Origin of the sequence: Faecalibacterium sp. 7, assembly GCF_049562865.1 — a bacterium.
GTDB lineage: Bacteria > Bacillota > Clostridia > Oscillospirales > Ruminococcaceae > Faecalibacterium > Faecalibacterium wellingii.
Genome location: NZ_CP186911.1, coordinates 851,737 through 909,407 on the forward strand (window position 1 = coordinate 851,737; position 57,671 = coordinate 909,407).

A 57,671-nucleotide genomic window follows, 5' to 3' on the forward strand; every position below is an offset into this window, starting at 1 on the left:
TTTACACCCACGGTCATATGTACGGTGTAAAATACGATCTGGATACGCTGGCAGACGCTGCATCTGCCCGGGGTGCCGAGGTGGCGCTGTTCGGCCACACCCACATCCCCCATGCAGAGACCCGCAGCGGGGTGTTCCTGTTCAACCCCGGCTCCTGCGGCCGGTGCTACACCGGGCCGGACACCTACGGCATCCTGACGCTGGACGAAGGCAAAGTGACCGCCTATGAACACAAAGAGGTACCCAAACAATGAGCATCAATGAGGTGCGCTATCTGCCGGAATGCGGCAGCACCAACGCTTACGTGAAGGAGCATTTTGAGGAGTTTGGCCCGGTGGGCGCGGTGTATACCGAGAACCAGACCGCAGGCCGGGGCCGTCTGGGCCGCAGCTGGGTGAACGCCGAGGGCAAGGCCCTGTATTATACGGTAGCCATCCGGGAACCGCTGGCCCAGCCTGCCACCCTGCCGCTGCTGGCCAGTCTGGCCGTGCGCACCCAGCTCAGGCTGCGCTACGGCGTGGACTGCCAGATCAAGTGGCCCAACGATCTGCTGCTGAACGGCAAAAAGATCGTGGGCATCCTGTGCGAGAGCGTGAGCTACGGCTACCAGCAGCAGGGCCGGGGCATCCTGTGCGGCATCGGCATCAATCTTGCCCAGCCCCAGAGCTACTTTGACGCCGCCGACCTGCCCAACGGCACCTCGCTGGAACTGCAGGGGGCAAAGGTGATCTTTCCACCGACCCCGCATGGCTGGCCGAGGGCCTGACCGACTTTGGTTTTGACCGCAATCTGTACCAGTTTGCCCGGGACGGCTTTGCCCCTTTCCGGGAGGAATACAAGGCCGCCTGCGTCAATCTGGGCCGCCGGGTCACCTTTGACCTGCCGGACGGCAGGCAGGGGGCCGGTGAAGCCGTCGATGTGGACGAAGAGGGCCGTCTGGTGGTGCGCACCGACAGCGGCGAAGTGCATGTGTTCACCGGCGAAGTGTCGGTGCACGGCATCTATGGGGCCGTGTAAAAGCGCTCTTTATAATATATGAGTGTCCCGGGAATTTTCGTCGGCTGGTCCAGTCGAGGAAAGACCCGGGGCTTTTTTCAGCTTTGTCCAAGGCCCGCCGAAAGCAGGGAAAAGGAAAACTTTTCCGCCATTCCTCTGGACAGGCGCGCGCGCTGTTAAAAGGCATTCTTTTCCTGCAAAGCTGTTCTCCGTGTGCGTACAATTTTGGAATCATATGGAATCTTTTTGCACGTTTTTGCCCGAATTTCCCGCAAAATGCTTGAATAAACGAATTTTTTGTAAATTTCTTGTGTACATTTCCAGTTGCCAATTCAGTCATACTTTAGTATAATAGAGTACGTGCCAGCGCGTCCTTTTGGATGGGATGCGCGTGTTTAGGAAATCGGAAAACGGACAGCACAAGCGCCCTGCCCCCAAAAGCAAGGCGCTTGTGCTGTCGCAAGGAGTGCAAGCATGAAAGATCAAGAATCCTTCAAGCCGTATATTCCTGCGGAAAAGATCACCGCAGAAATGACGGCGACCTCTGTGATCATGGGCATCATCCTGTCTGTGGTCTTCGGCGCTGCAAATGCCTATCTGGGCCTGCGCGTCGGCATGACTGTTTCTGCCTCCATCCCGGCAGCAGTCATTTCTATGGGCGTGATCCGCGTCCTGCTCAAGAAGAACTCCATTCTGGAGAGCAACATGGTGCAGACCATCGGTTCCGCAGGCGAGAGCCTGGCCGCCGGTGCCATCTTCACCATGCCCGCACTGTTCCTGTGGGCAAAAGAGGGCCTGTGCGACAAGCCCAGCATCCTGGAGATCACCCTGATCGCCCTGTGCGGCGGCATTCTGGGTGTTCTGTTCATGGTGCCCCTGCGCAACGCCCTGATCGTCAAGGAACACGCCACCCTGCTGTACCCGGAAGGCACCGCCTGTGCAGACGTTCTGCTGGCCGGTGAAGAGGGCGGTGCAAACGCCTCCACCGTGTTCTCCGGCATGGGTCTGGCAGCCATCTTCAAGTTCATCGTCGATGGCCTGAAGATGATCCCCTCCGACATTGCCATGGCCTTCAGCTCCTTCAAGGGTGCTCTGGGCATGGAAGTATACCCCGCTCTGCTGGGCGTGGGCTATATCGTCGGCCCCAAGACCGCTTCCTATATGTTTACCGGTTCTCTGGTAGGCTGGATGGTCATTATCCCGCTGATCTGCCTGTTCGGCGCAAACATTTCCCTGTACCCGGCAGCAGCCGGCACCACCATTGCTGATCTGTATGCAGCAGGCGGTGCAGACGCTATCTGGTCCAACTACGTCAAGTATATCGGCGCAGGCGCCATTGCTACCGGCGGTATCATTTCTCTGATCAAGAGCCTGCCTCTGATCGTATCCACCTTCCGCGACGCCATGAAGAGCATGAAGGGCGGCAGCGCTTCCGGCACCTCCCGCACCGATAAGGACATGCCCATGCCCTTTATTCTGGGCGGCATCCTGCTCATCATCCTCATCATCTGGCTGGCTCCGGCCATCCCCGTCAGCCCGCTGGGTGCTCTGCTGATCGTCATCTTCGGCTTCTTCTTCTCCACCGTCTCTGCACGTATGGTCGGCATGATCGGCAGCTCCAACAACCCGGTCTCCGGCATGACCATTGCCACCCTGCTGATCGCTACCATGATCCTGAAGGCCACCGGCAACGTTGGCATCGAGGGCATGATCGGCTCCATGGCCATCGCCTCTGTCATCTGCATCTGCGCTGCCATTGCTGCGGATACCTCTCAGGACCTGAAGACCGGCTACCTGCTGGGTGCGACCCCGGTCAAGCAGCAGATCGGTGAGCTGATCGGCGTTATTGCCGCCGGTCTGGCCATCGGCGGTGTGCTGTACCTGCTGGACAGCGCATGGGGCTACGGCGGTGCCGAGGTCCCCGCACCGCAGGCTACCCTGATGAAGATGATCGTCGAGGGCATCATGGGCGGCAACCTGCCCTGGAACCTGGTGTTCACCGGTGTGTTCCTTGCCATTGCTCTGGAGGTCCTGCGCATCCCCGTAATGCCCTTTGCCATCGGCCTGTACCTGCCCATCTACCTGAACACCTCCATCATGATCGGCGGTGTTGTGCGCTGGTTCATGGACAGCCGCAAGAATGTTGACGCGAAGCTCAAGGAAGAGCAGACCACCCGCGGCACCCTGTTCTGTGCCGGTATGATCGCAGGCGAGGGCCTTGTGGGCATCCTGCTGGCTGTGTTTGCCGTGTTCGGCATCAGCACTGCCCTGAGCATTGATCTGGGCAACATTGGCGGCGTGGTCCTGATGATCGTGATGATCGCATGCCTGCTGGCCTTCTCCATGAAGAAAAAGAAGAACTGATGAATAAGAAAAAGCAGTCCATCAATTATCTGGATCTTATCCCGCAGCGGGCGGAGACCCTGCGCTGGCACACAGATGAAGCCACCGGCCTTATCACCCTTGAGGTGGAGAACACCGGTGTGTTCAATACGATCGCGCAAAAAGTGTTCCATAAACCGCGCACCACACAGGTGCATCTGGACGAGACCGGCAGCTACCTGTGGCCGCTGATCGATGGCCGGAAGACCGTTGCACAGCTTGCTGACTGCATGAAGCAGCAGTTCGGCGAAAAAGCCGAACCCCTGTACCCGCGCATCATCAAGTATTTCCAGATCGTGGAATCTTACCACTTTATCAAGTTCCTCAACCAATAAGCGCAAAAGAAGCGGCGCTCAGAGCCTGTTGCAAGGCACTGAGCGCCGCTTTTTCGCTGTTCTTTATTGTTTTTTGCAGTTTGCTGTGGTATTCTGTAATTGCCGCATCTGCGGCACGAAGGCGCTGTGTCCCAAAACGCAGGCGGCTGTTCCTTACCGGCACCTAGGCGCGCCGGGCAAGGCGATTTTTTCTTTGGATCTTTCGCATCCCCGGTTTTGCCCAAGGGCAGGAAGGGGGGATGCACCATGACGTTTGAACAGGTCGTGCTTCTGCTCACGCTTCTTGGCGGGGCGATCTACGTTACGTTTGAAATTACATGGACTGTTTCTCACAGTGATGACAAAAAGAAAAAATGACCGCCTCTTGTTCCCCAACACGACCGGTCATTTTTCTTTTTGACTAGTATGGTAAGGAGCTAGCCGTTTGTGGGCCAGCGCCTTTGTATTTTCAGTATAGCTTATTTTCCAAAATTGTCAAGCCCATGCACTTTATCTGCGGCGCCTTCCCTTTTTGAGGCTCAGCGAACCGCCGCCGGCCGCAAGCGTGAGCACCATCATTGCAAACAGGATGAGCACCAGTGCACACAGCAGAAGCGCCGTGGCCTTCATGTCGGTGCGGAAGTCGGAGACGTACTCCCGGTGGGTCACAAGATCCACCGTGCCTACTTCATCGCCGTCCAGATACACGGTGGCTGTACCCACCACACTGCCGCTCTTGACGGTGGCCGCAATGCTCTCCGGCAGGTCGAAGGAGTAGGTAACGATATCGTCCGCGTGGCCGTAGCCGCTGACCGGCGCAGCGGCATACAGCGCCACCGCCGGTTCGGTGCGGCACTTGGTCAGCGCCACGGTGGTGATCTCGGTCTGGGTATCCACCAGCGGACGATCTGCAAAGCTCTCAAAGGCCCAGTCGAACAGATCATCGCACTCGGCAAAGAGGTGGTCCGGCGTATCGCAGCCAAGGATCACCAGCCCGTAGGTGTGGCCGTTCTTTTCCGCAAAGGCAACGATGCAGCGGCCTGCCAGCGTGGTAAAGCCGCCCTTGACCCACCGGACATACTCCCGGTAGTTGGCGCTCTCGCTGTTCATCAGGCTGTTGGAGCTGCTGATGGTGCGCTCAGCCTTGCGGAGGTTAGTGGCCGGCAGCACATAGCTGGCGATGCCCGCCACCTGTGCAAAGGTCTGGTTTGCCGCACAGGCGGCGGCGATCTTTGCCAGATCCTGCGCGGTGGACACGTTGCCGTAGTCAAACAGGCCGTGGGCACAGGTAAAGTTCGTGCCGGTGCAGCCCAGCTCCTGGGCACGGGCGTTCATCTGCTTGACGAAATCCAGCACGCTGCCGCCCACATCGTAGGCAATGACGCTGGCGGCGTCGTTGGCGCTGACGATGAGCATGGCGTTCAGCAGGTCGATGCGGCGCACCGTCTCGCCGATGCGCAGGCCTATGGTGGTGCCGTTGGCGTTCTGGATATCCCGGAACTCCTGGGTCAGCGCGGTGGGCACGGTCACTTCACCGTTCAGATCCTTGCCGCTTTCCAGCAGCAGCAGGGCCGTCATGAGCTTGGTCAGGCTGGCAACATACTGCTGCTGGCCGGCGTTCTGGTTCAGGATGGTCTTGCCGGTGTCGGCGTTGAACAGGTACACCGCCTCGGTCTCGCTGGCGGTCTGGATGGGCATGGGATATACCGCAAGGCCCGGCAGTGCAGCAGCAGCGGCCAGTGCCAGCGTGAGCACCAGCGCCGTCATGCGGCGGAAGATGGTGTTTTTGAACATGAGCGTGCCCCCTTGTATCTGCTTGCCGACGCACGGCAAAAATTTTTGTTTTGAAACAGCTCCCACTTGCCGGAAAGGCTCTGGCTTGCTATACTACTTTAAAGAATACCATAAACCAGCCAAAAGAGAAAGAGAGAAAGGCGGTTTTTAACAATGTTTCTGTCCTTTTGTGGAAAAGTTCCCCGTAACGAGGGGGCTGCGTTCGTTGCGCCCAACGCCACCGTGCAGGGCGATGTGATCCTCAAAGCCGGTTCCACGGTGTGGTACGGTGCAGTGCTGCGCGGCGACGACGGCCAGCTTATCATCGGCGAGAACTCCAATGTGCAGGACAACGCCGTGCTGCACTGCGATGTAGGCGGGGCCGTGACGCTGGGCAGGAATGTCACTGTGGGCCACAGTGCGCTGGTGCACGGGTGCACGGTAGGGGATGGCAGCCTGATCGGAATGCACGCCACCCTGCTCAACCACTGCGTCGTGGGCAAAAACTGCATCATCGGCGCGGGTGCGCTGGTGCCGGAGGGCATGGTCATCCCGGACGGCTCGGTGGCCGTGGGCGTGCCCGCAAAGGTCATCAAGCAGGTGAGCCCCGCACAGGTCGAGGCCAACCTGCACAACGCCGCCCACTACGTGGAGCACGGCAGAGTGCACGCAGCACAGTGCAAAATGGATTGACCTTTTGCGCCTGCTGTGTTATGCTGAAAAAGAGCGTTTGCATCGGGCAGCCCTTCAGCAGGCTGTCCGGGACCCCTGCCGCAGCGAAACTCTGACCGGTGCGGGGGAAATCCTGTATCGGCATTTTGGAGGCCATCCGAAAAAGCTTTCGTTCCTGCGCAATTTTCGCTTTTGATCTCTTTACGAAAAAAAAGCTTTATTTTTTCGATTTTTTCACAAAATAGCAATGACTTTTTGAGGGAAATGGGGTATACTATCAATTGTAGAGCACGCGGGGCCGCAACCGCGTCTCTACACATGATTCCTCCTCACACCAAAGCAATACCCCAAACAGAGATTCCCTCCGGTGTACCGCAAGCGCTGGGGGGAGTCTTTGTTTTTATCCGCTTTTGTATTTTATGATTTCCTGCGTGAAAAGGAGAGGTTTCGTTATGTCTGAGCTCATCACCCGCCGCACCTTTTTAAAGGCCGCCGGTACTGCCATGGCGGCGGCTGCCGCAGGCGGCATGCTGGCAGGCTGTGGGAACAGAGCTGACGCTCTTCTGAGCGTTTCCGCCCTCCCTTCTGTTAGCTCGGAAAGCTATATTGCTGCTGATACCGGTTATATGATTGGTCTGGGCTCTTTTGAAGGCTGCCGCTCAAATTCACAGCGTGAGCCTGGAACCAACAGTACACAGCACTACTATCTCTATACCGCTGTTTCGTTCCAGAACGTTTCAAACCCTTTCACTCTTAATGCTTCTGACTTCAAATTTACTTTTACCAATTCTTCTCTTACCAGCAAAACCTCCTGTAGCAGCCTTGCCAATTATACTTTAGACAGCAGTACAAACAAGTATAAAGCCACTACTAAGCGAACCATTTCTACCGGAAACTCCACCATTCCTCTCTGGGTCGATTTGGGTTCCTATTTTGACGTTCCCACCACACATATTGGCGGCATTACTGTCACCTACAAAAACAGTGTCACTTTCAGTTACGCCAGCCCAAGCGACACTCCTATTCCTAAAGCCAAATAAACCAAATTCCCGGCAGATGCATTTGATCTGCCGGGAATTTTTCTATCTTTTTTAAAATTACAACGCTCTGAACTTTGCCGCAAACACGCTGAGCACGATCTTGGGGTTCACCTGTGCGCCCAGACGCTGGATGGCGGCATCTGCCAGCCGCAGGGCACGCCGGGCGGCATCGCCCTGCACCGGTGCGTGGGGGCTTTGCCGCAGGCCCGCTGCCGCCACCGCACGGAAGTCCGTCAGCAGGGCGGCGGCACCGGCTTTGTCCTTCTCATACGGAGCCAGCAGCACGGCGGCGGCATAGCTGTCACGGTCGGCTGCGGTCTTTGCCAGCTGCAGCGCCTTTTCCACCTGCGCCGTGCGGGCTTCGTCCTGCGCCGCTGCAAGCACCGTGCCGATGTGCCCATCGAACAGCTCACTGTACAGCGCGGCGGTCTTTTTGTCCACCCCCTGCGCGGCGCAATAGCGGGCGCACTGCTCCGGCGGGACCGGCGCCACGGCAAAACTGATGCAGCGGCTGCGGATGGTGGGCAGCACGCCTGCCAGCGAATCGGCTGTGAGCAGGAACAGCACCCCCTCCGGCGGCTCTTCCATCACCTTCAGCAGTGCGTTGGCGGATTCCTCGTTCATCTTTTCCACGTGGTAGAGCAGCACCGCGCGGCCCTCAGCTGAAAGGCTGGTGTTGAAGATCTCGCTGCGCATGGCCGTGACCTGACCCACCAGATACCGGCCGCCCGCGCCCATGCCGGTGACCGAGATCGCCTCGCGCACGATGCCGGTCTCCACCTGACCGCTGTCGCGCTTGCCGGCCTTCGCCACCGCACGGCAGCATTCGCCCCGCAGAAGGGCCTCAGCGGGCGCTCCGCCGGCAGGGTAAAGATAATCGGCCGCGATGCAGCGGGCCGCAAAACCGGCCCCAAGGCCCTCTTCGCCCACCAGCAGCACGCTGTGGGTCAGGCGGCGGGCTGCCAGCATCAGCTGCACGCTGCTTTTCAGTTCTGCGTTGCCTTCCATGCGGTCCAGCATCATGGTTTTTCTCCTTACCTTCTGTTTTTCCGCTTCCACTGCTCGCGGCGGACCCATGCACGGATGGCGCGGTAGCCCATGGGGCCAAAGAACAGCCAGACATTCGCCATGCTGAGCAGCAGGCTCAGCTTCTGGGGCAGCGGTGCGCCCAAAAAGCTCAGCACCCACAGGATCGCCGCAAAAAAGCCAAAATACTTCACCCGGATAGGGATCACAAAGAACAGCAGCACCTGTACCTCCGGGTACAGCATGGCAAAGGCCAGCAGCAGCGAAAGGGACAGGCAGTAGGTGCTGCCGCTGACACCGGTGAGCAGGCAGGCCAGCACGGTGCCCAGCATGCCGGACAACAGATAGACCGTATAGCGGAAATCGCCCCACTCCCGTTCCAGCGCCGTACCGATGAACCAGGTAAAGTAGATGCCCAGCACTGCGCTGAGGATGCTGCCGCCATAAGAGGGGATGAATACAAAGGTGATGATGCGCCAGATCTGGCCGCTCAACAGAAGATATCTGCTGAGGGACAGCCAGACGCTGATGGTTTGGTTCACAAACAGCTCGATAGCCAGTACAAGGATCTGCCCGCCCACCAGAATGTTGGTCAGGTTCGGGATGCCGAAACGCCCATATCTGCGCTCCAGCCGGTTCAGCCAATTGTTCATAGGGTGCCTCCCTCAATTCGGAAATGTTTTGCCGCAGCTTACTGCTGTTATTGTACCATGATTGGCCGGGGCATTCAACACTGTTGAAAACCTCTGCCCCCAAAGCCCGGAAATACAGCTTTCCTGCCGCTCTCCGGATGCCAAAGCACAACCGAAAATTGTATGTAATTTCCGGTCTGGAATGAACTTTTCACTTTTTCCACCGGGTTTTCAACTGCTTTTGTGAAGAAAAGGTCGGGTTTTCCGTGATGTTTTCCACTTTTTCCACTGGGTTTTCAACAATAAAAAGGAATCAGCCCTATACGCACCGTAATTCAGGCAGCCGCTTTCTGGAAAGTTTTGGATGAAAATGCAGGCATTCTACCTTTTATAAAAAAGAAAGTCGAAGGATTTTCTTTGCATTCTACAAACCGTTCCTGAGCGGCGATTTATTTTTCTCCAATCTGGAATGGCTGGCCCCAAGTTTTCAACACCGGGCCGCCGCCGTTTTTCCGTGTGGAAAAGGCGGGGAAAATTGCAGTTTTCCACACTGTTTTTATCCCGGCTGAACCCTCTCAGTCGCCTGCGGCGACAGCTCAGAGGCTCTCCCTTTGGGAGAGCTGGACGCGAAGCGGCCTGAGAGGGCTAGGATGCTGCCGGGCAGACCGGGAGCGCCGGGGATGCAAAAAGTCCCCCGGGCAAGCGCATTTGCTTGTCCGAGGGGCAGTACCTGACAGGTTACATCATATTGTGGAATACCAGCTGTGCGATCTGGAAATACAGGATCAGGCTGCAGGCGTCCACGATGGTGGTGATGAAGGGGGTAGCCATGATGGCCGGGTCTGCACCCAGCTTCTTTGCAGCCAGCGGCAGCATACCGCCCACCAGCTTTGCCAGAATGACGCTGAAGAACAGCGACACGCTGACCACGATGGCATAGCCCATCACGTTGCCGTACTGGCCGGGGAAGAGGAAGGTGTACATCAGGTAGATGCGCAGGCCGTTCACGATGCCCAGCACCGCGCCCACGATGGCCGACACCCGCAGTTCCTTGCCCAGCACCCGCACAAAGTCGCTGGGCTCTACCTCGCCCAGAGCCAGACCGCGCACCATCAGGGTGCTGATCTGGTTGCCGCAGTTGCCGGCGGTATCCATCAGCATGGGCATAAAGGAGACCAGCAGGGGCAGCGCGGTAAAGGCTTCCTCATAGTGAGTGGTGACCATGCCGGTAAAGGTGGCGGAAAGCATCAGGATCAGCAGCCATGGGATGCGCTGCTTTGCGTGGGTCCAGACGCTGGTGCCAAAATAGGTGGTGGCATCGTCGTCCGGCAAAATGGCGGCCATCTTCTGCATGTCCTCGGTGCTCTCGTCGGTCAGGACGTCGATTGCATCGTCGATGGTGATGATGCCCACGAACATGCCCTCGTTGTCCAGAACGGGCATTGCGGTAAAGTCGTAGCGCTGCATCTCACGGGCCACATATTCCTGATCGTCCGTGACCTTCACTGCCACCACGTTGTCGTCCATGATCTCAGAAACGGGAATGTTCCTGTCCGAAAGCAGCAGGCTGCGGGCAGAGACAACGCCCTTCAGGCGGTTGCGCTCCACCACGTAGCAGGTGTACACGGTCTCTGCGTTTTCGCCCTGTTTGCGGATGGCATCAAAGGCCTGCTCCACGGTCATATCCTCCCGCAGGCGGACATACTCCGGGGTCATCAGACTGCCGGCAGAGCTTTCGGGGTAGTTCAGCAGCTTGTTCAGGCTCTCACGGGTCTGCTTGGAGGATTTCTCCAGCACCCGCTTCACCACGCCTGCCGGCATATCCTCCAGCAGGTCGGCGGCATCGTCCAGACTCATTTCCTCGATGGCGCTCACCAGCTCCACGTCCGAAAAGGCGTTTACCAGATCATCGCGGGCCTCGTCGGACATATAGGCAAATGCTTCGGTGGCCACTTCCTTTTTCAGCAGACGGAACACCACAAGGCGGTTGTTCTCGTCCAGCTCTTCCAGCAGCTCGGCAAGGTCGGCAGGCTGCTCTTCCTCGGTCACTTCGCGCAGCTTGACATACTGCTTTTTGATGAGCAGCTTGAGCAGGCGGCTCTTGGTCAGCATTTCGGGGTTGGCCTTGACCTCTTCGTCGTTGGCTTCCTCTTTCTCGGCCTCACGCATGTCCTGCTTGAGGTCCTCGGTAGCTTCATCGTTCAGGTCCTCGGCCAGCTTCTGACGGACTTCGGCAGGGATATCGGCAGGCAGCTCCTGCACCGGCAGCGCCTGCTCCGCAGCATCAACCGTCAGCTTCTTTTCTTCCATATCCATTGGGCGTTCCTCCTCAGTTTTTACGGCACAGGAGCAGCTCCTGTATCCGGAGGACGCAGCAGATCGGGAAACAAAAAACGCGCCGCCTTGCCTGCCGGAATGCCGCAAACGCCGCATTCTGCGCACACAAAGCCGCGCCTTCCTCTGCTCTGTTTTGCGGAAAGACACACCGTTGAAGCGGTGCTTTTCCGCAGGACTCAGCGAAGGAGGCGAACGGTTGGGGGAAACGCAGTTGTTTTTGTTTTCTGATCCACCGCGCCGGTGGTTCTACTTCGACTATGATCCGGGTCCATTTTCCTGCGTTCACCTCCAAGTTTTCATATTCATTTTTATTATAGCGCCGCCAAAAAACGGGGTCAACCCTAAACCATGGATTTACAGGAATTTTATTTTATAAAAACACCGATCTTATTTTTCTTTCGCGTGAAAAGGCAGTTCGGCAAAGCCCGCAGCCTTTGCCGAACTGCAAGGATAAAAATTACCGCTGAAAATGCCAACGCACTGCGGCGGCATCGGAAGATCGTTTTTTGCCAAAACAAAACACCCTCTTCCGTGTTGCGGCGCACGAAAAAGGGTGTTTTGTTTGGATATTGCCTTGGTGTGAGGAGGAATCATGTTACACGGGAAACGGTTGCGGCCCCGCTTCCCATGGCAAAAGTATAACAGCTTTCACAATTCAATTCGTTAAGAAGCTATGAAGAAACTGTAAAAAGGAAATGGTATCTTTTGGAAGATTTTGTGATAGAAAATCTTCTTGACAATATTTGTTTTATCCTATATTATAATCATAGGATACCACCAAACGGAAAGGATGCCGAAAATGTCTGCTTTTGAAGTGAATTTTTATTATAAGGCAGACGGCAGCTGCCCGGTTCGTGATTTTCTGGATACGCTGGACGACAAAATGCTGGCAAAGCTTTTGGGCACGATCTCCCTATTGGAAGCCAATGGCACACAACTGCGGGAACCTTATTCCAAATCATTGGGAGACGGCATTTTTGAATTGCGTGCCAAGCAAAGCAGCAATATTACGCGCATTTTATATTTCTTTGTGGTCGGGCATCAGATCATCCTGACAAATAGCTTTGTCAAAAAGACGCAGAAAACACCGCCGGAGGAAATTGCACTGGCGCAAAAATACCGCGCGGACTATTTTCATCGGAAGGAGAGTTCCTCATGAGTGATTTTCGGAATTATTTGAATGAACAATTACAACGGCCTTCTTTTAAGGCCGAATGGGATGCTCTTCAGCCGGAGCTTGCCATTGCACAGGCCATGATCGATGCCCGGAAGGAAAGCGGTCTGACCCAGAAACAGCTTTCAGAGCGCACCGGCATTGCACAGGCCGATATCAGCAAGTTGGAACGGGGAAACGCAAACCCTTCTCTGCGCACCCTGCAGCGCCTTGCGGCTGGTATGGGGATGAATGTCAGAATTGAATTTGTATCGAATAAATAATTTTTATTCACCAAAAACGCAAAGCCCGGACCATCCGCAGATGTTCCGGGCTTCGTATTTTTACGGAAAGAGTTTATACAAAAAATACGCCCCGGTCACCTTGCGGTGAGCGGGGCGCTAAAACGAAGCTCGTTTTTACTGCGGCAAGATCCCTGCAAAAGCAGGTCTTATGCAGCAGGCGGAGCAAGGTATCTGCAACGCAGACCTTATACTCCTGACACACGCGGGGTGTGCTTTCAAGGACCCTCGCGGGCGCTTTGGTATCTCATATCCCGCTGCGGTGCTTCGCACGGAACAAAGCACCGCCCGGGAAGTGAAATCAGTCAGAACGCGTGTGGCGGATGCTGTACTTCAGCACATCACCTGCTTGGATGGATGCGTTTCTCCGCTTCGTACCGCTGCATTGCGCAGTAACCGCCGGTACGGGGCAGCCGCCCTCTTGCATTGTGGGGCTAAGGTGCCACAAATATCTGCATCCAAAGCGCAGAAGAATGCTTACTTGTACAGGTCGACCAGACGGGTCAGGTGCTCGTAGCGGTCGTTAGCAACCTGCTGGTTGCGTGCGAACAGCTCCTTAGCACGGTCGGGGAATGCACGAGTCAGGCGGCTGTAACGGGTCTCGTTAGACAGCAGTGCCTGATACTTCTCGTTATCCACAGCCTTGGAGGTCAGGGTGAACGGATTCTTGCCCTGAGCCTTGTTTGCCGGGTTGAAGGTGAACAGGTTCCAGTAACCGGCCTCAACTGCCTTCTTCATCTCGTTCTGGCAGTTGGTCATGCCGCCCTTGACACCGTGCAGCTCGCAGGGAGCGTAGCCGATGATCAGAGACGGGCCGGGGTAAGCCTCAGCCTCAGCGATGGCCTTGACAGCCTGAGCCGGGTTAGCACCCAGTGCGATCTGAGCAACATAGATGTAACCGTAGGTCATAGCGATCTCGGACAGGCTCTTCTTGCTGATCTCCTTACCAGCAGCAGCGAACTGGCAGACTTCACCAATGTTGGAAGCCTTGGATGCCTGTCCACCGGTGTTGGAGTACATCTCAGTATCGAAGACCATCACGTTGACATCCTCGCCGGAAGCCAGAACGTGGTCCAGACCACCGAAGCCGATGTCGTATGCCCAGCCGTCACCACCGAAGATCCAGACGGACTTCTTGGCGATGAACTGCTTGCTCTTCAGGATCTCTGCAGACTTCTCGCAGCCGGCAGCAGCAGCCTTCTCCAGCTCAGCGATCAGGGCCTTTGCGGGCTCGTCGTTGGCCTTGGTGTTGTTCTTGGTCTCCAGGAACTTCTCAAAGGCAGCCTTCAGCTCAGCAGAAGCCTTGTCGGAACCAGCAACCTCAGCGATCTCCTTGATCAGGTTCTCGCGGACGGTCTTCTGGCCGATGTACAGGCCCAGACCATGCTCTGCGTTATCCTCGAACAGGGAGTTGCACCATGCAGGACCATGGCCGCTGTCCTTGTTGACGGTGTACGGAGAGATGGAAGCGGTGCCGCCCCAGATGGAGGAGCAGCCGGTAGCGTTGGAGATGTACATCTTCTCGCCGAACAACTGAGTAATCAGGCGAGCGTAAGAAGTCTCGGCACAGCCTGCGCAGGAGCCAGAGAACTCCAGCAGCGGCTGGTTGAACTGAGAACCGATGACGGTATCGTCAGCAAACTTGGAAGGCTTCTTGGAGATGTTGGCCACGCAGTAGTCGAACACTGCCTGCTGATCGGCCTGGCTGTCCTGCGGCACCATGGTGATAGCCTTGGTGGGGCAGACGGTGACGCACTCGCCGCAGCCCATGCAGTCCAGAGGAGACACAGCCATGACAAACTTGTACTCGTTTGCGGGCTTGTTGTCGCGGCTCTTGGTCTGTGCAGGAGCAGCTGCCAGCTCGTCGGCGGTCAGCTGGAAGGGACGGATGGTAGCATGAGAGCAGACGAATGCACACTGGTTACAGCCAACGCACTTTGCAGCATCCCACTCGGGGACGTTGACAGCGGTGCCGCGCTTCTCGTATGCAGAAGCGCCCTGCTCCCACTCGCCGTTTGCATTTGCCACGAAGGAAGAGACAGGCAGGCTGTCGCCGTCCATACGGGCAATGGGCTCCATGACATCGCGGATCTGCTTGACCAGCTCCGGACGGCCGGTGAGAGCCTTGGGTGCGGGATGAGCCTCGGGGTTGGACCAGGATGCGGGCACGTCCACCTTGTGGATGGCGTCAACGCCTGCATCGATAGCCTTCCAGTTCATCTCAACGACGTCCTGGCCCTTCTTGCCGTAGCTCTTCTGAGCTGCCTGCTTCATGAAGTTGACGGCATCCTCGATGGGCATGACGTCAGCCAGCTTGAAGAATGCAGACTGCAGGATGGTGTTGGTGCGCTTGCCCATGCCGATCTCGATAGCCTTATCGATAGCATTGATGGTATACAGCTGGATGTTGTTGTCAGCGATATACTTCTTTGCCTCGGCGTTCAGGTGCTGGCCCAGCTCCTCATCGGACCACTGGCAGTTGATCATGAACACGCCGCCGGGCTTGACATCCTGGACCATCTTCATGCCCATGTGGATGTAAGCGGGGTTGTGGCAGGCCACGAAGTCAGCCTGGTTGATGTAGTAGGGGCTGCGGATGGGCTTGTCGCCGAAACGCAGATGGCTGATGGTCACGCCGCCGGTCTTCTTGGAGTCATACTGGAAGTATGCCTGAACATACTTGTCGGTATGGTCGCCGATGATCTTGACGGAGTTCTTGTTAGCACCGACAGTACCGTCGCCGCCCAGACCCCAGAACTTGCACTCCTTGGTGCCAGCAGCTGCGGTGATGGGAGCGGGCTTGACTTCCGGCAGAGACAGGAAGGTGACGTCATCGGTGATGCCCAGAGTGAAGCGCTCCTTGGGCTGATCCTTCTCCAGCTCCTTGAACAGAGCAAAGATGGAGGACGGCGGGGTATCCTTGCTGCCCAGACCGTAACGGCCGCCGGTCAGAACGACATCGTTCAGGCCAGCCTCACGCAGGGTAGCGGCAACATCCAGATACAGGGGCTCGCCCAGAGAGCCGGGCTCCTTGGTGCGGTCCAGCACAGCCACCTTCTTGGCGGTCTTGGGCAGGACCTTCAGCAGGGAAGCAGAGACCCAGGGACGATACAGACGAACCTTGATGATACCGACCTTCTCGCCGCGTGCGTTCAGGTAGTCGATGACCTCATCAGCAACGTCGCAGATGGAGCCCATAGCCACGATCACACGGTCAGCATCGGGTGCGCCGTAGTAGTTGAACAGATCGTAGTTGGTGCCCAGCTTTGCGTTGATCTTGGCCATGTACTTCTCAACAACAGCAGGCAGAGCGTTGTAGACGCTGTTGCATGCCTCACGATGCTGGAAGAACACGTCGCCGTTCTCGTGGGAGCCGCGCATCTTGGGGTGCTCGGGGTTCAGAGCCTTCTTACGGAACTCCTCCACAGCCTCCATGTTGCACATTTCCTTCAGATCGGCGTAATCCCACTTCTCGATCTTCTGGTACTCATGAGAAGTACGGAAGCCATCGAAGAAGTTCAGGAAGGGAACCTTGCCCTCGATGGCGCACAGATGTGCGACAGGGGACAGATCCATGACTTCCTGCACGCTGCTCTCGACCAGCATTGCAAAGCCGGTCTGGCGGCATGCCATGACGTCGCTGTGATCACCGAAGATGTTCAGGGACTGGGTAGCAACGGTACGTGCAGAAACATCGAACACGCAGGGCAGCTGCTCAGCAGCGATCTTGTACATGTTGGGGATCATCAGCAGCAGGCCCTGAGAAGCGGTGAAGGTGGTGGTAACAGCACCTGCACCCAGAGAGCCGTGCACAGCGCCTGCGGCGCCTGCCTCAGATTCCATCTCGACAACCTTGACCTGATTGCCGAAGATGTTCTTCTGGCCGGCTGCGGACCACTGGTCCACAGAGTCAGCCATCGGAGAAGACGGGGTAATGGGGTAGATGGCAGCCACGTCCGTGTAGGCATACGCTACATGGGCGGCAGCGGTATTGCCATCCATAGTTTGCTTTGCTCTAGGCATTTTTCTTCCTCCATTATTCAGAATTTGGTACCTTTTGCGCGGGGCAATATGCCCCACATGGGACCGGAGAACCCCATAAAGGCACTATTGCTTGTATACTATAATAACAAATTCTGCCCGCAAAGTAAACGCAAACAGCCCAACAAACGCACCAAAAATAAAGAAAATTTTTTAGCTGTTTTGTACGTCTTTAGTACGGTAAAGCAAGCGTTGGTGCGGATTTTTGGTTTTAGCCTGCCTGCTTTGCCAGATCCTGTGATTTTTTTCGCAAAAAGGGGGAGGGAACCCTCTCAGTCAAGCGTCCCAGCCCTCTCAGGCGCTAACGCGCCAGATTCCCCCTTTTGTCGCTGCGCGACATCTTCCCCCGGCGCGGGGGAAGTCTTTCCTCTCAGGGGGAGCTTTATTTGTGCTGACCGGAAGATACAAAAAGCTCCCCCTTTCGGGGGAGCTGGCGAACGCAGTGAGCCTGAGAGGGTTCGTTTCCCGCAGCGCCGCGCTTTCGCAGAAAGCGGCGCTGCAAATGCTGCTTTCCGTTACGACCCCTCCCGTGAAAAGGCAATTCTGGAAAATCCGCAGATTTTCCAGAATTGCGAAATTATAAATATTCTTTCCGCTGATTATGCGCAAAGCAAACGCGGCGCGCATTTCAAATCGTCCCATCCTCTTGTATTTATCATCTCTTTATTGACAACAAACCGCACTTTGCCGTAAACTGAGAGCAGAAAACCGGCGCTGTGCCGGGCAGAGAGGGTAAATACAATGGAAAAGATCACACATTACGAAAAGACACTTACCAGCGAGGTCCTCTTTGAGGGCCGGGTCATCACCCTGACCAAGGACACTGCTCTGCTGGAAAACGGCAAGACCGCCACCCGTGAGGTGGTGCATCACCACGGCGGTGCGTGCATCCTGCCTTATTTTGAGGACGGCACCATCTGCATGGTGCGCCAGTTCCGCTACGCCATGCAGCAGGAGCTGTGGGAGCTGCCCGCCGGCAAGCTGGAAAAGGGCGAGGACCCCTTTGAAGCCGCCAAACGGGAGCTGGGCGAGGAGTGCGGTCTGACCGCCGACCATTACATCTCTCTGGGCCAGTTCTACCCCACCGTGGGCTACGATACCGAGGTCATCTATACATGGGTCGCCACCGGCCTGCACAAGACCCAGATGCATCTGGATGCGGACGAGTTCCTGACGCCGGACCGCGTGCCGCTGGATAAAGCCTATGAAATGGTCATGAGCGGCGAGATCCGGGACGGCAAGACCATTGCCGGCATCCTGAAACTCAAGGCGCTGATCGCTGAGGGCAAGCTGTGAACATCCTGTACGAGGATGCCTTCATCGTAGTGCTGGACAAGCCTGCGGGCCTTTCCAGCGAGGAGGGTGTTCCCGCAGCGCTGCGGCAGCGGTGGAACGCCCCGGACGCCTTTGTGGGGGTGGTGCACCGGCTGGACACCGGCGTTTCCGGCCTGATGGTGTTTGCCCGCACGCCCGGGGCTGCGGCCGCACTCAGCCGTCAGATCACCCAGAGCCAGAACGCCTACGCTGTGCAGGACGGCCGGGCCGAGGGCAGGGCAGAAGAGCCGCAGTTCATCAAGCAGTACCGTGCCGTCATTGCAGGCGGGCCGGACGAAGCACTGCCCGCCGAAGGCACCCTGCGGGACTGGCTGTTCAAGGACAGCCGCCGGGGCCGGGTGTTCCCGGTCAGCCGCCCCCGCAAGGGCGTGCGGGAAGCCGTTCTGGAATACCGCATCCTGAAAACAGCAGGGAACACGAGCCTTGTGGGCATCACTCTGCACACCGGCCGCACCCATCAGATCCGGGTACAGTTTGCCGCCCGGAAGCATCCGCTCTCCGGCGACGGCAAGTATGGCAGCCGGGTAAAGGGAGACATCGCTCTGCAGAGCTGCGGCCTGCAGTTCCGGCATCCGGACACTGGCAAGCCCCTGCAGTTCAGCCTGCCCCTGCCGGACGCCGCACCGTGGAAAGAGTTTTTAGAATGATGCATCGCCTTACGCAAATACATCATGTTCATTAGGTGAGAGGTATGGAACAATATAGAACCGATGCTGAAATTTACGCCGTGCTGGAGCGAGAGATCATCGATCTGACCATCCGCCCCGGCTCCCTGCTGAGCGAAAACCCGCTGTGCAGCCGCTTTGCGGCCCCCCGCAGCATGATCCGGGTGGTTTTGCAGAAACTGCAGGAAAACGGGCTGGTGAAGATCGTGCCCTATAAGGGCACCACCGTCACCCGGCTGAACCGCCGCATCGTGGACGAGCTGATCTACGAGCGCACCGCCGTGGAGGCCCGCATCCTGCGGGATTTTGCGCCCCAGTGCACCCCCGAACAGCGGGCGCTCATCCGCAGACGGGTGGAGGCCTACGCGGCCCTTGCCGCCACGGAAAAGCCCGATTACAACCGGCTGTACGAGGCCGACCGCACCCTGCACGGGACATGGTTTGCCGCCATGGACAAGATGTATCTGTGGAGCACCCTGCAGAACGCCCACGCCGACTACAGCCGCTTCCGGATGCTGGACACCATCACCAGCGGCGGGCTTGCGGAAGTGATCGCAGATCACCGGAGCCTGCTGGATGCCATTGAGCGGTGCGACCTTGCCGCCTTTGAGCCGCTGGTGGAAAAGCACCTTTACGGCGGCATCCGGCGGCTGGGCTCCAAGCTGACCGAGGAATACGCCGACTACTTTGAGCCGGAAAAGTAATTGTTCTATGTGGAACAATGGTTGAACCCTCTCAGTCACGCCTTACGGCGTGCCAGCTCCCCCGAAGGGGGGGAGCTTATAGCACTGCCGGAAACTTTTTGCATTCATCCGATACGTTTCCGTTACCGCAAAAAAAGCTCCCCCTTCGGGGGAGCTGGCTGCGACCATCGGGAGCAGACTGAGAGGGTTAGCTCCCTCCCCGAGGGAGTTGTCGCGGCGTGCGCCGCGACTGAGGGAGTTAAAACACAAGCAAAAAGCCCGGAGCATCCGCAGACGCTCCGGGCTTTTTATATTCAGAACACCCCGGAAATAAAGATCTCCAGACCAATGCCAATGAGGATCATGCCGCCCAGAATGGACGCCTTGCCGGAAAGCTTCGTGCCGAACTTTTTGCCGATGCGCAGGCCCGCCATGCAGATGAAGAAGGTGACCACCGCAATGATGAGCGATGCCGCCAGAGCCATCAGCCAGCCGTACTCCGAAATGGTAAAGCCCACCGAAAGGGCATCGATGCTGGTGGCGACGCCCTGCATGAGCAGTGCACCGGCGCTGAGCTCTGCAGCCTCTTCGGCTTCCTCGCCCCGGATGCCATCCACAAGCATCTTGCCGCCGATGTAGCCCAGCAGTGCCAGCGCGATCCACGGGATGAATGTTTCAAAGGAAGAGAACATCTCCACGATGGTGTGCACGCACACCCAGCCGGTCATGGGCATGACCGCCTGAAAAAGGGCAAAGGTGCCCGCAATTCTGCACATGGTTCCCCTGCTCATGCGGGGGTCGTGCAGGCCGTTTGCCATCGACACCGAAAACGCATCCATTGCAAGGCCCACGCCCAGCAGTGCGCTGTTGAGAAAAAATACAAAGCTCCATTCCATATTGTCTGCCTCCTGAATCTGACCAGAATATCGGGCAATACAAAACCCGGCTTCGGGCGCACCTGCACGTCCGAAGCCGGGTCAATTTTCTTCATCGACTCCATGTGCACGGGCGGCATTCTGCGCGCCAAAAACACATGAGTCTCGCAAATTAAAGCAAGCCAGACCGAAACCACCGGCCATTGTGTTGACTTGCTGCGCCTTCTGCAACCGGCGCTTGCTACTCCCCCACGGGTATTTGTGATCGTTCTGTTATTGTAGCATATCCCGCGCCGGAAGTCCAGACAAACCGTGGAAACCGTTTTTAGAAACAATCGCCTTCAGGTCCTGTTTTTCCAGCGGGTCTCAAAATACCGGTCCTGCGAAAGGATAAAGCACAGGGTACTGCCCAGCGCCTGCGGGGTGACGGCATGCTCCTGCCGCAGTGCCCGGCGGGCGCGGCGCTCATATTCCCGGGCCTGCTGCATCCGGGGCGTTTTCCGCTCCTGCGCCGTCAGGTGGGAGCCCACATCGATGAGCGAGTGCAGCAGCACCCAGTACAGCTCACACAGCGAGCCGGTGACGCCATGGCGGCGGGCGCACTCGAACACCGCATAGTTTGCCTCCACCCGGTCGAGATTGCGCAGGGTGACTTTGCTGTTCACGATGCTTCCCGCCACCTTGCGGTAGAGGTACATCGCATCCGGGATGTTGGCGATCTTTTCTGCTTTTTCGTAGGCGTAGGCGATCAGCAGGGTGTCCTCGTTCAGCTTGCCCTCTGCAAAGCGCAGCTGCGCAAAGATGCTGCGGTGGTACAGCTTGTTCCACACCACCATGTAGGGCAGAAGGGTGCTGTGCTCCAACGCCTGCTCCGAGGTCAGCACCTCCCGCCGCACATGCAGATACTGCTCCCGGATGGGGGTCAGGGCTTCGTCCACCTGCCGGTAATTGCACACGGCCATCTGTGCACCGGCCTCCTGCGCCGCATGGTAAAGCTTTGCGCAGAAGTCCGGCGTGATGGTGTCGTCTGAATCCACAAAGGCGATCCACTCGCCCTCTGCCGCGTCCAGCCCGGCATTGCGTGCCCCGCTCAGGCCACGGTTTTTCTGGTGGATGACCCGGATGCGGCTGTCCTTTGCCGCTGCGGCATCGCACAGGGCAGGGCAGTTGTCCGGAGAGCCATCGTCCACCAAAATCAGCTCAAAATCCGTGAAGGTCTGGGCAAGGATGGAAGCGATGCAGGCGTTCAGAAAACGCTCTGTCTTATATACCGGCACGATGATGCTGATGGTTTTCCTGCTTTCGGGCCGGGTCGGGTGCTGTTCTTTCACGGTAACTTCCTCATCATTTCAGGTTCTGCAGTTTTGCCTGCCGTTCTCTGCGCAGTTCCAGATACTTTGTGGGCGATTTTGTGTACCGGATCGTATCCGAGATCCCCCGCAGGGTGATGGCCCGGGCCTGCCACAGCTTATGCCGTGCGTCCCGTTCGTATCCCATGCACTCTTTCATCCGGGGGCTTCTGCGCTCCTCCGGGGTCAGGTGCCACCAGATATCCACAAGGGCGGTCAGTACGGTGCGGTAGGCTTCGCACAGGGTCTCTGCGTTATGCCGGTACATGCCCAGAAACATCTGGTAGCAGGCTTCCACCCGGTCCAGCGTTTTTACCGAATAACTGCTGTGCATGATGCTCTCCGGCACCTGCCGGTACTGGTACAGCGACTCCGGGATGCTGGCCATCTTCTGCACCCGCTCATAGATCCGGGGTGCGGTGTAGGTGTCCTCAAATTTTTTGCCCTCCGGCAGGCGCAGGCCGTCGAACAGTTCCCGCCGGAAAAGCTTATTGCACATGGACTGATACATGCCGATGACCAGCCGGTTGTAGATCTCCTGCTGCGGGATGACCTCATCGTACTGGGTCGTATCCCATCCATCATAGACCTTGCCGTTTTCGTCTGTGAACGCAAAGCCGTACAGTACCACGTCCGCACCGGTCTTTTCCGCTGTGCTGTGGGCCTTTTCCAGCGCCTGCGGCAGCAGCATATCGTCCGAATCCACAAAGGCGATCCATTCGCCCTCTGCCGCGTCCAGCCCGGCATTGCGGGCGCCGCTCAGGCCGCGGTTTTTCTGGTGGATGACCCGGATGCGGCTGTCCCTTGCCGCTGCGGCATCGCACAAAGCAGGGCAGCCGTCCGGGGAGCCGTCGTCCACCAGAATCAGCTCAAAATCCGCAAAGGTCTGGGCAAGGATGGAATCGATGCAGTCATTCAGGTATTTTTCCACCCGGTACACCGGCACGATCACGCTGATCTCGGGACGGTTTCTGACCTTCTGCTCACTCACAACGGTTTCTCCTTACCTGCATTTTTTCGGTTTTGTCTGCCGGATCTTATATTTGCAGCGGTTATACAGCGGAGCATTGACTGCCCGCAGCTCTGCTTCCAGCCAGTTCTGCACCGTAAATGCCCCTGCCTGCTTTACCTCGGCCTCTGCCTTTTTCAGGCAGGCTTCCGCCTGCTTCATCTGTACACTTTTTCTGTCCTCCGGAGACAGATTTCTTTCCACCTTCCGGAAAAAAGCCTTCATGATGGTGTACTGCAGATACACCGTATCCTTCCTGCCATATTTAAGCGCACACTGGAACAAAGCGTAGTTCGCGTATACCTCCTGCAAATTTTTCAGGCCGATTTTTCCGCGCACGATGCCATTCGGATTGAAGCGATAGTGATAGAGCGGCTCTCCCACACACACAACATCCGTTACCTGTTCCAGCACTGCCGGGATCGTAAGGGCATCCTCATAATTCTGCCCGATCGGAAAACGAAGCTCCGCAAACAGTTCCCGGCTGTACAGCTTCGTTGTTGCATGGACCAGCGGCGTAAGCCGGATGCGGTGCACTGCCTCCTCCCGTGAAAGGGTCTCCGTCCGGAGCGCACGCTCCTGATAACCGCTCAGAGAGCCATCCGCATCAAAGTACAGAATATCGCTGACCACCAGCTTTGCACCAGCCTGTTTTGCCGCATGGTAAAGCTTTTCGCAGAATGTTTTGTCAACGCTGTCGTCCGAATCGATAAACGAAAGCCAGTTTCCGCGTGCGATCTCAATGCCCGCATTTCTGGCACCGCTCAGACCCTTGTTCTGCTGGTGAATGACCCGGATGCGGCTGTCCTTTGCTGCCGCCGCATCGCACAGGGCAGGGCAGCCGTCCGGGGAGCCGTCGTCCACTAAGATCAGCTCAAAATCCGTGAAGGTCTGGGCAAGGATGGAGTCGATGCACTCGTTCAGATATCGTTCCACCTTGTACACCGGCACGATGACGCTGATCTCCGGGCGGCTCTCCGCTCTCTTTTCACTCACAACATTCTCTCCTTCACGACTTCTGATCAGGCCCAGCCTTTCAGGTGATAATAAACGGTTTTGTTCCAGAACCACACGGCCGCTTCCAGCTTATTGCGCAGGGTATCCGCCCCGGCCTGCCTGACCTCCGTTTCCGCCTTGCGGATCAGATCGATGGTCTGCTGTACCTTCGGGTCATTCCGGTCTTCCGGGGAAAGTTTTTTCAGGAACTTTTTGAAATAGCTTTTCATGATCGCATACTGCAGGTATGCCGCATCCTTTTTGCCGTATTTCAGTGCACAGCAAAGCATCCCATAGTTTACGTCTACTTCTTCCAGATTTTTCAGGGTCACTTTTCTGTGCATAATACTTGCCGGATTGATGCGGTAATGGTAGAGAGGTTCTGCCACACACACCGTTTCCGTAATTTTTTCCAGAAGGTCAGGAAGGATGCAGGCATCCTCATAGAGTTTTCCGACAGGGAAACGAAACGTTTCAAAAATATCCCGGCTGTACAGTTTTGTTGTCGCATGAACCAGCGGCGTTGAGCGAATTCGATGGGCATATTCTTCCCGGGTCAGGACTTCATCCCGAAGAGGGAGATCCTTGTACACGCTCACCGAGCCATCCGCTTCAAGGTACAGAATATTGGAAACAGCCATTTTTGTTCCGTATTTTTTTACCGCATGATAAAGCTTTTCGCAGAATGTTCTGTCAATGCTGTCATCCGAATCGATAAACGAAAGCCAGTTTCCGCGTGCGATCTCAATGCCCGCATTTCTGGCCCCGCTCAGGCCCTTGTTCTGCTGGTGGATGACCCGGATACGGCTGTCCTTTTCTGCTGCCGTATCACACAGGGCAGGGCAGTTATCCGGGGAGCCGTCGTCTACCAGAATCAGCTCAAAATCCGTGAAGGTCTGGGCAAGGATGGAGTCGATGCACTCGTTCAGATATTTTTCCACCTTGTACACCGGCACGATGATGCTGATCTCCGGACGCTTTTGTTCTGTCATGTTTCTGTTCCTCTTCTCACATTCGTGTTTTTCCGACACATGCTGCTTCTATTATACATTGTTTTTCCGCCGCTGAAAAGTGCAAAAAATCCCCGCAGACAGCACAAAGGCATCTGCGGGGATTTTCAGTCCGGGAAGCCAGCAGATAGTTTCTCCAGCGAATGACCGGGAAGTGGGGCCCCGGCGAGCTTTGCTCGATGGGGCGGAACCGTGGGTTCTGCAACTGCAACGACCGCCGCCAATGGCGGAAACAGGGAGTTGCCGTTGGGGCCGCGGTCAGCGAGACGCAAGCGAATGCGATGCGGCTGCTGGGTACCGCAACCCGTCGCTGTTCGCGGAGAAAGCTATCTGCTGGCCCTCTATTCGTTATTCTTCGCTCTTATCGTCCGCTTCCGGGGTCTCGGCGGCAGAAGCTGCATCGGCGGCCTCCATGGCGGCCAGCTGCTCTGCGGTGGGCTCGGCATCGGCGTCGGAGGTGTCGATCTGCTCGGTCTGTGCCTCGTCGTCATGGTCGGTGCGGGCCAGCACCATCACCTTGTCGTTCTCGCCCAGACGCATTACCCGCACGCCGGAGCCGTAGCGGCTCTGCAGCGGGATCTCGTTGGCGTGCAGACGGATGATGATACCCTCCTGACTGCTCAGCAGCACATCGTCCACATCGTCCACGATCTTGACCGCAGCCACCTTATCCTTGGCGGCATCGTAGTTGCGGATGCCCTTGCCGCCGCGTGCGGTGATGCGGTAGGTGTCGATGTCCGACCGGCGGCCCTTGCCGTTCTCGGTGACGGTGAGCACCGTGCCGCCCTCGCGGCAGATGCACACGCCCACAACTTCATCGCCTTCGGCCAGACGGATGGCGCGCACGCCGTGGCCGCTGCGGCCCATGGGACGTGCATCCTCTTCGTTGAAGCGGATGGCCTGACCGTTGCGGGTGGCAACGATGAGCATATCGTGGCCGGTGGTCAGGCGGGTCCATGCCAGTGCATCGCCCTCGTTCAGGGCAATGCCGATCAGGCCGGACTTGCGGATGTTGGCATACTGCTCCAGCGGGGTGCGCTTGATAAGGCCCTGCTTCGTGACCATGGTCACAAAGCCGCCCTCAGTGTCGGCTTCCTTCGACTGGCAGATCATGTTGGTGACCTTTTCGCCCTCGGCCAGCTGCAGCAGGTTGACGATGTTGCTGCCCTTGCTGGTGCGGCTGCCCTCGGCAATGGTGTAGCCCTTGATGCGGAACAGACGGCCCCGGTCGGTGACAAAGAGCACATAATCGTGGGTGGAGCCTACGAACATCTCCTGCACGATGTCCTCTTCCTTGCGGGTCATGCCGGAGATGCCGCGTCCGCCGCGGCGCTGTGCCTGATAGGTGGCCTTGAGCTGGCGCTTGATATAGCCGGCCTCGGTCAGGGTGTAGACGCACTGTTCCTCAGCGATCAGGTCCTCGATATCCACCTCACCGGTCACGGACTGGATCTCGGTGCGGCGCTCGTCGCCGAAGCGCTTCTTCATTTCCAGCAGCTCGTCCTTGACGATGGCAAGCACACGGGCGTCATCCGCCAGAATGGCTTCCCAGTTCTCGATCTTGGCCTGCAGGCTGGCAAGCTCTTCCTCGATCTTCAAAATCTCAAGGCCTGCCAGACGGCCCAGCTGCAGCTTGACGATGGCATCTGCCTGCGGGTCGTCAAAGCCGAACTGCTCCATGATGGCAGCCTTGGCCTCTGCCATGCCGCCCTTGCAGGCGCGGATGGTGGCGATCAGCTCGTCCACGATGTCGGTGGCCTTCTTCAGGCCTTCCAGAATGTGGGCGCGCTCCTTGGCCTTTTTCAGGTCATACTGGGTGCGGCGGCGCACCACCTCGTCCTGAAATTCCACGTATTTCTGAAGCATCTGCTTCAGGGTGAGCACCTTGGGCACCTTGTGGTCGATGGCCAGCATGATGACGCCCACGGTATCCTGCAGCTGGGTGTACTGGTACAGCTGGTTCAGGATGACCTGTGCGTTGGCGTCCTTGCGGATGTCCACCACGATGCGCATACCCTTGCGGTTGGTCTCATCGTTCAGGCCGGTGATGCCCTCAATGCGTTTCTCCTTGACAAGATCGGCCATGTTCTCAATGAGGCGGGCCTTGTTGACCATATACGGGATCTCGGTAATGATGATCTGGGTGCGGCCGTTCTTGGTCTCCTCGATGGTGGCGCGGCCCCGCAGGGTGATCTTGCCCCGGCCGGTGGCGTAGGCGGCACGAATGCCGCTGCGGCCCATGATGATGCCGGCAGTGGGGAAGTCCGGGCCCTTGATGTATTCCATCAGGCCGGGCAGGTCGATGTCCGGGTCGTCGATATAGGCGATGCAGCCATCAATGACCTCACTCAGGTTGTGGGGCGGGATGTTGGTGGCCATGCCGACCGCGATGCCCTGACTGCCGTTGACCAGCAGGTTGGGGAAGCGGCAGGGCAGCACGCTGGGCTCCTTCTTGGTCTCGTCAAAGTTGGGGTCCCAGTCGATGGTGTCCTTCTCGATATCGGTCAGCATCTCCACCGCCATGCGGCTCATGCGGGCCTCGGTGTAACGGTAGGCAGCCGGGGGGTCGCCATCCACAGAACCAAAGTTACCCTGACCATCCACCAGCGGATAGCGCAGAGAGAAGTCCTGTGCCAGACGGACCATGGCATCGTAGACCGATGCGTCGCCGTGGGGATGGTAAGAGCCCAGCACCGCACCAACGGTGTCGGCGGATTTGCGGTAGGGATGGCTGGGGTCGTTGCCGCGCTCGTGCATGGTGTACAGAATGCGGCGGTGGACGGGTTTCAGGCCGTCGCGCACGTCGGGCAGAGCGCGGGACACGATGACCGACATGGAGTAGTCCAGAAATGCGGTCTCGATCTCCTTTTTCACATCGCGGATGATCTTTTTGGTTCCGCTGCCCGGTATCATCACATAATCTTCTTCCATTGTTTCCTCCGTAGGGTTTGACCCTCTCTTTTGTACAGGAAAGGGATTTTTTCTCGGAAAACAGCCTCGCCCTCTCAGGCGCTTACGCGCCAGCTCCCCCAAAGTGGGAGCCCTTGGCAGTCCACGCAAACGTCATCTCTTTGCCAAGGCCTCTCCCTTTGGGAGAGGTGGATTTGCGAAGCAAAGACGGAGAGGGCGAGCACGCTTACACGTCCAGCTTTGCGTACTGGGCGTTGGTCTCGATAAAGCGGCGGCGGGGCTCCACCTGATCGCCCATCAGGATGGTAAAGGCTTCGTCGGCCTTCTCGGCGTCGTCAATGGTGATCTGCACGATCACGCGGTTATCCGGGTTCATGGTGGTCTCCCACAGCTGTTCAGGGTTCATCTCACCAAGGCCCTTATAGCGGTTCACCTTGGCACCCGGCATCTCCTGCGAAAGCACGGCCATTTCGGCATCGTTGTAGGCGTACTTGATGGTGTTGCCCTTCTGCACCTTGAACAGAGGCGGCTGGGCCACATACACATGGCCCTGCTCAATGAGTGGGCGCATATAGCGGAAGAAGAAGGTGAGCATCAGGGTGCAGATGTGGGAGCCATCCACATCGGCATCGGCCATAATGAACACTTTATCGTAGCGCAGCTTGGAGATATCGAACTCGTCCCCAATGCCGCAGCCCAGCGCCAGCACCACCGGCATCAGCTTGTCGTTGCCGTAGATCTTGTCGGCGCGGGCCTTTTCCACGTTCAGCATCTTGCCCCACAGCGGCAGGATGGCCTGAATGGCCGAGTCGCGGCCCATCTTGGCGGAACCGCCTGCAGAGTCGCCCTCGACGATGAAGATTTCGGTGCGGCTGGGGTCTTTTTCGCGGCAGTCTGCCAGCTTGCCGGGCATCCGGCTGGTCTCCAGCGCGCTCTTGCGGCGCACCAGTTCGCGGGCCTTTTTGGCAGCGGCGCGGGCACGGGCAGCCTGAGTGGCCTTTTCAAAGATGGCCTTTGCCACGCCGGGGTTCTCCTCAAAGAACTCCATCAGCTTGGAGTAGACCATGTTGGAAACCAGAGTGCGGATCTCGGTATTGCCCAGCTTTGCCTTGGTCTGGCCCTCAAACTCTGCCTCCTGCAGCTTGACCGAGATCACGCAGATCAGGCCCTCGCGGACGTCTGCGCCGGACAGGTTCTCGTCCTTGTCCTTCAGCAGGCCGTGGCTGCGGCCGTAATCGTTGAACACGCGGGTCAGGCTGTTCTTGAAGCCCTCCTCGTGGGTGCCGCCGTCCGGGGTGTTGACGTTGTTGGCAAAGCTCAGCAGCAGCTCATTGTAGCTGGAATTGTACTGCAGTGCGATCTCTGCCATGCCCCGGTCGGTCTGGCCCTTGAGGTAGATGACATTGGGGTGCAGCACGTCCAGCTTACGCTTCTCGCCCAGATAGGTGACAAAGCTCTTGATGCCGCCCTCGTAGCACATGACCTCGGTGCGGTAGCAGGGGTCACCCTCCTTGCCGTCCTCCAGCACGGGGGTATACATCTCGCGCTCGTCGGTCAGGGTGATCTTGACACCGGCGTTCAGGAAGCTCTCCTCCCGCAGGCGCTTTTCCAGCGTGTCGAAGTCGTACACGGTGGTGTCCTTGAACATCTCCGGGTCCGGCTTGAAGGTGACCCGGGTGCCGGTAACGCCGTCGGCTACGGTGCCGATGCACTTGAGCGGGCCGTCCGGGTCGCCGCGGCGGAAGGTCTGCTCGTACTCCTTGCCGTCGCGGCGCACATCGACGGTGAGCCACTCGGAGCAGGCGTTGACCACCGAAGCACCCACGCCGTGCAGGCCGCCGGCCACCTTATAGCCGGAGTTCTCGCCGCCGAACTTGCCGCCGGCGTGCAGGATGGTGTAAACGACGGTGACGGCGGGCAGGCCGGTATCCGCCTGAATGTCCACAGGAATGCCGCGGCCGTTATCCGTGACCTGAATGATGTTGTCCTTGAGGATCTTCACCTCGATGTGGTCGCAGTAGCCGGCCAGCGCTTCATCGATGGCGTTGTCCACGATCTCGTAGACCAGATGATGCAGGCCCCGCTCGCCGGTGGAGCCGATATACATGCCCGGGCGCTTGCGCACCGCTTCCAGACCCTTCAGGACCTGGATCTCGCTGGCATTATACTCATGGTCGGTAGCGGTTTCGGCATTTGTGCTGGTAATGATTTCTTCTGCCATTTCCTTTCTCCCTTTTGTTCGTTTTTGCGTTTGTTTTTTCAAATGATAGCAAAGCGGGAACCGGTACACCAGGGTGTACTTTTTTCTCGCAGTTTTGTTGTGTTTTTACTCCCCGGCCGCAGAGGGCGTTCCGGCTGGCACGGTGCGGCTTTCCGGGCATTTCCTGGGCTTTCCCATCCCTCTTTTTCTGTGGGTTTTCTGCCCGTTTTCCTCAAATCTTACTCCACCATCTTTTCGGCTCTGCGGCGCATGGCAGCAGGGGACAGCTCGGAAAGATAGACCGTATCCACCACCGCGCCGTCTGCCAGCACATAACTCTGGGGCAGCTCGTCCGAAAGGCTTACCACCGCGCCGTTCTTCTGGGCATAGTTCAGAAACTCCCGGCCCCGGGGGGTGATGGTGGTGGTCTCCAAGTTGAAGATGCCGATGATATCCCGGTCATTCAGTACGTAGTCGCGCCCCAGATGAATATACATACAGTATTTTCCTCATTCCGGCAGCTCATGCATAAAACGCTGTTTATGCACGGGCTTTGTATGGACTTTTGCAGCATTTATCCCGGTCAGGCCCGGCTCAGCACACCGCCGTTCATGCGGTACACCTCGCCGTCCGTTTTCAGGAACGCGGTATCATCGCAGCTGGTGACGAAGGTCTGCTTTTCCTTCATGCGGGTCAGCAGATACTGCTTGCGGCCCTCGTCCAGCTCGCTGAGCACATCGTCCAGCAGGAGCACCGGGTGCTCTCCGGTGATCCGGGCAGCGGCAGCCGCTTCGGCCATTTTCAGGCTCAGCACCACACTGCGCTGCTGTCCCTGACTTGCAAACACCTTTGCGGGCTGGTCGTCCAGCAGCAGCTCAACGTCCTCGCGGTGGATGCCGCACAGGCTCTGCCCGGCGCGCAGCTCTTCGTTCTGGCGCTGCTTCAAAAGTGCGGCCAACCCGCCCGGCTCAAACTGGGCGGCATAGTGCACCGCCATGCGCTCTGCCCCGTGGGAAAGCTCGGCATAGTTGGCGCAGGCCAGCGGGCCAAGCAGGGCCAGATACTCCCGCCGCCGCTTCTGGATGGCCTCGCCCTGCGCTGCAAGCTCCACGTTCAGCACTTCCAGCAGGGCACATTTTTCTGCCCACGGGCGCTCTGTGCCGCCTGCAGAATGACGCAGAAGCGCGTTTTTCTGCTGCAATGCCCGCACATAGCGGCGGTAGGTGGCAAGGTAGCCGGGGTACAGCTGACACAGCGCCGCGTCCAGAAACCGCCGCCGTCCTTCCGGCGCCCCTTTGACAAGGCTCAGGTGCCCGGGGTCGAACACCACAGCCGGAAAGCTGCCCGCAAGGCCTGCCGCCCGTTTGGGCGGTGCACCGTTCACCGATGCATACCGTCCGGGCCGCTGCGCGTCCGGCGTGCCCACCGTGATGCGCACTCTGGCCGGGTCGTCCGGTTCCTGATCCTCCTGCCGGGTGCGCTGGGTGACGGCTTCCAGCACCGCGAATGTTTCCCCGCGGCGCACAAGTTCGGCATCCTTGCCGCCCCGGAAGCTCTTGCCGCCGGTCAGCAGCCAGATGGCCTCCAGCAGGTTGGTCTTGCCCTGACCATTGTTGCCGCAGATCACGGTCAGCTCCCGGCCCGGCTCCAGCTGCGCCGCCGCAATATTGCGGTAGTTCGCAACTTCCAGTGACAGCAGACGCATTACTGCCCCTGCCCGACTTCCACGGTCTGGCCGTCCAGCTCCACCACGTCACCGGCACGGCACTTTTTGCCGCGCATGGTGCACACCTCGCCGTTCACCTTCACGGCACCGCCCTGCACCAGCTCCTTGGCTTCGCCGCCGGTCTCGCACAGGCCTGCATATTTCAGCAGGGCATCCAGCTTGATAAACTCCGTATGGATGAGAATTTTCTGCATAAATTATCCCTCTTAATCGTTCTTGAAGCGCACCGGCAGCACCAGATACAGGAAATCGCTGCCCTCGGCAGGCAGCACCTTTACCGGGCTCAGAGGGCCGCTGATCTCCATGCGGACCTTGTCGGTGCGGGCGTTGCGCAGCGCGTCCAGCAGATAGCGGTTGTTGAAGCCGATCTCCACCTCGTCGCCCTCGCAGTCGGCGTTGAATTCATCCACCACGCGGCCAAGGTTGGTCTGGCAGCGGACGACGACTTTACCCTCTGTAAAGGAGATGCGGAGGGGATTTTTTAAACGCTCTGTAATAATCAGCGAAGCGCGCTCGATGGTCTCGACGAACTCCTTGGTGTCGATGGTCACGCGGGTGCGGCTGTCGGCGGGGATCACGTTGCGGTAGTTGAGGAACTCGCCCTCGATCAGGCGGCTCATGATGGTGTAGCCGCCCGCCATAAAGACCACATAGCGGCGGTTGGCGCTGATATGCACCAGCTCCTCGTCATCGTTGGGCAGCAGGTGGGAGACCTCGGTCATGGTCTTGCTGGGCACGATGATGCGGATGTCCTTCACTGCCGTGACCGGGCGCTCCACGATGGCCAGACGGTAGCCGTCCAGTGCCACCACGGTCAGCTTGTCGGGCAGGATCTCGAACAGCTCACCGGTATGGGCGGGCTTTTTCTCGTCCTGACTGACCGCATATAACGTACGATCGATCATATCTTTCAGAACGCCGGTCTTGATGGTCAGGGTCTCCTCGGCTCCGGTGTTGGGCAGCTCGGGGAAATCACTGGCCGGCATGGACTGGATCTCAAACTGGACGACGCCGCTCTGGATGGTGGTCTTGCCGTTTTCGGCAGAGGTGATGGCTACCTGACCGGCAGGCATCCGGCTGATCATGCTGCTGAGCAGCTTTGCATTCAGCACCACCTCGCCGGCTTCCTTCACATTGGCTTCGATGGTGGTCACGATGCCCATTTCCAGATCGTAGCCGGTCAGGTTGAGCTGGAAGCCCTCAGCTTTGAGCAGAATGCCTTCCAGAACGGGGATCGCTGAACGCATGGTGACGGCTTTGGACACACCATCGATGGCTGCGCTCAGCAGAACTTTGTCACATACGATGTTCAAACTGAATTCTCTCCTTTGTTTTCCGGGTCCGGATGCTGTTTTGGGTTGGAATGCAGTCTCCGGATCGGTCTATCTTATTGAACTTGTTGTAGTAACCGTAGTAGGGTGTGGGGAACTTGTGGAAAACTTGGAAAAGTCCTGTCGGAATGCGGGGGTTTGGGTTTCCACGGCATTGTGAATGTGTTGTGAATGAATCGTGGAAAGGTGAGAAGGAGCCCTTCTTTCCACAGCCCATGTGGAGAACACAGGTTGAATGTTGAAAACTCTGTGGAAAGTGTGGAAAGGTTTGCGTTTTTACCACAAGATATGGGCCATTTTTCCCCATTTTCTTCCGGTTCTTCCCCATATTTTGGGGTTAGAGGTCAAAATGAGTATGACTTTTACCCCGTTTTCCCCGGTCAGGCCTTCACGTTTTTGATGATGTCGCTGACGGTCTCCCGCAGGTGCTGGTCGTTCTTCATGTCCCGCTCCATGGTCTTGAGGGAGTAGACGATGGTGGAATGATCACGGCCGGAGAACTCGCGGCCGATCTCCTCCATGCTCATGCCGGTGACCTCCCGCAGGATGTAGATGGCCACGCGGCGGGCAGAGGCAACGTTGGCGTTGCGCTTGGTGCCGCGGATGTCGGCAGGGGAGACGTTGAAGGTGCGGGACACCTCGCCGATGATCTTCTCGATGGTGACCGGCACCGGCTGGGTCTCGTTGAGAATGTCCTTGATGGCATTCTGGGCCACGCTGATGACCGGCTGGATGCCCTCCAGCATGTAGTAGGCGTTCAGCTTTTTCACGGCGCCTTCCAGCTGGCGGATGTTGTTTTTCAGGTGGTTGGCGATGAACTCGGCCACATCCTCGGGCAGGTCCAGATGCAGAAGCTCTGCCTTGCGCTTGACGATGGCCACCCGGGTCTCAAAATCCGGCGGCTGCACGTCGGCGGTCAGGCCCCACTCAAAGCGGGTGCGCAGACGTTCTTCCAGACTTTTGATCTCCTTGGCCGGGCGGTCGGAGGCAATGACGATCTGCTTGTGTGCATCGTGCAGGGAGTTGAAGGTGTGGAAAAATTCCTCCTGAGTGGACTCCTTGCCGGCGATGAACTGGATATCGTCCACCAGCAGCAGGTCTGCCACGCGGTACTTCATGCGGAAGTCCTCGGTGCTGCCGGCGCGGATGGCGGCGATCAGCTCATTGGTGAACTGCTCGCAGGTAACATACATGATGACGAAGTCGGGGTGGGTGCGCTTGATCTCGGTCTGGATGGCGGTGAGCAGATGGGTCTTGCCCAGACCGGAGCCGCCGTAGATGAACAGCGGGTTGTAGGCACCGGAGGGATTGGCCGCCACCGCCTGCGCAGCAGCAAACGCAAACTGGTTGGAGGGGCCTTTGATGAAGTTCTCGAAGGTGAACTCGTAGTTGCCCTGCGGGGAGGCGGGGTTTGCCTCGTACTGCTGGGCCAGCACCACCTCGTGGGGCGGGGTGCTGGGCACCACCAGCGTGATATCCACGTCAAAGCCCAGCACGGTCTTGAAGGCCTCCTTGAGCAGGCCAAGATAACGGTCCGTCACGATCTTGCAGATGAAGTCGTTGCGCACCGAAAGGGTGATGTGGCTGGAGTCCTCAAAGCTGATGGGCTCCAACCCGTCGATATAGAGATTATAGGTCGGCTCGGCCATCTGCGTTTTGCAGTACGCCTGCGCGGCCTCTAAAACGTCCTTGAAAGAATCCATAAAACATCCACTCCGTTAAAGTTTTCAACAATGCTGCTGATACCAGGTTAGTATACCACAAAAATGGCTGTGCGTCCATATTTCTATAATGTAATTTATAATACATAAGAAAAGCCCCTGCGGGGCCGTTGTGTCCGGGGCAAAACCGGGCCACAATATCTTGTGGCAATAGAGTTTTCCACGGCAAAATGGTGAAAAAGTTGAAAATCTTTTCACAGAAAAATCCGCAAAAAGTTTGCGGAAAAGCGAAAAAAATGCTTGACAGAACGCCATACTATGCGATATACTGTTGAATTGCAAGCCTGTCCCCAATCTGGGACCGCATCAGACCCCATACCGGGGATAAGTTTTTACGGAGGATACAACCATGAAGAGAACTTTTCAGCCCAAGAAGCGTCAGCGCAAGGAAGTTCATGGCTTTCTGACCCGCATGAGCACCAAGAACGGCCGCAAGGTCATCAATGCTCGCCGTGCAAAGGGCCGCAAGAGCCTGACTGTCTGATCTCTGCCTTTATGACGGGATCCGGCGCAGAAATGAATATGCGCACAAAAGACCGCTGATACTGGATTGGCGGTCTTATTTTTTTTTGAGAAACGGAAAACTGCCGGATTCTTGAAAGAATTTTTGTAAAATTGCCCGCATGGGCTTTCAAAGTAGAAAAATTTTTGATATACTGGCTGAAGAATGCACCTTCCGGGTGCGTTCCCAGTCACGGAAAGGAGGCGCGGAATCATGCGCTATCGTCCCATCCGCCGCAACAGCGAGTTTGGCAGAGTGTATGCCCGCGGCAAGTCCTACGTGAACCCGGCCCTTGTGATGTACGTGCTGAAGACCCGCGGCAAAAAGACCCGCGTGGGCCTGACCGCCACCAAAAAGATCGGTCACGCCGTGCAGCGCAACCGGGCCCGCCGCGTAATGAAGGCGGCCATCGACGAACATCTGGATTACAACATCGGCGGCTATGATCTGGTCTTTGTGGCCCGGGGCATGACCCCGCGGCTGAAGAGCTGGCAGCTGAGCAGCGTAGTGGCAAAGCTGTTCGCACAGGCCGGTCTGCCCGATAAGGCCAAACGTCCGGATGCACCGCCGCCCGCCACAGTGCCCCCGGCACGCAGGGCAAAGGCGGAAAAGGCGGAGCCCACCGCATGACAGGGCTGCAAAACGCCTGCAGAAAGGCGCTGTGCGGGCTGATCCGGGTGTATCAGTACACCCTGAGCCCGTGGATCGGCCGCAGCTGCCGCTTTACGCCCAGCTGCAGCAACTACACCATGCAGGCCATCATGACCCATGGGTGCATCAAAGGCATCCTGCTGGGGGCATGGCGCATCGCCCGGTGCAATCCTCTCGGCAAATGGGGCTACGACCCGGTGCCGGAGCCGGGCCGCTGGCAGAACCCTGCCCGCCGCCTGCAGCCCGCAAAGCTGTTTGAAAAGCGGCATAGGGGATAAAGTTTATCTGTCATTGAAGAAAACTCCCTCAGTCACGGCTTGCGCCGTGCCAGCTCCCTCATGGAGGGAGCCTCTGGCGAGAAGGAAAACTTTATCGCCATGACAAAGGCCCCATCTCAGAGGGGGCTGTCGAGCGAATGCGAGACTGGGGGAGTTTCTACGGCATCTGAATCAGCTTCTTGTGACGCGGTGCACTGTGGGCAGCGTGTCCTACGATAAAAAATAACAAGTCCCGTGCCACAGACGGGGCAGAATGGACAAAGGTATGAACTTCTTTTACATCCTGAGCGGTCCTCTCGGCTATGTCATGGAGTGGATCTACAAGCTGCTCCCGAGCTACGGCTGGGACATCATCATCTTCACGCTGCTCATCAACATCGTCAAGATCCCTCTGCAGCTGAGCCAGCAGAAGAGCATGGCTAAAATGTCGGCCTTCCAGCCCATGATGATGGAGATCCAGAACAAGTACAAGGACAAGCCCGAAAAGCAGCAGGAAGAAATGCTCAAGCTGCAGCAGAACTACGGCTATAACCCCACCGCAGGCTGTGTGCCCATGCTGCTGAACTTCCTGGTCATGTTCGGCGTTATCGGCGTCGTGTACAATCCGCTGGAGCGCATCTTCCACATCAGCGCTGCTGCCCTGACCGCTGCCGGTGAGGCCCTGACTGCCTCCGGTGTCGCCTTTACCGCCATCACCCGCGATACCACCATTATTTCTCAGCTGGTGGCAGGCAACGGCAGTCTGGCTGCCTGCTTTACCCCGGAGCAGATCGCGACTGTCACCGAGTTCAGCCGTCATATGACCTTCCTCGGCATCGACCTGACCCGCGTGCCCAAGCTGGGCCTGTCGCTGGACATCGTGCTGCCGCTGCTGTCGGTCATCACCATGCTCCTGTCCACCCATATCAGCATGAAGGCCAGCGGCCAGCAGATGCAGGGCAGCATGAAGGTGACCATGTATATGATGCCGCTGATGTACCTGTTCTTCTGCTTCACCTATCCTCTGGCATTCTCTCTGTACTACGTCATTTCCAACATCGTGATGACCGCGCAGACCCAGGTCATGCGCAAGGTGTACGACCCCGATAAGATGCGCAAGGAGATCGAAGCGCAGATCGCAGAAAAGAAAAAGCAGGAAAAACGCGGTGTGAAGAACACTACCGTTAAGGTCACCGATCCCAAGACCGGCAAGACCACGGAAAAGAACCTTTCCGCCAGCGAGATGAACAAGCGCCGGCTGGAGTATGCCCGCAAGCTGGACGAGGAGCGCTACAAGGACGAGCGCACCGTGCCGCTGAGCGAGCTGAACAAGCAGGATAAAGAATAAGAAGGAGGAGAACGGTTATGATCCGTAAGCAGGAAGCGACCGGCAAAACGGTCGATGAAGCCCGCGCAAAAGCCTGTGCCCTGCTGGGCGTGCAGGCCGATGATCTGAATGTCAGCTGCGAAGTGCTGGAAATGCCCCAGAAGACTGGTTTTCTGGGCCTGAAGCTCACCCCCGCCAAGGTGTGTGTGAGCGTGGAGGAGCCGGACGCTCCGGCAGCACCCGCCGTTGAGGAAAAGAAGGCTCCTGTTCAGGAGAAGGCCGCGCCTGCTCCTGCAGTGGAAGCACCCGCTGCACCGGCAGAGCCGGAAGCCAAGGCCGAGGAGCCTGCAGCGCCCGCTGTGGAAGCTGCCGCAGTGCAGCAGCCTGCCGCCGAGGAAGAGGAGACCGAGGAGCCCATCAACATTGAAGAAAACGCCAAGGTCAAGGCCGCTGTGGACTACCTGCGTGAGGTCATTGCCCTGATGGGCGTGGAGAACGTCTCCTTCAGCGCCGTGCAGAAGGGCGAGGCCACCATCATCCGTCTGGACGGTGAAAAGCTGGGTGCCCTCATCGGCCGCCGCGGCGAGACCATGGAGAGCCTGTCCTATCTGGCAAGCCTTGTGGCAAACCGTCTGGAGGGCGATTACATCAAGCTGGGTCTGGACGTTGCCGGCTACCGCGACAAGCGCGAGAGCGACCTGACCGCACTGGCACAGCGCATTGGTGCCAAGGTGCGCAAGACCGGCCGCAGCTTTGCCATGGAGCCCATGAACCCCTACGAGCGCCGCATCATCCACTCTGCCATCAGCAAGATGGAGGGCGTGCGCAGCGAGAGCAAGGGCGAAGGCCGTGACCGCCGTGTGGTCATCTACTCCACCGCACCCGATGCACAGACCGAGAACACCTACGGGGAGCGCCGTCCCCGCGGCGGACGCGGCAATGGCCGTCGTCCCGGCGGTCCGCGCAGCGGCGGTTATCGCGGCGGAAACCGTTCCGACCACGGCGACCGCAATGGCAGCCGTGGCGGCTACCGCGGCAGCCGCAGCGGTGCACCCCGCGGCCCCCGTCCCTCCGGTGTGCCGGAGCGCACCTATGCACCCCGTGATGCCGAGAATGCCGCACCGGTGGCACCCAAGCGCACCGAGCGGGTGGATGATTTTGCCGATTTCAGCTTTGGCAAGATCGAGCTGTAATTTTGCGGAATTATTTTTGAAATCAGGGTCTCCGGAAGATCTGCGGATTTTCCGGAGACCTTTTTTCACGCAAAAAAGGATTTTACCCAAAACTGACGCCAAGCTGGTTTCAGGCCGGGCGGCAGCTGCGGTATACGGAGCCTGTCAAAAGTCATTCTTCTCAAAATTTGGAGGAACTGCCTGTTTTTTGCCGAAATCTTTCTCTCAAATGGCAATTGTAAAACAATTGGTCAAGGATTTATACTGTAGTCAAGAGCGTTCTGTTCGTGAAGAACAGACAGAATGATGAGAAGAGAGGTAATCAACTATGGCTCAGAACAAGATCTCCCGCCGCAGCTTCCTGCGTGGTGCAGGGGCATCCGCGACCATCGCAGCCGCCAGCTGCATGGCACCCTCTGCAGCCGCCTGTGACATCAAGTCCCTGTGGAGCATGGATCTGCAGATCCTTGCCACCAGCGACACCCACGGCAAGTTCGATCCCTGGGATTACGCCGCCAACAAGGCAGATGCTTCCGGCAGTGTGGCCCAGCAGGCGACCGCCATCAAGCAGTGCCGCACCCGGAACACGCTGGTGGTGGATGCAGGCGATACCATTCAGGCCAACTCCGCAGAGCTGTTCCTGAAGGATGACCTGCATCCCATGATCGCTGCCATGAATGCCATCGGCTATGATATCTGGACCACCGGCAACCATGAGTACAACTACGGCATGGATGTGCTGAAAAAGGTCATGGGACAGCAGAAGGCCAAGGTGCTCACCGGCAACGTTTACGCACCGGACGGCACCCCGCTGGCCGACGGCTACACCATCATCAAGAAGGGCACCGTGAAAATCGGCGTCATTGGCATGGTCACCCCCAACATCAACCGCTGGGATGCCAAGAATCTGGAGGGCTGGACAGTCACCAACCCTGTGGACGAGAGCCGCAGGATCATCGATAAGATCAAGGATCAGGTGGATGTTCTGATCGGCGTCATGCACATGGATACCGAGAACGAGTACGGTGTCTATGGCTCCGGCGTCACCGATCTGGCAAATGCCTGCCCTGAGTTCGACGTCATCGTGGGCGGCCACGGCCATAGGAGCATCCCCAACATGATGATCAACAACGTGCTGGTGGTGGAGAACAAGAACGCCGGTGCCACCCTGTCCGAGATCCACGTCTATCTGGAGCGCCAGCTGGACGGCAAGTGGAAGGTCGTGAACCGCACCTCTGAAAACCTGCAGATCAAGGAGTACGAGCCCGATCCGGAGCTGACCGCTCTGCTGGCTCCTTACGACACCCGCGCCAAGGAAGACGCTGTCACCCCCATCGGCGAGCTGAAGGGCGGCGATCTGGCCCCCGAAAACGAGATCGACTGCCTGCCGCAGGCCATGGTGCAGGACACCGCGCTGCTGGACTTCATCAACGAAGTGCAGATGTACTACACCGGTGCGCAGGTCTCCGCAACGGCCCTGACCTCCATGACCTCCCAGATGCGCGCAGGCACCATCCGCAAGTGCGATATGGCCAGCATCTACACCTACCAGAACACCCTGTACAAGCTGCAGATGACCGGCGAGCAGCTGCGCCGCTTTATGGAGTGGTCCGCAGCCTTCTTCAAGACATGGAAGCCGGATGAAGTGACCATCGCTTTTGACCCCTCGGTGCGCTACTACCTGTACGATGCTTTTGAGGGCGTCAACTATGAGCTGGACGTCTCCAAGGAGCCGGGCCACCGCATCAAGAACCTCAAGTGGCCGAACGGCAAGGCCGTGAAGGACACCGACACCTTTGTTGTGGCAGTGAACAACTACCGCGCCACCACCCAGCTGCTGACGGCTGCGGACATCTTCCTGCCCGGTGAGGATCTGCCCAAGCTGCTGGAGATCGATGTGCGCGGCGACGTGGGCGGCATCCGCGAGCTGCTGGGCGAGTACATCCGCACCGTGAAGGGCGGCACCATCGAGCCGCACGTGAACAACAACTGGAAGATCGTGGGCAACAACTGGAAGGCCGCCGATCACCAGAAGGCTGTGCAGCTGCTGCGCGAGGGCAAGCTGGCCCTGAATGAGAATGCCGATGCACGCACGCTGCCCGGCAAGGCCATCACCACGGCAGATATCGCCAAGTTCTAAAAATCAGTTTCCTGTAAAAAGGGGCTTTCCGTGTTGGGACGGAAAGTCCCTTTTTTGTGTGAGAAACGGGCGGATTTTCAACCGTTTCCCGGGAATTGGTTGAAAAAACAGTACCATTCCGCCGCGTTTCGTGGTACAATGAAACTGTATTGGTCTCGCTGCTGTGGGCAGATGGGAGCAAGCGGCCAGACCGGGCGCGGAAAGGAAGCCAGAAAAAACCATGCAGGAAGCGACCATTGCAGCAATTGCAACAGCACCGGGCGCAGGCGGCATTGCCGTGGTGCGGCTCTCCGGTGCGGAGAGTTATCAGGTGGCGGCCCGGGTGTTCTGCCCGGCCAACGCCGCAAAAAAAGTGGAACAGGCCAAAGGTTATACGGCCATGTACGGGGCCTTCCGGGAAGGGAACGAGACCTTTGACGAGGGGGTGGCCCTGTTTTTCCGTGCGCCCCACAGCTATACCGGCGAGGATGTGGTGGAGCTTTCCTGTCATGGCGGAAATGCGGTGGCCCGCCGTCTGGTGGAAGCCTGCCTTGCCGCCGGTGCGCAGCCTGCCGCGCCCGGCGAGTACACCCGCCGCGCCTTCCTGAACGGCAAGCTGGGTCTGACCCAGGCCGAGGCGGTCATGGACCTGATCTCGGCAGACGGGCGGCAGGGGGCCGCACTGGCCAATGCGGCGCTGGGCGGTGCGCTGGCCAAAAAGATCGACGCCCAAAAGCAGGAGCTTACCGCCATTCAGGCACACCTTGCCGCATGGGTGGATTTTCCCGAGGAGGATGTGCCGGAGCTGGACGATGACCACCTGCACCGGGTGCTGAGCGGGGTAAAGGAAGAACTGGACGGCCTGATCCGGAACTATCAGGCAGACACCATCCTGCGCGAGGGCGTGGACTGCGCCATCGTGGGCCGGCCCAACGCAGGCAAGTCCACGCTGCTCAACCTGCTGGCCGGGTTCGACCGGGCCATTGTGACGCCGGTGGCTGGCACCACCCGCGACGTGGTGGAGCAGGCGGTGCAGCTGGGGGATGTCCGGCTGAACCTGTTCGATACCGCCGGCCTGCGGGAGACGGAGGACGCCATTGAAGCGGAGGGCATCCGCCGCAGCTGGAAGAAGCTGGAGGAAGCGGGCCTGATCCTTGCCGTGTTCGATGGCTCCGAGCCGCCCACAAGGGAAGATCTGGAGCTTGCACAGCGCTGTGAGGGCCGTCCGGCCATTGCACTTATCAACAAAGAGGATAAACCGACGCGATTCGACCCGGAGTTGATCGCACCTTTCTTTGCCATGGTGCTGCCGGTGTGCTGTCAGGAGGAGGGGAGCCGCAAGGTGATCTCCGCTGCGGTGGCCCGGCTGCTGGGCACCAGCCAGATCGATGCCCATGCCGCCAGCCTGTCCGGCCAGCGTCAGCTTTCCGCCGCACTGCGTGCGCGGGATGCCGTGGCCGGTGCACTGGATGCTGCCGCAGGCGGCTTTGGGCTGGACGCGGTGTCTGTCTGTGTGGACGATGCACTGGCCGCCCTGTGCGACCTGACCGGCGAGAACGCCTCGGAAGCCGTGATCGAACAGGTGTTTGAACGCTTCTGCGTGGGAAAGTGACGAAGAGCTTCCTGCGCAGAGCGTAGTCGCGTGTTTAAAGTTTGATGCCTTTTGCAAAATGCATCGCCGCCGGGTATGTTCTCTTTTGACACCAAAAGAGAACCAGAAAAGTGCCAGCGATTTCGACGCGCTGGAGCCACGAAAAAGGGGCTGCTCGCCCCTTTTAACCCCAAAGAGGAGGGCTGCACCGGAAAAAACTGAAGATTCACGCCTGTTCGGCGTGAAGATCTTTTAACCGTTTTTTCCGGCTCCGCCGATTCAAAGCCCCTCAGTCGCTGCGCGACAGCTCCCCCGGGGGAGCGAGCGCTGCTGCTGCCGTTTCCCGTTACGACCCCACCCGTGAAAATGGGTTACAGGAAAGTCCGCAGACTTTCCTGTAACCCGAAATTTAAAATAATTCTTCCGCTGAAAATGCCCAGAGTAAAACGGAGGGCATTTCAAATCATTTATTAGAGGAAACCCGAAAGTATATGAACCACTTAGGAGATTATGACGTCATCGTCATCGGTGCCGGTCACGCCGGCATCGAAGCCGCCCACGCCGCCGCGACATTGGGTGCAAAAACCGCCGTGTTTACCATGAGTCTGGATGCCATTGGCAACATGCCCTGCAACCCCAGCATTGGCGGCACGGCAAAAGGCACGCTGGTACGTGAATTGGATGCACTGGGCGGCGTGATGGGCCTTGCTGCGGATGCCACCTATCTGCAGAGCCGGATGCTCAACCGGGGCAAGGGCCCGGCTGTCCACGCCCTGCGTGTGCAGACCGACCGCAAGCGCTACCACGAATATATGAAGCACGCCCTTGAGCTGACGCCCGGCCTTGCCATCCATCAGGCAGAGGTCGTGGGCATTGAGACCGAGAACGGCCATGTGAAGGGCGTCGTGACCCAGCTGAACGGCGAATACAGCGCCAAGTGCGTGGTCATTGCCACCGGCACGAATCTGGGCGGCAAAATTTTTGTGGGTGATGCATGGTATGCCTCCGGCCCGGACGGGATGCACGCCGCCAACGCCCTGACCGACAGCCTGAAGGCCGCCGGTCTGCCGCTGCGCCGGTTCAAGACCGGCACCCCTGCCCGGGTGCACCGCCGCAGCATCGATTTCAGCCAGCTGGAATGCCAGCCCGGCGACCCGGACAGCGAGCTGCAGCCCTTCAGCTTCCTGACCGACGCCCCCATGCACAACAAGGTGGAGTGCTGGATCGCCTATACCAACCCCGAGACCCACAGGATCATTCTGGATAACATCCAGCGCAGCCCGCTCTACGGCGGCATGATCGAGGGCGTTGGCCCGCGCTACTGCCCCTCCATCGAGGACAAGGTGGTGCGCTTTGCGGGCAAGGATCGTCACCCCATTTTTGTGGAGCCCTGCGGGGAGAACACCGAGGAGATGTATCTGCAGGGAGCCTCCAGCAGCCTGCCGGAGGATGTGCAGAACGCCTTCTACCGCAGCATCAAAGGGTTTGAGAACATCGAGATCATGCGCCCGGCCTACGCCATCGAGTACGACTGCGTGGACCCCACCAGTCTGGAAGCCACGCTGGAAAGCAAGGTGGTGCGGGGCCTGTACGGTGCGGGCCAGTTCAACGGCACCTCCGGCTACGAGGAAGCCGCTGCGCAGGGCCTGCTGGCCGGACTGAACGCCGCCCGCAATGCGCTGGGCAAAGAGCAGCTCATCCTGCCGCGCCACACCAGCTATCTGGGCACGCTGGTGGATGATCTGGTCACCAAAGGGGTCATGGACCCCTACCGCATGATGACCAGCCGCAGCGAGTACCGCCTGACCCTGCGTCAGGACAACGCTGACCAGCGGCTGACCCCCATCGGCAGGGAATACGGCCTTGTGCAGGATGACCGCTGGGCCAAGTACCAGCACACCCAGAGCATTCTGGAAGCGGAGCGCCGCCGCCTGCACGAGACGCATCTGCGCACCGCCGACCTGCGCACCGCCATGGAAGCGGCCGGGCTTGCTCCTGCTGCCGAAGGCGGCATTGCGGAAGAGCTGCTGCGCCGCCCGGAGATCAGCTATCCGCTGCTGGCCGGTGTCATCGGCTGGGGCGAGCAGATCACCCCCATGCTGGCCGAGCGGTTGGAGACCGAGATCAAGTATGCAGGCTACATTGCCCGGCAGGACCGGATGATCCGGGACGTGGCCCGGCATGAAAAGACCCTGATCCCGGACGACTTTGAATATGCGGATCTGGCCGGCCTGACGCTGGAAGCCCGCGAAAAGCTGGCCCGCATCCGGCCGAAGAACCTCGGTCAGGCGGGCCGCATCCCGGGCGTATCGCCCTCCGATGTGGCGCAGCTGAGCATTGCGCTGGCAGCGAGGAAATGACTTTGCTGAACCCTCTCAGGCAAAGCCTTTCGGCTTTGCCAGCTCCCCCAAAGGGGGGAGCTTTATAAGCGTTCCCCCAGATGCAAAAAGCTCCCCCTTCGGGGGAGCTGGACGCGAAGCGGCCTGAGAGGGTTTCTCTATAAATGCAATTTAAAATCGTACCCATAGAAAGAAGCTGCAACCAATGGAAGAACTGAAGCTTTACGAGGGCCGTCCCGCCGACTGCACTGGGCGGCTGGAAAAAGAGATCCGCACCTATGACCTGCTGGACAAGCTGGGCATCCAATTCTGGCGCACCGACCACGGCTGGATGAAGGCCGATACCATGGAGGACTGCCATGTGATCGATGCCTGTCTGAATGCCACCGTCTGCAAGAACCTGTTCCTGTGCAACCGGCAGAAGACGAACTTTTATCTGCTCATGATGCCCGGGGATAAGCCCTTCAAAACCAAAGAGCTCTCCCACCAGCTGGGCATTGCCCGCCTGAGCTTTGCCTCGCCCGAGGATATGGAGCAGTATCTGGACTGTACGCCCGGCTCCTCCTCCATCATGGGGCTTGCCAACGACACCGAAAACAAGGTGCAGCTGCTGATGGATGAGGATGTGAAGAAAGGGGAGTACCTTGGCTGCCACCCCTGCATCAACACCTCTTCGCTCAAGCTGCGCACGGCAGATGTGCTGGAAACCTTCCTGCCCGCCGTCCACCACGAGCCGATTTTCGTCCAGCTGACCGGTGAATGAAAGAAAGGACAATACCCATGATCGACAAACAGCGTCTGGAAGCAAAATGTTCCACATGGAACATCACCCTCACCGGCACCCAGCTGGACCAGCTGGATGCCTTTGCCGAAATTCTGGTGGACTACAACCAGAAGGTCAACCTGACCGCCATCACCGACCCCGAGGGGATCGAGGATAAGCATTTCCTCGACAGTCTGCTTTTTGCCAGCCAGCCGGAAGTGGCGGGCCGCATGGTGGATGTGGGCGCAGGCGCAGGCTTCCCGGGCATCGTGACCAAAATTTTCAAGCCGGAGCTGCAGCTGACCCTGATGGAGCCCACCGGAAAGCGGGTGGAGTTTTTGAAGTACGCCTGCGCCCAGCTGGGCCTTGTCGGCGTGGAGTTTGCCAAGGAGCGCGCCGAGGAAGCCGCCCGCAAGGCGTGGCGGGAGCAGTTCGATCTGGCATCTGCCCGGGCTGTGGCCGCCCTGCCCATGCTGGCCGAATACTGCCTGCCGCTGGTAAAGGTAGGGGGGAACTTCCTTGCCATGAAGGGCTCCTCCGGTGAGGAAGAGCTGACCGCAGCGCGCGGTGCCATCAAAAAGCTGGGCGGTGAGTACAGGGAGACCCGCACCCTGCATCTGCCGGGCGGTGATACCCGCACCCTGATCCTGTGCAAAAAGATTTCGCAGACTCCGACAGCTTACCCCAGAAACGGCGGTAAAATCGCAAAAAGTCCGCTGAAATAACGCAGCAATGAACATATTCTGAAAGACCCTGCCGAACGATTTGTCTGGCAGGGTCTTTCTTTGTGTGGTACACTGTGGCTGAAGCCTGAGATTTTTCACGCTTTCCCGGGAAAATGTGGAAAACAGACCCGGCAAAACTGCGAAGGGGGAGTATATTCATGTTTGAACGCAAAAAGCAGGCGGGCAAGATTTATTTCCTGCCCATCGACCAGATCCGGCCGTCGCCATTTCAGGCACGGCGGGAATTCAGCGAGCAGGAGCTTGCGGCACTGGCGCAGAGCATCCGGGAGAACGGCCTGCTGCAGCCGGTCACGGTGCGGAAGCTGTCGGATGGCGGCTATGAGCTGGTGGCAGGGGAGCGGCGGCTCCGTGCCTGCAGGCTGGCAAAGATGACCACCATCCCGGCCATCCTCTGCAACTACGGCGACGAGCAGACCGCGGCGCTGGGCCTGCTGGAAAACATCCAGCGGGCCGACCTGAACCCCTTTGAACAGGCACAGGGTATGAAGGATGTGATGGTGCTGTGGGACTGCACCCAGGCCGAGGCCGCCAAACGTCTGGGCATGGCGCAGCCCACCCTTGCCAACAAGCTGCGGCTCTTGCAGCTGAACGCCGACCAGCGGCAGTTCGTGCTGGACAACAACCTCACCGAGCGCCATGCCCGGGCGGTGCTGCGTCTGCCGGAGAGCCGCCGCAGCGAAGCCTTGATCAACATTGCCAAGCGCCGCATGAACGCCCGGCAGACCGACCTCTACATTGAACAGCTGCTCAATACCCCTGCAAAAGGCAGGCACCGTATTTCCATGGTCAAGGACGTGCGCATTTTTGTGAACACCATCGACCATGCCATCCGCTTGATGACCGACAACGGCGTGCCCGCTACCGCCCATCGGGAAGAGAAGGACGGGTATATCGAGTATACGGTGCGCATTCCCACCGCAGCTGCCGAACGGTAAAATTGTTCCATGTGGAACAGGGGACGAACTCCCTCAGTCAAAACCTGACGGTTTTGCCAGCTCCCTCGGAGAGGGAGCCTCTGCATGCCGGAAACTTTGCAATTTACCCGGTAGCTTTGCCGCCATGTCAAGGGCCCCATCCCAGAGGGGGCTGTCTGCGCAGCAGACTGGGGGAGTTCTCTCCCCAAAGTGTCCGCATTTCCGCTTTTCCGTCCCTAAAAGTTAAAAATCCAGCCGAAAAACGCTTCAGATGGTTCAAAAACCGATTTGGATGTGCTATACTAGGTGTTAAGGTGCCTGTATGGACGGGAAACCGGCAGGCATGACTGCGAATGTTCCACATGGAACAATTAAATTTTCCCGGAAGGAAGAATTGTGCGTGGCAAAAATTGTAGCAATTGCGAACCAGAAGGGCGGCGTTGGCAAAACCACCACCGCCGTCAACCTGTCGTCCTGCGTTGCGGCGCTGGGCAAGCGGGTGCTCATCGTAGACCTTGATCCGCAGGGCAATACCACCACCGGCTACGGCATCCCGAAGCGCAGCGTGGAAAAGGGGACCTACGAGATCCTGATCGGTGAGGCGCGGGCCTCCGAGGCCATCCGTAAGACCGAGTACCGCACCGATGTCATCGGCTCCAACACCCGTCTGGCCGGTGCCAGTCTGGAAATGATCGACCTGCCCGCTCGTGAGAGCCGCCTGCGCAAGGCGCTGGCCGAGGTGCAGAAAGACTATGACTTTATCTTTATCGATTGTCCGCCCAGTCTGGACCTGCTCACCCTGAACGGCCTGAGTGCCTGCGACAGCGTTCTCATTCCGGTGCAGTGTGAGTATTACGCGCTGGAGGGCCTTTCGGAGCTGATCAGCACCTTAAAGACTATCCGCAAAAAGTACAATCCGTATCTGGATATCGAGGGCGTGGTGTTCACCATGTTCTCGCTGCGGTATAACCTGACCGTGCAGGTGGTGGAGCAGGTGCAGAAGTATTTCGGCTCCAAGGTGTACAAGACCACCATCCCGCGCTCCATCCGCATTTCGGAGGCACCCAGCTACGGCCAGCCCATCAATTTCTATGAACCCAAGGGCAAGGGCAGCGAAGCGTACATGGATCTGGCAATCGAATTTGTCAAGAACAACCGCCCGCACGAGCCCAAAAAGGCCCGCAGCAAAAGTGCACCCGTCGCAGAGCAGACGAAAAATGCTCTGGAAGATTAAACCTCAGGGGGAACATGAATGGCAAGAGGAAAAGGAGGGCTTGGCCGCGGGCTGGACAGTCTGTTTGAAGATGCCGCCCCGGTTTTTGAGTCCGGCGCAAAGGTAGATACCTTGCCCCTGCGTGAGATCGAACCGGACCCGGAACAGCCGCGCAAGACCTTTGACGAGGAAACGCTGGGCGAGCTGGCCGCAAGCATTGCAGAGCACGGTCTGCTGCAGCCCATCGCGGTGCGTCCGCGTCCGCGGGGCGGCTACAGCATCGTGGCGGGTGAGCGCCGCTGGCGTGCCTGCCGCATGGCAGGGCTGAACGATGTGCCGGTGGTCATCAAGGAGGTCAGCGACGAGCAGGCCATGGAGCTGGCTCTGGTGGAAAACCTGCAGCGCGAGGATCTGGACCCGGTGGAAGAAGCCGCCGGCATCCGGGAGCTGATGACCCGCTGCGGCCTGACACAGGAGCAGGCGGCACAGAAGCTGGGCAAGAGCCGCAGCGCACTGGCCAACAGCCTGCGCCTGCTGAACCTGCCGGAAAACGTGCTGGAACTGCTGAAAAGCGGCTTTATCAATATCGGCCACGCAAAGGTGATCCTGAGCCTGCCCACGCCGGAGCTGCAGGAGCAGGCGGCGCAGATCATCGCGGACAACCAGCTGAACGTGCGTCAGGCCGAGGCACTGTGCAAAAAGCTGGCAAAGCCCGCAAAGGAACCCAGAGAACCCCAGCCGCGCGGCACCCTGCCGGTGGAGGTGGAAGAAAGCCTCAAGCAGGTGCTGGGCAGCGAGGTGAACGTGGCCTACCACGACGGCAAGGGCAGGCTGACCGTGCATTTCTATTCAGACGAGCAGCTGCGGGCCTTTGCCAACCTGCTGGGACAGTACCAGAACGAAGAATAAAGCGATCCAAGGCGGGCGACCGCCTTTGAACGGCGCAGGGGAGGGGATCCTCTGCGCGAACCGAAATAGAGCAAGGAGAGTCAATCATGCTTGATATCAAATTTGTCCGTGAAAACCCGGACGCTGTCAAGGAAAACATCAAGAAGAAGTTTCAGGATGCAAAGCTCCCGCTGGTGGACGAGGTCATCGAGAAGGATGCCAAGTACCGCGCATGCCTGAAGGAAGTGGAAGCCCTCAAGGCTGCCCGCAACAAGCTGAGCAAGGCCAACGGCCCCCTGTTCGGCCAGCTGAAGAAGTGCACCGATGAGGCACAGAAGGCTGAGCTGCAGGCTCAGATCGATGCCAACAATGCCGCCGTCAAGGCCGACGCCGACAAGATGGCTGAGCTGGAAAAGGAAGAAGAGACCCTGTCCGCACGCATTCAGGAGATCATGTACACCATCCCGCAGATGATCGATCCCAGCGTGCCCATCGGCCCGGATGATACCTACAACGTGGAAGCACAGCGCTTTGGCGAGCCTGTGGTCCCCGATTTCCCCATCCCGTACCACACCGAGATCATGGAGAGCTTCGACGGCATCGATATGGACGCCGCAGGCCGCGTAGCCGGCAACGGCTTCTACTATCTGCTGGGCAACATCGCCCGCCTGCACGAGGCCGTGCTGGCCTATGCCCGCGACTTTATGATCAATAAGGGCTTCACCTACGTGATCCCTCCCTTCATGATGCACGGCAACGTGGTGCAGGGCGTTATGTCCTTCCCGGAAATGGATGCCATGATGTACAAGATCGAGGGTGAGGACCTGTACCTGATCGGTACCAGCGAGCACACCATGATCGGCCGCTTCATCGACCAGACTCTGGACGAGGCCACTCTGCCCCTGACCCTGACCTCCTACAGCCCCTGCTTCCGCAAGGAGAAGGGCGCTCACGGCATCGAGGAGCGCGGCATCTACCGCATCCATCAGTTCGAGAAGCAGGAAATGATCGTGGTCTGCCGCCCCGACGAGAGCGCTGACTGGTACGAGAAGCTGTGGAAGAACTCTGTGGAACTGTTCCGCAGCATGGAGATCCCGGTGCGTCAGTTGAACTGCTGCTCCGGCGACCTGGCCGACCTGAAGGTGAAGAGCTGCGATATCGAGGCTTGGAGCCCCCGCCAGCAGAAGTACTTCGAGGTCTGCTCCTGCTCCAACCTGGGCGATGCACAGGCACGCCGCCTGCACATCCGCGTGAAGGGCAAGGACGGCAAGACCTATCTGGCCCACACCCTGAACAACACCTGCGTGGCACCTCCGCGTATGCTGATCGCCTTCCTGGAGAACCACCTGCAGGCCGACGGCACCGTGACCATCCCCGAAGTGCTGCAGCCGTATATGGGCGGCCTGAAGGTCATGGTCCCCACCCACAAGAAGAACTAAAACTGCACCGGGTTTTCCACATCCGGACAGAAAAAGGTTGAAAAAAGCACCGTTTTCCGTGAGGGAAGCGGTGCTTTTTTGCGTGGGAAGCGGGCTTGCCCTCTTCGTCATGGCGGCAAAGTTTCAGGCTGAAGCGCAAAGCCTGCCATCGCGCTAAAAGCTCCCCCTGAGAGGAAAGACTTCCCCCGGCCGGGGGAAGATGTCGCGCAGCGACAAAAGGGGGAATCTGGCATCGCGCAGCGATGACTGAGAGGGTTCGTTTTTTGCCGCAAAAACCCTGCAAAAATGACGGGAAATGCAATGTTTCAACGAAGCTGCGTGAATAAAATCGAGAGATTGAAAAAACGCAAATTTTTTTGAAAATATGTGTTGACAAAAGGCCCATCTATGGATATAATAATAGAGCACTGTTCAAGTGCACAAACAATATGTGGCGGTATAGCTCAGTTGGCTAGAGCATTCGGTTCATACCCGAAGTGTCACCGGTTCAAATCCAGTTACCGCTACCACTTTTACAGAGTTTCGCTAAGGTTAGGGGGACGGTCGTCCGCAGTAGTGGGCGATGGATGTCGGAGGTTTTAGCGAAGCTCTGTATTTCTAAGGCCCGTTGGTCAAGCGGTTAAGACACGGCCCTTTCACGGCTGTAACATGGGTTCGATTCCCGTACGGGTCATAAAAACGCCTTTGCGCATTGCGCAAGGGCGTTTTTAATTTGACCCATACGGGAATCGAACAGGGCGGCGGTGCGCAGCACCGCAACCAAAGCCCCGGTGGGGTTGTTGCTTAGTGCCCCGGGTTGCGGCTCCCAGCATCCGCGCGTGCCTTGGGCGGCACGTGCGTCTTGCTGGCCGCTGCCCCAACAACTCCTCCCTGCATCGGCCACTGGCCGCGGTCGTCGTTGTTGCAGGTCCCATCCTGTAGGAATGTCTAATGTGGTAGCTGCCGCTGCATTCGCTCAGGGGATTTTTAATTTGACCCATACGGGAATTGCAGCTGAGCGGTGCGCCTTCATCTTGAATACCACATGCCAGTTTATGGATAAAAAGCCCGGCAGGGGAACACGTTCAGGTGCTCTTCTGCCGGGTTTTTCTGCATTTTTCCGTAAATTTCCGGCCTGAAATGGTAACAAAATTATGTCAATGAGACATCAATCCTCCATTTTTAACTACGAAAATTGACTTGCACACCAAAAACTCTGGAATATTTTAGCACTTTCCATATAAATTTATGACAAAGTTTGGTGGAAATAATATCTTGTATACAGGCTGCACTTACGTTACAATACAGATGATATACCAATTGTACGAGCAGAAGGGAGGAAATGGAGTCCACAAGGGCGGTTTTCAATCATGAGTACAGGCCGGTGGCGGATGCAGCGTGCAGTTTCTGCATCATCTGTTCCCATCGCCTGATGCTTAGAACGGGAGGATGTCAATGGAAGTCTTTTTGCAAGCACTGGTAAACGGGATCCTGCTGGGCGGTTTCTACTCCCTGATGGGTATGGGCCAGAACATCATTTTCGGTGTTATGAACATCGTCAACTTCTGCCACGGCGAAATGTTGATGGTGGGCATGTACATCACCTATGTTCTGTATACCTACTTTGGGGTGGACCCCTATGTAGCGCTTCCCATCGTTGCAGTGCTCATGTTCGGGCTGGGCGCGCTGATCCAGTCCACTCTGATCACCCCTTCGCTCAAGACCAAGAGCTTTACGAACCTTTTGTTCCTCACCGTCGGTCTGGGCCTGCTGCTCACCAACGGCGCTCTGGTCATCTTCGGTTCCACCTATTATAAGATCATTACCCCTTATGCCCAGACCTACATTCCGCTGGGCCCGGTCACGATCGCGCTGCCCCGTCTGATCAGCTTCCTGATCCTGATCGTGGTCGCCATTGCGTTGTTTGCCTTCCTCAAGTATTCCACCACCGGCAAGCAGATCCGCGCCGTATCCCAGAACCCCATCGGTGCCGAGGTCGTGGGCATCAACGTCAAGAAAATTTACATCCTGACCTATGGTCTGGGCGTTGCTCTGGCCGGTATCGCCGGTTCTCTGCTCACCCAGTTCTACACCATCTATCCCACCGCAGGCGCAAGCTTCGGCTTCCGCGCACTGATCGTCGTGGTCGTGGGCGGTCTGGGCTCCATCCCCGGTGCATTCTTCGCCGGTATTTTCCTGGGCCTGCTGGAGCAGATGAGTGCATTGTTCATCAGCCCGTCCTACAGTGATATGATCGTGTTCGTCACCTTCATCATCATTCTGGTCGTGCGTCAGGTCATGATTCTGAGGAGGCGATAAGATGGATACCAGAAAAGCAGTCAAAACCTATCACCGCAATCTGGCGATCGTCCTTGCTGTCATCGTCGCCATCTTCGCAGCGATCCCGCTGGTCGTGGATAAACCCTACATCATCAACATTTTCGTTCTCACCTTCTATATGTCCACCCTGTCCATGGCGTGGAACATTCTGGGCGGCATCACCGGCCAGAACTCGCTGGGTCTGGCCGCTTACATGGGTCTGGGTGCCTATGTGTGCTGTCTGGTGGTCACAAAGACCGGCATGAACCCCTGGGCGGCCGCTGTGCTGGATATGCTCGTTGTGGGCGTGGTGGCCGGTGTCATCTTCTTCCCCAGCCTGATCCTGCGCGGCCCCTACTTCACGCTGGTGTCCATCGCGTTTGCCGAGTCCATCCGTCAGTTCATCATCAACTCGGAGTTCTTCGGCCGCGCATCCGGCGTGGGCCTGCCCTTCGGCAAGGACTCCTTTGCGCAGTTCCGCTTTACCAGCAAGGTGCCGTACTACTACATCGGCTTCATCATGATGGTGGGCGTTTACCTCATCATGAAGAAGATCGGCCGCTCCAAGCTGGGCTTTGCGCTGCGCACCATCCGCGAGGATGAGGACGCAGCCGCCGCCATCGGCATCAACCCCACCAAGTACAAGGTGATCGCGGTCGTCATTTCGGCCATCATTGCCGGTCTGGTCGGCTTCTTCTACGTCAGCTATATCCGCTACATCGACCCGGACGTCATGATCCAGTCCAAATCCACCGAGATCGTGCTGCCCGCAGTCGTGGGCGGTGCCGCCTACATCGAAGGCCCGCTGATCGGCGGCCTCATCATGATCCCGCTGAGCGAGCTGCTGCGTGCAAACTTTGCCGCCGTTCTGCCCGGCATCAACATGCTGATGTATGCCGTCGTGCTGATCGTGGTCATCCGTTTCCGCCCGTCCGGTATTCTGGGCTGGTACATGAACTCGAAGGTCAAGACCTTCATCGATGAAAAGATCCTCAAAAAGCCGTCTCTGGACGTGCTGGAAGAGTATGAGCTGATGGCAGACAAGGGAGGGAAGTAATCATGGCAGAAAAGCCTATTATTGAAGTCCAGGGCCTGACCAAGCGGTTCAAGGGTCTGACCGCCGTGCACGATGTCTCCTTCTCGGTGGAGAAGGGTTCCATCACCGGCATGATCGGCCCCAACGGTGCGGGTAAATCCACCACCTTCAACATGATCTGCGGCTACTACCCGCCCACCGAAGGCAAGATCTTCTACAACGGTGAGGACATCACCAACAAAAAGGCGTACGAGTACACCAACATGAAGATCGCCCGCACCTTCCAGATCATGAAACCTCTGAAGAACCTGAGCGTTCTGGATAACGTCACCGCCGCCGCCTACTTCGGCCACGCCGGTGCAAAGAGCGAGAAAGAGGCCAGGGAGCGCGCCATGGAGGTGCTGCACTTTACCGGCCTGTACGAAAAGCGCCATGTGATCTCCAAGGACATGGGCACGCCGGACCAGAAGCGTCTGGAAATGGCCCGCGCCCTTGCCACCAAGCCCGAAGTGCTGTTTCTGGATGAGAACATGGCAGGCTTGAACCCGGCTGAGACCGAAGAGGCCATCCAGCTGATCCGCAAGATCAACGAGTCCGGCGTCACCATCCTGCTCATCGAGCACATCATGAAGGCGGTCGTGAGCCTGTGCGAGAAGGTCATCGTCCTTCACCACGGCGAAAAGATCGCTGAGGGCACGCCCGAGCAGGTCATGAACGATCCCTACGTCATGGAAGTGTATCTGGGCACCAAAAAGGAGGGCGCAAGTGCTTAAAGTTGAAGGTCTGAACGCCGGTTACGGCTCTGTGAACATCCTGTGGGACATCGGCTTTGAGGTGAAGGATGGCGAGATCGTTGCCATCCTTGGCTCCAACGGTGCCGGTAAGACTACCATGGTGCGCACCATCACAGGCATGGTCAAGGCCAGCTCCGGCAAGGTGGAGTTCAACGGGGAGGACCTCTCCGGCAAGAGCTCCCGCGTCATTCTGGACAGCGGCATCGTGCAGGTGCCGGAAGGCCGTCAGCTCTTTACCGAGATGACCGTGCTGGAAAATCTGGAGCTGGGCGCATTCAATAAGGAGACCAAGGCGCATTTTGCAGAAAATCTGGAAAAGTGCTACAACTGGTTCCCCAAACTGCGCGAGCGCGCAAAGCAGGCTGCCGGCACCCTGTCCGGCGGCGAGCAGCAGATGGTGGCCGTGGCCCGTGCGCTGATCGGCATGCCCAAGCTGCTGATTTTGGACGAGCCCAGTCTGGGCCTTGCTCCCAACATCGTGGACGACATTCTGGAAGTGGCCAAGACCATGGTGAAGAATGACGGTATCTCGGTGCTGCTGGTGGAGCAGGACATTACCAAAGCCCTTGCAGCGGCTGACCGCGGCTATGTTATTGAGAATGGCCGCGTGGCACTGGAAGGAACCGCCGCCGAGCTTTCGGCAAACGAGCACGTCAAGAAGGCGTACCTCGGCATCTGATTTTGGAAACTGGATGTCCGGCGGGCACTACTTCACACGGTGCGGCGGGGCATCTCGGATTAACAAGCTGTTTTTACAAACAGAATTGGAGGACAATTATGAAAAAGATCTCTCGTAGAAGCTTCCTGAAGGCATCCGCTGTTCTGGGCAGCGCAGCTGCTCTGACCGCCTGCGGCGGCTCTTCCGCTTCCACCAGCACTGCTCCCGAAGCATCCGGCAGCACCGCAGCTGCTCCCTCCGGCGACACCATCAAGATCGGCACCATCTACGCAATGTCCGGCGGCAACGCAGCCATCGGCGAGAACATCCTGCGCGGCATCGATTTTGCAGTGGACGAGATCAACAAGGCAGGCGGCGTGAACGGTCAGATGCTGGAAGTTGTCCGCGGCGACCACGCAGGCGACGCAGCCACCGGTAAGTCTGAGGCAGAGCGCCTGATCACTCAGGAAGGCGTCAACGTCATTATGGGCTGCCATATGTCCGTTGTTACCGAGGTCGTGGCTCAGGTCTGCCAGCAGTACGGCATCCCCATGATCACCGCTATCTCCACGCTGGACCGCCTGACCGACGAGGACCACAAGGACTACGATTACTTCTTCCGTCTGTGCCCGCTGAACTCCGTCTACGTGGAAGATATGCTGAAGTATCTGCAGGACTCCAAGGAGCAGACTGGCAACGAGATCAAGAAGGTCGCCATCTTCACCGATAAGGCTGCCATCGGTCAGGAGCTGATCCGCTGCGTCAACCTGTTCGCACCCGATTACGGTCTGGATGTTGTGGCCGAAGTGGACTACAGCTCCAACGCTACCGACCTGTCCTCTCAGGTCCTGGCCCTGAAGCAGGCTGATCCCGATGCCATCCTGTGCGACTCCTACATCGGCGACGCTACTCTGTTCGTCCAGACCCTGAAGGAGCAGAACTACAAGCCCAAGATGATCGTTGCCAAGGCAAACGGCTTCACCGATCCTTCCTTCATCCCCAACCTGGGCGCATCCGCAAACGGCGTGGCTTCTGTTGTCGAGTTCAACCCCGACCTGACCAACGGCGTGGAGATCAACGAGGACTTCAAGAAGGTCTACAATGTCAACATGAACGGTCACTCTGCTGAGTCCTACACCGTTGTGTGGCTGTTCAAGACCGCCATCGAGAAGGCCGGCTCCACCGACGGTGCTGCCGTCCGCGACGCTCTGGCAGAGCTGTCCATCGACGGTGCATTCGAGGGCGGCCGCAAGATCGTTCTGCCCTACTCCAAGATTGAGTTCGCTCCCGAGTACGAGATCGGCGGCGCAAAGCACTACCGTGACAACACCTACGCTTCTGTTGCTATCGCACAGGTGCAGGATCAGGAGTGGAAGACCGTCTGGCCCTTCGAGTTCGCTTCCTCCAAGATCCAGGAAGTCACTCTGGGCTGATAAAGTTACCCCGAAGAACACAAAAGGCGAGCCGTCCAATGGGCGGCTCGCCTTTTTGCGCATTGTTTCCTGTGCAGAGCGTATTCGAGTGGGGGAGGCTGATAATCCTAAAGCAGCAGGCTCCACCCCAAAAAGCTGGAGATTCCCGCCTGTTCGGCGTGAAGATCTCTTAACCGCTTTTTGGGGTTCCGCCAATCAGAAGTCGCTGCGCGACGGCCGCAGGCCGACAGCAGCAGATGCCGCTTCCCGCCACGACCCCTCCCCGTGAAAAAGCAAATCCGGAATGACCGCAGTCATTCCGGATTTGCAATATCAAAAATGATTTTTCCGCTGATATTGTCAGAGCGAAGCGGAGACAATTTTAAATCGTCAACTCTTCTGGATATAGGTAAAAATATCCTCCGGCACTGCCGCCAGTGCATCCGCACCGGCAGCGGTCAGTTCTGCGCGGCCCCGGAAGCCCCACAGCGCGCCCATGGCGGGCAGCCCGGCATTGTGTCCGGTGAGGATGTCCACATCACTGTCGCCCACGAACAGGGTGGCAGAGCGGTCTGCACCGATCTCGTCCATCAGCGCATAGAGCCCGGCGGGGTTCGGTTTGGTGGGCACGCCGGGCCTGCTGCCGCGCACAGCATCAAAGCGGCCGGTGCCGAAATAGTGGGCAATGATCTTGCCGCAGAGCGGGTCGGCCTTGTTGGAGAACACTGCGCACTGAACACCCTGTGCCCGCAGCTCGTCCAGCAGCTCCGGGATGCCGGGATAGGGGGCCGTCTTGTCCTCCTTGTGGGCGTCGTACCGGGCGGTGAACTCGGCCAGCGTGGCCGCCAGCTGCTCCGGCGTGCGGGCGTTCTCCGGCGAGAAGCGCTCCACCAGCTTCGGGATGCCGTTGCCCACCATGTGCTTGAACTGTTCCACCGTAAAGGTGGGCCAGCCGTGCTGTTCACACACCCAGTTTCCCGCATCGGCAAGGTCGTCGATGGTGTTCAGAAGGGTGCCGTCCAGATCGAATAATACAGTTTTTATCACAGAAAAAGACTCCTTACAGTTTCAGAA

At 58.1% G+C, this 57,671-nt stretch carries 51 protein-coding genes and 2 tRNA genes (1 of these 53 running past the window's edge); 34 read left to right on the top strand and 19 right to left on the bottom strand.

Going from position 1 to position 57,671, the window contains the following annotated elements:
• The 5 genes from ACKXF7_RS04290 to ACKXF7_RS04310 form a co-directional block, all read left to right on the top strand.
• Window positions 1-254, top strand: the 3' portion of a protein-coding gene (locus tag ACKXF7_RS04290) for a metallophosphoesterase (protein ID WP_339394466.1). It extends 238 nt beyond the left edge of the window; the window shows 254 of its 492 coding nt (coding positions 239-492); the start codon falls outside the window, past its left edge; it ends in the stop codon at window positions 252-254.
• Window positions 251-766, top strand: coding sequence for a biotin--[acetyl-CoA-carboxylase] ligase (locus tag ACKXF7_RS04295; RefSeq protein ID WP_423742237.1), 516 nt, complete (start codon window positions 251-253; stop codon window positions 764-766). The genes ACKXF7_RS04290 and ACKXF7_RS04295 overlap by 4 nt, the downstream gene beginning before the upstream one ends.
• A gap of 113 nt (window positions 767-879) precedes the next feature.
• Window positions 880-1,017: a hypothetical protein gene (locus tag ACKXF7_RS04300; protein WP_423742610.1), complete on the top strand. Its 138-nt coding sequence runs from the start codon at window positions 880-882 to the stop codon at window positions 1,015-1,017.
• 453 nt (window positions 1,018-1,470) lie between these two features.
• Complete coding sequence (locus ACKXF7_RS04305) at window positions 1,471-3,360, top strand: OPT family oligopeptide transporter (protein ID WP_418265215.1); 1,890 nt, start codon at window positions 1,471-1,473, stop codon at window positions 3,358-3,360.
• Window positions 3,360-3,713 carry a PqqD family protein gene (locus ACKXF7_RS04310; RefSeq protein WP_249237662.1) on the top strand — a complete coding sequence of 118 codons (354 nt, stop codon included), beginning with the start codon at window positions 3,360-3,362 and terminating at the stop codon, window positions 3,711-3,713. Before ACKXF7_RS04305 ends, ACKXF7_RS04310 begins: the two co-directional genes overlap by 1 nt.
• A gap of 489 nt (window positions 3,714-4,202) precedes the next feature.
• Here the strand turns inward: ACKXF7_RS04310 and ACKXF7_RS04315 are convergent, their stop codons facing one another.
• A complete protein-coding gene (locus ACKXF7_RS04315) occupies window positions 4,203-5,486 on the bottom strand; it encodes a D-alanyl-D-alanine carboxypeptidase family protein (RefSeq protein ID WP_423742238.1) in 1,284 nt (427 codons plus the stop codon).
• Window positions 5,487-5,639: 153 nt separating this feature from the next.
• Between ACKXF7_RS04315 and ACKXF7_RS04320 the strand changes: the two genes are divergently transcribed.
• Both ACKXF7_RS04320 and ACKXF7_RS04325 read left to right on the top strand, forming a co-directional pair.
• Complete coding sequence (locus ACKXF7_RS04320) at window positions 5,640-6,158, top strand: gamma carbonic anhydrase family protein (RefSeq protein WP_348584164.1); 519 nt, start codon at window positions 5,640-5,642, stop codon at window positions 6,156-6,158.
• Between the two features lie 431 nt (window positions 6,159-6,589).
• Window positions 6,590-7,177: a hypothetical protein gene (locus ACKXF7_RS04325; RefSeq protein ID WP_339394460.1), complete on the top strand. Its 588-nt coding sequence runs from the start codon at window positions 6,590-6,592 to the stop codon at window positions 7,175-7,177.
• 57 nt (window positions 7,178-7,234) lie between these two features.
• On the opposite strand, the gene ACKXF7_RS04330 is transcribed toward ACKXF7_RS04325, so the two are convergent.
• The 4 genes from ACKXF7_RS04330 to ACKXF7_RS04345 all read right to left on the bottom strand — a co-directional run bounded on the left by ACKXF7_RS04330 (window position 7,235) and on the right by ACKXF7_RS04345 (window position 11,685).
• A complete protein-coding gene (locus tag ACKXF7_RS04330) occupies window positions 7,235-8,200 on the bottom strand; it encodes a hypothetical protein (RefSeq protein ID WP_249237657.1) in 966 nt (321 codons plus the stop codon).
• Window positions 8,201-8,211: 11 nt separating this feature from the next.
• The gene (locus ACKXF7_RS04335) at window positions 8,212-8,856 is read right to left on the bottom strand and encodes a rhomboid family intramembrane serine protease (RefSeq protein WP_423742239.1); all 645 of its coding nucleotides are present in this window, start codon (window positions 8,854-8,856) and stop codon (window positions 8,212-8,214) included.
• A gap of 717 nt (window positions 8,857-9,573) precedes the next feature.
• Window positions 9,574-11,151: a magnesium transporter gene (gene mgtE, locus ACKXF7_RS04340; RefSeq protein ID WP_348584159.1), complete on the bottom strand. Its 1,578-nt coding sequence runs from the start codon at window positions 11,149-11,151 to the stop codon at window positions 9,574-9,576.
• Between the two features lie 408 nt (window positions 11,152-11,559).
• Window positions 11,560-11,685: a hypothetical protein gene (locus ACKXF7_RS04345; protein WP_423742240.1), complete on the bottom strand. Its 126-nt coding sequence runs from the start codon at window positions 11,683-11,685 to the stop codon at window positions 11,560-11,562.
• A 286-nt stretch (window positions 11,686-11,971) separates the two neighbouring features.
• On the opposite strand from ACKXF7_RS04345, the gene ACKXF7_RS04350 reads away from it, so the two are divergent.
• Together ACKXF7_RS04350 and ACKXF7_RS04355 are read left to right on the top strand one after the other, a co-directional pair.
• Entirely contained in the window at window positions 11,972-12,331 is a 360-nt protein-coding gene (locus ACKXF7_RS04350) for a type II toxin-antitoxin system RelE/ParE family toxin (protein WP_423742241.1), read from the top strand.
• A complete protein-coding gene (locus tag ACKXF7_RS04355) occupies window positions 12,328-12,609 on the top strand; it encodes a helix-turn-helix domain-containing protein (protein WP_423742242.1) in 282 nt (93 codons plus the stop codon). The genes ACKXF7_RS04350 and ACKXF7_RS04355 overlap by 4 nt, the downstream gene beginning before the upstream one ends.
• Window positions 12,610-13,104: 495 nt before the next feature.
• Here the strand turns inward: ACKXF7_RS04355 and nifJ are convergent, their stop codons facing one another.
• A complete protein-coding gene (gene nifJ / locus ACKXF7_RS04360) occupies window positions 13,105-16,650 on the bottom strand; it encodes a pyruvate:ferredoxin (flavodoxin) oxidoreductase (protein ID WP_423742243.1) in 3,546 nt (1,181 codons plus the stop codon).
• Here nifJ and ACKXF7_RS04365 point away from each other — a divergent pair.
• Genes ACKXF7_RS04365 through ACKXF7_RS04380 form a run of 4 tightly spaced genes read left to right on the top strand, consistent with a single transcriptional unit; the run spans window position 16,603 to window position 19,372 of the window.
• Complete coding sequence (locus tag ACKXF7_RS04365; protein ID WP_423742244.1) at window positions 16,603-17,361, top strand: hypothetical protein; 759 nt, start codon at window positions 16,603-16,605, stop codon at window positions 17,359-17,361. The genes nifJ and ACKXF7_RS04365 overlap by 48 nt on opposite strands.
• Before the next feature lie 48 nt (window positions 17,362-17,409).
• Window positions 17,410-17,964: an NUDIX hydrolase gene (locus ACKXF7_RS04370; protein WP_339394450.1), complete on the top strand. Its 555-nt coding sequence runs from the start codon at window positions 17,410-17,412 to the stop codon at window positions 17,962-17,964.
• Complete coding sequence (locus ACKXF7_RS04375) at window positions 17,961-18,650, top strand: RluA family pseudouridine synthase (RefSeq protein WP_423742245.1); 690 nt, start codon at window positions 17,961-17,963, stop codon at window positions 18,648-18,650. The genes ACKXF7_RS04370 and ACKXF7_RS04375 overlap by 4 nt, the downstream gene beginning before the upstream one ends.
• Before the next feature lie 44 nt (window positions 18,651-18,694).
• Entirely contained in the window at window positions 18,695-19,372 is a 678-nt protein-coding gene (locus ACKXF7_RS04380; RefSeq protein ID WP_348584147.1) for a GntR family transcriptional regulator, read from the top strand.
• Window positions 19,373-19,665: 293 nt separating this feature from the next.
• Here ACKXF7_RS04380 and ACKXF7_RS04385 read toward each other — a convergent pair whose 3' ends face one another.
• The 12 genes from ACKXF7_RS04385 to dnaA form a co-directional block, all read right to left on the bottom strand.
• Window positions 19,666-20,247, bottom strand: a complete 582-nt coding sequence (locus ACKXF7_RS04385; RefSeq protein ID WP_423742246.1) for a manganese efflux pump MntP family protein — start codon at window positions 20,245-20,247, stop codon at window positions 19,666-19,668.
• 320 nt (window positions 20,248-20,567) lie between these two features.
• Window positions 20,568-21,557: a glycosyltransferase family 2 protein gene (locus ACKXF7_RS04390; protein WP_423742247.1), complete on the bottom strand. Its 990-nt coding sequence runs from the start codon at window positions 21,555-21,557 to the stop codon at window positions 20,568-20,570.
• A gap of 13 nt (window positions 21,558-21,570) precedes the next feature.
• The gene (locus ACKXF7_RS04395) at window positions 21,571-22,566 is read right to left on the bottom strand and encodes a glycosyltransferase family 2 protein (RefSeq protein ID WP_423742248.1); all 996 of its coding nucleotides are present in this window, start codon (window positions 22,564-22,566) and stop codon (window positions 21,571-21,573) included.
• A gap of 12 nt (window positions 22,567-22,578) precedes the next feature.
• Complete coding sequence (locus tag ACKXF7_RS04400) at window positions 22,579-23,580, bottom strand: glycosyltransferase family 2 protein (protein WP_423742249.1); 1,002 nt, start codon at window positions 23,578-23,580, stop codon at window positions 22,579-22,581.
• A gap of 26 nt (window positions 23,581-23,606) precedes the next feature.
• Window positions 23,607-24,572 (bottom strand): glycosyltransferase family 2 protein, encoded by a 966-nt coding sequence (locus tag ACKXF7_RS04405; protein ID WP_423742250.1) that lies wholly within the window; start codon window positions 24,570-24,572, stop codon window positions 23,607-23,609.
• Window positions 24,573-24,938: 366 nt separating this feature from the next.
• Complete coding sequence (gene gyrA, locus ACKXF7_RS04410; RefSeq protein ID WP_339394443.1) at window positions 24,939-27,521, bottom strand: DNA gyrase subunit A; 2,583 nt, start codon at window positions 27,519-27,521, stop codon at window positions 24,939-24,941.
• Window positions 27,522-27,726: 205 nt separating this feature from the next.
• Window positions 27,727-29,721, bottom strand: a complete 1,995-nt coding sequence (gene gyrB / locus ACKXF7_RS04415; RefSeq protein WP_249237640.1) for a DNA topoisomerase (ATP-hydrolyzing) subunit B — start codon at window positions 29,719-29,721, stop codon at window positions 27,727-27,729.
• 218 nt (window positions 29,722-29,939) lie between these two features.
• Window positions 29,940-30,197: an extracellular matrix regulator RemB gene (gene remB, locus ACKXF7_RS04420; protein ID WP_249237639.1), complete on the bottom strand. Its 258-nt coding sequence runs from the start codon at window positions 30,195-30,197 to the stop codon at window positions 29,940-29,942.
• An 86-nt stretch (window positions 30,198-30,283) separates the two neighbouring features.
• Entirely contained in the window at window positions 30,284-31,405 is a 1,122-nt protein-coding gene (recF, locus tag ACKXF7_RS04425) for a DNA replication/repair protein RecF (protein ID WP_423742251.1), read from the bottom strand.
• A complete protein-coding gene (locus tag ACKXF7_RS04430) occupies window positions 31,405-31,620 on the bottom strand; it encodes an RNA-binding S4 domain-containing protein (RefSeq protein WP_005929126.1) in 216 nt (71 codons plus the stop codon). Before ACKXF7_RS04430 ends, recF begins: the two co-directional genes overlap by 1 nt.
• A gap of 12 nt (window positions 31,621-31,632) precedes the next feature.
• Window positions 31,633-32,739: a DNA polymerase III subunit beta gene (gene dnaN / locus ACKXF7_RS04435; RefSeq protein ID WP_339394440.1), complete on the bottom strand. Its 1,107-nt coding sequence runs from the start codon at window positions 32,737-32,739 to the stop codon at window positions 31,633-31,635.
• A gap of 398 nt (window positions 32,740-33,137) precedes the next feature.
• Window positions 33,138-34,460, bottom strand: a complete 1,323-nt coding sequence (gene dnaA, locus ACKXF7_RS04440) for a chromosomal replication initiator protein DnaA (protein WP_005937115.1) — start codon at window positions 34,458-34,460, stop codon at window positions 33,138-33,140.
• Window positions 34,461-34,827: 367 nt separating this feature from the next.
• Between dnaA and rpmH the strand changes: the two genes are divergently transcribed.
• The 21 genes from rpmH to ACKXF7_RS04545 all read left to right on the top strand — a co-directional run bounded on the left by rpmH (window position 34,828) and on the right by ACKXF7_RS04545 (window position 56,618).
• Complete coding sequence (gene rpmH / locus ACKXF7_RS04445; RefSeq protein WP_005924258.1) at window positions 34,828-34,962, top strand: 50S ribosomal protein L34; 135 nt, start codon at window positions 34,828-34,830, stop codon at window positions 34,960-34,962.
• A gap of 231 nt (window positions 34,963-35,193) precedes the next feature.
• Entirely contained in the window at window positions 35,194-35,610 is a 417-nt protein-coding gene (gene rnpA, locus ACKXF7_RS04450; protein WP_249237636.1) for a ribonuclease P protein component, read from the top strand.
• Window positions 35,607-35,909 carry a membrane protein insertion efficiency factor YidD gene (gene yidD / locus ACKXF7_RS04455; RefSeq protein WP_423742252.1) on the top strand — a complete coding sequence of 101 codons (303 nt, stop codon included), beginning with the start codon at window positions 35,607-35,609 and terminating at the stop codon, window positions 35,907-35,909. The genes rnpA and yidD overlap by 4 nt, the downstream gene beginning before the upstream one ends.
• 265 nt (window positions 35,910-36,174) lie before the next feature.
• On the top strand, window positions 36,175-37,236 hold the full coding sequence (locus tag ACKXF7_RS04460; RefSeq protein WP_339394438.1) for a YidC/Oxa1 family membrane protein insertase: 1,062 nt from the start codon (window positions 36,175-36,177) through the stop codon (window positions 37,234-37,236).
• 17 nt (window positions 37,237-37,253) lie between these two features.
• Entirely contained in the window at window positions 37,254-38,408 is a 1,155-nt protein-coding gene (gene jag / locus ACKXF7_RS04465) for an RNA-binding cell elongation regulator Jag/EloR (RefSeq protein ID WP_249237633.1), read from the top strand.
• A 307-nt stretch (window positions 38,409-38,715) separates the two neighbouring features.
• A complete protein-coding gene (locus tag ACKXF7_RS04470; RefSeq protein WP_423742253.1) occupies window positions 38,716-40,527 on the top strand; it encodes a 5'-nucleotidase C-terminal domain-containing protein in 1,812 nt (603 codons plus the stop codon).
• A gap of 220 nt (window positions 40,528-40,747) precedes the next feature.
• Window positions 40,748-42,118 carry a tRNA uridine-5-carboxymethylaminomethyl(34) synthesis GTPase MnmE gene (gene mnmE, locus ACKXF7_RS04475; RefSeq protein ID WP_423742254.1) on the top strand — a complete coding sequence of 457 codons (1,371 nt, stop codon included), beginning with the start codon at window positions 40,748-40,750 and terminating at the stop codon, window positions 42,116-42,118.
• A gap of 470 nt (window positions 42,119-42,588) precedes the next feature.
• Complete coding sequence (mnmG, locus tag ACKXF7_RS04480) at window positions 42,589-44,457, top strand: tRNA uridine-5-carboxymethylaminomethyl(34) synthesis enzyme MnmG (protein WP_423742255.1); 1,869 nt, start codon at window positions 42,589-42,591, stop codon at window positions 44,455-44,457.
• A gap of 184 nt (window positions 44,458-44,641) precedes the next feature.
• A complete protein-coding gene (locus tag ACKXF7_RS04485) occupies window positions 44,642-45,199 on the top strand; it encodes a prolyl-tRNA synthetase associated domain-containing protein (protein ID WP_339394433.1) in 558 nt (185 codons plus the stop codon).
• A gap of 17 nt (window positions 45,200-45,216) precedes the next feature.
• Entirely contained in the window at window positions 45,217-45,924 is a 708-nt protein-coding gene (gene rsmG / locus ACKXF7_RS04490; protein WP_249237629.1) for a 16S rRNA (guanine(527)-N(7))-methyltransferase RsmG, read from the top strand.
• Between the two features lie 158 nt (window positions 45,925-46,082).
• Complete coding sequence (locus ACKXF7_RS04495) at window positions 46,083-46,880, top strand: ParB/RepB/Spo0J family partition protein (RefSeq protein ID WP_423742256.1); 798 nt, start codon at window positions 46,083-46,085, stop codon at window positions 46,878-46,880.
• 379 nt (window positions 46,881-47,259) lie between these two features.
• The gene (locus tag ACKXF7_RS04500; RefSeq protein WP_097774091.1) at window positions 47,260-48,093 is read left to right on the top strand and encodes a ParA family protein; all 834 of its coding nucleotides are present in this window, start codon (window positions 47,260-47,262) and stop codon (window positions 48,091-48,093) included.
• A gap of 18 nt (window positions 48,094-48,111) precedes the next feature.
• Window positions 48,112-48,981 (top strand): ParB/RepB/Spo0J family partition protein, encoded by an 870-nt coding sequence (locus ACKXF7_RS04505; protein WP_423742257.1) that lies wholly within the window; start codon window positions 48,112-48,114, stop codon window positions 48,979-48,981.
• A gap of 86 nt (window positions 48,982-49,067) precedes the next feature.
• A complete protein-coding gene (serS, locus tag ACKXF7_RS04510; RefSeq protein WP_348584125.1) occupies window positions 49,068-50,399 on the top strand; it encodes a serine--tRNA ligase in 1,332 nt (443 codons plus the stop codon).
• Window positions 50,400-50,831: 432 nt separating this feature from the next.
• Window positions 50,832-50,908 (top strand) — tRNA-Met (locus ACKXF7_RS04515).
• 92 nt (window positions 50,909-51,000) lie between these two features.
• Window positions 51,001-51,072, top strand: a tRNA-Glu gene (locus ACKXF7_RS04520).
• Window positions 51,073-51,833: 761 nt separating this feature from the next.
• A complete protein-coding gene (locus ACKXF7_RS04525; RefSeq protein ID WP_097776774.1) occupies window positions 51,834-52,697 on the top strand; it encodes a branched-chain amino acid ABC transporter permease in 864 nt (287 codons plus the stop codon).
• Window position 52,698: 1 nt separating this feature from the next.
• On the top strand, window positions 52,699-53,754 hold the full coding sequence (locus ACKXF7_RS04530) for a branched-chain amino acid ABC transporter permease (RefSeq protein ID WP_423742258.1): 1,056 nt from the start codon (window positions 52,699-52,701) through the stop codon (window positions 53,752-53,754).
• A 2-nt stretch (window positions 53,755-53,756) separates the two neighbouring features.
• Window positions 53,757-54,506: an ABC transporter ATP-binding protein gene (locus ACKXF7_RS04535; RefSeq protein ID WP_423742259.1), complete on the top strand. Its 750-nt coding sequence runs from the start codon at window positions 53,757-53,759 to the stop codon at window positions 54,504-54,506.
• The gene (locus tag ACKXF7_RS04540) at window positions 54,499-55,206 is read left to right on the top strand and encodes an ABC transporter ATP-binding protein (RefSeq protein ID WP_005937160.1); all 708 of its coding nucleotides are present in this window, start codon (window positions 54,499-54,501) and stop codon (window positions 55,204-55,206) included. The genes ACKXF7_RS04535 and ACKXF7_RS04540 overlap by 8 nt, the downstream gene beginning before the upstream one ends.
• Window positions 55,207-55,304: 98 nt before the next feature.
• Window positions 55,305-56,618 carry an ABC transporter substrate-binding protein gene (locus tag ACKXF7_RS04545; RefSeq protein ID WP_423742260.1) on the top strand — a complete coding sequence of 438 codons (1,314 nt, stop codon included), beginning with the start codon at window positions 55,305-55,307 and terminating at the stop codon, window positions 56,616-56,618.
• A gap of 369 nt (window positions 56,619-56,987) precedes the next feature.
• Here the strand turns inward: ACKXF7_RS04545 and ACKXF7_RS04550 are convergent, their stop codons facing one another.
• Window positions 56,988-57,644 carry an HAD family hydrolase gene (locus ACKXF7_RS04550; protein ID WP_423742261.1) on the bottom strand — a complete coding sequence of 219 codons (657 nt, stop codon included), beginning with the start codon at window positions 57,642-57,644 and terminating at the stop codon, window positions 56,988-56,990.
• Window positions 57,645-57,671: the final 27 nt, after the last annotated feature.

What these genes read in the sequence shown, in the direction of transcription:
- ACKXF7_RS04295 (WP_423742237.1), top strand. Translation starts at nt 251, where the DNA reads ATGAGCATCAATGAGGTGCGCTATCTGCCGGAATGCGGCAGCACCAAC.
- ACKXF7_RS04305 (WP_418265215.1), top strand. Translation starts at nt 1,471, where the DNA reads ATGAAAGATCAAGAATCCTTCAAGCCGTATATTCCTGCGGAAAAGATC.
- ACKXF7_RS04310 (WP_249237662.1), top strand. Translation starts at nt 3,360, where the DNA reads ATGAATAAGAAAAAGCAGTCCATCAATTATCTGGATCTTATCCCGCAG.
- ACKXF7_RS04315 (WP_423742238.1), bottom strand. Translation starts at nt 5,486, where the DNA reads ATGTTCAAAAACACCATCTTCCGCCGCATGACGGCGCTGGTGCTCACG.
- ACKXF7_RS04320 (WP_348584164.1), top strand. Translation starts at nt 5,640, where the DNA reads ATGTTTCTGTCCTTTTGTGGAAAAGTTCCCCGTAACGAGGGGGCTGCG.
- ACKXF7_RS04325 (WP_339394460.1), top strand. Translation starts at nt 6,590, where the DNA reads ATGTCTGAGCTCATCACCCGCCGCACCTTTTTAAAGGCCGCCGGTACT.
- ACKXF7_RS04330 (WP_249237657.1), bottom strand. Translation starts at nt 8,200, where the DNA reads ATGATGCTGGACCGCATGGAAGGCAACGCAGAACTGAAAAGCAGCGTG.
- ACKXF7_RS04335 (WP_423742239.1), bottom strand. Translation starts at nt 8,856, where the DNA reads ATGAACAATTGGCTGAACCGGCTGGAGCGCAGATATGGGCGTTTCGGC.
- mgtE (WP_348584159.1), bottom strand. Translation starts at nt 11,151, where the DNA reads ATGGATATGGAAGAAAAGAAGCTGACGGTTGATGCTGCGGAGCAGGCG.
- ACKXF7_RS04350 (WP_423742241.1), top strand. Translation starts at nt 11,972, where the DNA reads ATGTCTGCTTTTGAAGTGAATTTTTATTATAAGGCAGACGGCAGCTGC.
- ACKXF7_RS04355 (WP_423742242.1), top strand. Translation starts at nt 12,328, where the DNA reads ATGAGTGATTTTCGGAATTATTTGAATGAACAATTACAACGGCCTTCT.
- ACKXF7_RS04365 (WP_423742244.1), top strand. Translation starts at nt 16,603, where the DNA reads ATGGGCGGCAGCGGTATTGCCATCCATAGTTTGCTTTGCTCTAGGCAT.
- nifJ (WP_423742243.1), bottom strand. Translation starts at nt 16,650, where the DNA reads ATGCCTAGAGCAAAGCAAACTATGGATGGCAATACCGCTGCCGCCCAT.
- ACKXF7_RS04370 (WP_339394450.1), top strand. Translation starts at nt 17,410, where the DNA reads ATGGAAAAGATCACACATTACGAAAAGACACTTACCAGCGAGGTCCTC.
- ACKXF7_RS04380 (WP_348584147.1), top strand. Translation starts at nt 18,695, where the DNA reads ATGGAACAATATAGAACCGATGCTGAAATTTACGCCGTGCTGGAGCGA.
- ACKXF7_RS04385 (WP_423742246.1), bottom strand. Translation starts at nt 20,247, where the DNA reads ATGGAATGGAGCTTTGTATTTTTTCTCAACAGCGCACTGCTGGGCGTG.
- ACKXF7_RS04405 (WP_423742250.1), bottom strand. Translation starts at nt 24,572, where the DNA reads ATGACAGAACAAAAGCGTCCGGAGATCAGCATCATCGTGCCGGTGTAC.
- gyrA (WP_339394443.1), bottom strand. Translation starts at nt 27,521, where the DNA reads ATGGAAGAAGATTATGTGATGATACCGGGCAGCGGAACCAAAAAGATC.
- gyrB (WP_249237640.1), bottom strand. Translation starts at nt 29,721, where the DNA reads ATGGCAGAAGAAATCATTACCAGCACAAATGCCGAAACCGCTACCGAC.
- remB (WP_249237639.1), bottom strand. Translation starts at nt 30,197, where the DNA reads ATGTATATTCATCTGGGGCGCGACTACGTACTGAATGACCGGGATATC.
- recF (WP_423742251.1), bottom strand. Translation starts at nt 31,405, where the DNA reads ATGCGTCTGCTGTCACTGGAAGTTGCGAACTACCGCAATATTGCGGCG.
- ACKXF7_RS04430 (WP_005929126.1), bottom strand. Translation starts at nt 31,620, where the DNA reads ATGCAGAAAATTCTCATCCATACGGAGTTTATCAAGCTGGATGCCCTG.
- dnaA (WP_005937115.1), bottom strand. Translation starts at nt 34,460, where the DNA reads ATGGATTCTTTCAAGGACGTTTTAGAGGCCGCGCAGGCGTACTGCAAA.
- rpmH (WP_005924258.1), top strand. Translation starts at nt 34,828, where the DNA reads ATGAAGAGAACTTTTCAGCCCAAGAAGCGTCAGCGCAAGGAAGTTCAT.
- rnpA (WP_249237636.1), top strand. Translation starts at nt 35,194, where the DNA reads ATGCGCTATCGTCCCATCCGCCGCAACAGCGAGTTTGGCAGAGTGTAT.
- yidD (WP_423742252.1), top strand. Translation starts at nt 35,607, where the DNA reads ATGACAGGGCTGCAAAACGCCTGCAGAAAGGCGCTGTGCGGGCTGATC.
- ACKXF7_RS04460 (WP_339394438.1), top strand. Translation starts at nt 36,175, where the DNA reads ATGAACTTCTTTTACATCCTGAGCGGTCCTCTCGGCTATGTCATGGAG.
- jag (WP_249237633.1), top strand. Translation starts at nt 37,254, where the DNA reads ATGATCCGTAAGCAGGAAGCGACCGGCAAAACGGTCGATGAAGCCCGC.
- ACKXF7_RS04470 (WP_423742253.1), top strand. Translation starts at nt 38,716, where the DNA reads ATGGCTCAGAACAAGATCTCCCGCCGCAGCTTCCTGCGTGGTGCAGGG.
- mnmE (WP_423742254.1), top strand. Translation starts at nt 40,748, where the DNA reads ATGCAGGAAGCGACCATTGCAGCAATTGCAACAGCACCGGGCGCAGGC.
- mnmG (WP_423742255.1), top strand. Translation starts at nt 42,589, where the DNA reads ATGAACCACTTAGGAGATTATGACGTCATCGTCATCGGTGCCGGTCAC.
- ACKXF7_RS04485 (WP_339394433.1), top strand. Translation starts at nt 44,642, where the DNA reads ATGGAAGAACTGAAGCTTTACGAGGGCCGTCCCGCCGACTGCACTGGG.
- rsmG (WP_249237629.1), top strand. Translation starts at nt 45,217, where the DNA reads ATGATCGACAAACAGCGTCTGGAAGCAAAATGTTCCACATGGAACATC.
- ACKXF7_RS04495 (WP_423742256.1), top strand. Translation starts at nt 46,083, where the DNA reads ATGTTTGAACGCAAAAAGCAGGCGGGCAAGATTTATTTCCTGCCCATC.
- ACKXF7_RS04505 (WP_423742257.1), top strand. Translation starts at nt 48,112, where the DNA reads ATGGCAAGAGGAAAAGGAGGGCTTGGCCGCGGGCTGGACAGTCTGTTT.
- serS (WP_348584125.1), top strand. Translation starts at nt 49,068, where the DNA reads ATGCTTGATATCAAATTTGTCCGTGAAAACCCGGACGCTGTCAAGGAA.
- ACKXF7_RS04525 (WP_097776774.1), top strand. Translation starts at nt 51,834, where the DNA reads ATGGAAGTCTTTTTGCAAGCACTGGTAAACGGGATCCTGCTGGGCGGT.
- ACKXF7_RS04530 (WP_423742258.1), top strand. Translation starts at nt 52,699, where the DNA reads ATGGATACCAGAAAAGCAGTCAAAACCTATCACCGCAATCTGGCGATC.
- ACKXF7_RS04535 (WP_423742259.1), top strand. Translation starts at nt 53,757, where the DNA reads ATGGCAGAAAAGCCTATTATTGAAGTCCAGGGCCTGACCAAGCGGTTC.
- ACKXF7_RS04545 (WP_423742260.1), top strand. Translation starts at nt 55,305, where the DNA reads ATGAAAAAGATCTCTCGTAGAAGCTTCCTGAAGGCATCCGCTGTTCTG.